The organism is Anabaena sp. 54 (genome assembly GCF_017355725.1).
Classification (GTDB): Bacteria; Cyanobacteriota; Cyanobacteriia; order Cyanobacteriales; family Nostocaceae; genus Dolichospermum; species Dolichospermum heterosporum.
Genome location: NZ_JAAVWA010000032.1, coordinates 1 through 57,671, shown reverse-complemented (window position 1 = coordinate 57,671; position 57,671 = coordinate 1). Strand labels below are relative to the sequence as shown.

43 protein-coding genes and 1 pseudogene are annotated in these 57,671 nt (G+C 37.0%); 15 read left to right on the top strand and 29 right to left on the bottom strand.

Annotated elements, in window-relative coordinates:
* Positions 1-162 precede the first annotated feature (162 nt).
* Together HEQ36_RS21610 and HEQ36_RS21605 are read right to left on the bottom strand one after the other, a co-directional pair.
* Positions 163-618, bottom strand: coding sequence for an AAA family ATPase (locus tag HEQ36_RS21610; RefSeq protein ID WP_168465300.1), 456 nt, complete (start codon positions 616-618; stop codon positions 163-165).
* 114 nt (positions 619-732) lie between these two features.
* Positions 733-2,022 (bottom strand): glucose-1-phosphate adenylyltransferase, encoded by a 1,290-nt coding sequence (locus HEQ36_RS21605; RefSeq protein WP_039201600.1) that lies wholly within the window; start codon positions 2,020-2,022, stop codon positions 733-735.
* Between the two features lie 239 nt (positions 2,023-2,261).
* Here HEQ36_RS21605 and HEQ36_RS21600 point away from each other — a divergent pair, with 239 nt between their 5' ends.
* Positions 2,262-3,584: a DNA methyltransferase gene (locus HEQ36_RS21600; RefSeq protein WP_168636737.1), complete on the top strand. Its 1,323-nt coding sequence runs from the start codon at positions 2,262-2,264 to the stop codon at positions 3,582-3,584.
* Here HEQ36_RS21600 and HEQ36_RS21595 read toward each other — a convergent pair.
* The 13 genes from HEQ36_RS21595 to crtH form a co-directional block, all read right to left on the bottom strand.
* Positions 3,574-4,272, bottom strand: coding sequence for a type I restriction endonuclease (locus HEQ36_RS21595; RefSeq protein WP_096669724.1), 699 nt, complete (start codon positions 4,270-4,272; stop codon positions 3,574-3,576). The genes HEQ36_RS21600 and HEQ36_RS21595 overlap by 11 nt on opposite strands.
* A complete protein-coding gene (locus tag HEQ36_RS21590) occupies positions 4,269-4,505 on the bottom strand; it encodes a helix-turn-helix domain-containing protein (protein WP_041457682.1) in 237 nt (78 codons plus the stop codon). Before HEQ36_RS21590 ends, HEQ36_RS21595 begins: the two co-directional genes overlap by 4 nt.
* 136 nt (positions 4,506-4,641) lie before the next feature.
* Positions 4,642-5,916 (bottom strand): diguanylate cyclase, encoded by a 1,275-nt coding sequence (locus tag HEQ36_RS21585; RefSeq protein ID WP_168636738.1) that lies wholly within the window; start codon positions 5,914-5,916, stop codon positions 4,642-4,644.
* Between the two features lie 244 nt (positions 5,917-6,160).
* Positions 6,161-11,491, bottom strand: coding sequence for a chemotaxis protein CheB (locus HEQ36_RS21580; protein WP_168636739.1), 5,331 nt, complete (start codon positions 11,489-11,491; stop codon positions 6,161-6,163).
* A 283-nt stretch (positions 11,492-11,774) separates the two neighbouring features.
* The gene (locus HEQ36_RS21575; RefSeq protein ID WP_168636740.1) at positions 11,775-14,510 is read right to left on the bottom strand and encodes a DUF499 domain-containing protein; all 2,736 of its coding nucleotides are present in this window, start codon (positions 14,508-14,510) and stop codon (positions 11,775-11,777) included.
* Positions 14,511-14,556: 46 nt separating this feature from the next.
* The gene (locus HEQ36_RS21570; RefSeq protein ID WP_257720872.1) at positions 14,557-14,868 is read right to left on the bottom strand and encodes a type II toxin-antitoxin system VapC family toxin; all 312 of its coding nucleotides are present in this window, start codon (positions 14,866-14,868) and stop codon (positions 14,557-14,559) included.
* 177 nt (positions 14,869-15,045) lie between these two features.
* Positions 15,046-15,264: a hypothetical protein gene (locus HEQ36_RS21565; RefSeq protein ID WP_053539518.1), complete on the bottom strand. Its 219-nt coding sequence runs from the start codon at positions 15,262-15,264 to the stop codon at positions 15,046-15,048.
* 595 nt (positions 15,265-15,859) lie between these two features.
* Complete coding sequence (locus tag HEQ36_RS21560) at positions 15,860-18,244, bottom strand: DUF1156 domain-containing protein (protein ID WP_233455554.1); 2,385 nt, start codon at positions 18,242-18,244, stop codon at positions 15,860-15,862.
* A 212-nt stretch (positions 18,245-18,456) separates the two neighbouring features.
* Entirely contained in the window at positions 18,457-18,582 is a 126-nt protein-coding gene (locus HEQ36_RS21555; protein WP_205748600.1) for a DUF1156 domain-containing protein, read from the bottom strand.
* 102 nt (positions 18,583-18,684) lie between these two features.
* Positions 18,685-19,644, bottom strand: coding sequence for a hypothetical protein (locus tag HEQ36_RS21550; protein ID WP_168636741.1), 960 nt, complete (start codon positions 19,642-19,644; stop codon positions 18,685-18,687).
* Positions 19,645-19,714: 70 nt separating this feature from the next.
* Positions 19,715-23,074, bottom strand: coding sequence for a helicase-related protein (locus HEQ36_RS21545; protein WP_168636742.1), 3,360 nt, complete (start codon positions 23,072-23,074; stop codon positions 19,715-19,717).
* A 22-nt stretch (positions 23,075-23,096) separates the two neighbouring features.
* Positions 23,097-23,312, bottom strand: coding sequence for a helix-turn-helix transcriptional regulator (locus HEQ36_RS21540; RefSeq protein WP_290708415.1), 216 nt, complete (start codon positions 23,310-23,312; stop codon positions 23,097-23,099).
* 1,075 nt (positions 23,313-24,387) lie between these two features.
* Positions 24,388-25,893 carry a carotenoid isomerase gene (gene crtH, locus HEQ36_RS21535; RefSeq protein ID WP_168636743.1) on the bottom strand — a complete coding sequence of 502 codons (1,506 nt, stop codon included), beginning with the start codon at positions 25,891-25,893 and terminating at the stop codon, positions 24,388-24,390.
* A 409-nt stretch (positions 25,894-26,302) separates the two neighbouring features.
* Here crtH and upp point away from each other — a divergent pair, with 409 nt between their 5' ends.
* From upp to HEQ36_RS21520, 3 genes are all read left to right on the top strand, one after another.
* Positions 26,303-26,953, top strand: a complete 651-nt coding sequence (gene upp / locus HEQ36_RS21530; protein WP_053539523.1) for a uracil phosphoribosyltransferase — start codon at positions 26,303-26,305, stop codon at positions 26,951-26,953.
* 76 nt (positions 26,954-27,029) lie between these two features.
* The gene (locus HEQ36_RS21525; RefSeq protein WP_039205019.1) at positions 27,030-27,365 is read left to right on the top strand and encodes a hypothetical protein; all 336 of its coding nucleotides are present in this window, start codon (positions 27,030-27,032) and stop codon (positions 27,363-27,365) included.
* Between the two features lie 102 nt (positions 27,366-27,467).
* Entirely contained in the window at positions 27,468-27,746 is a 279-nt protein-coding gene (locus HEQ36_RS21520; RefSeq protein WP_027401027.1) for a YggT family protein, read from the top strand.
* Positions 27,747-27,801: 55 nt separating this feature from the next.
* On the opposite strand, the gene HEQ36_RS21515 is transcribed toward HEQ36_RS21520, so the two are convergent.
* The 3 genes from HEQ36_RS21515 to HEQ36_RS21505 all read right to left on the bottom strand — a co-directional run bounded on the left by HEQ36_RS21515 (position 27,802) and on the right by HEQ36_RS21505 (position 28,785).
* A complete protein-coding gene (locus tag HEQ36_RS21515; RefSeq protein WP_168466818.1) occupies positions 27,802-28,233 on the bottom strand; it encodes a hypothetical protein in 432 nt (143 codons plus the stop codon).
* 101 nt (positions 28,234-28,334) lie between these two features.
* A complete protein-coding gene (locus tag HEQ36_RS21510; protein WP_256366886.1) occupies positions 28,335-28,466 on the bottom strand; it encodes a hypothetical protein in 132 nt (43 codons plus the stop codon).
* Between the two features lie 145 nt (positions 28,467-28,611).
* Positions 28,612-28,785 (bottom strand): hypothetical protein, encoded by a 174-nt coding sequence (locus HEQ36_RS21505; RefSeq protein ID WP_168636744.1) that lies wholly within the window; start codon positions 28,783-28,785, stop codon positions 28,612-28,614.
* 106 nt (positions 28,786-28,891) lie between these two features.
* On the opposite strand from HEQ36_RS21505, the gene HEQ36_RS21500 reads away from it, so the two are divergent.
* Positions 28,892-29,149: a hypothetical protein gene (locus HEQ36_RS21500; RefSeq protein ID WP_168636745.1), complete on the top strand. Its 258-nt coding sequence runs from the start codon at positions 28,892-28,894 to the stop codon at positions 29,147-29,149.
* 97 nt (positions 29,150-29,246) lie between these two features.
* Here HEQ36_RS21500 and HEQ36_RS21495 read toward each other — a convergent pair whose 3' ends face one another.
* Positions 29,247-30,266, bottom strand: coding sequence for a transposase (locus HEQ36_RS21495; protein WP_053537527.1), 1,020 nt, complete (start codon positions 30,264-30,266; stop codon positions 29,247-29,249).
* 45 nt (positions 30,267-30,311) lie between these two features.
* On the opposite strand from HEQ36_RS21495, the gene HEQ36_RS21490 reads away from it, so the two are divergent.
* Positions 30,312-30,692: a hypothetical protein gene (locus HEQ36_RS21490; protein ID WP_168636746.1), complete on the top strand. Its 381-nt coding sequence runs from the start codon at positions 30,312-30,314 to the stop codon at positions 30,690-30,692.
* Between the two features lie 146 nt (positions 30,693-30,838).
* Here HEQ36_RS21490 and HEQ36_RS21485 read toward each other — a convergent pair whose 3' ends face one another.
* The 5 genes from HEQ36_RS21485 to ligA all read right to left on the bottom strand — a co-directional run bounded on the left by HEQ36_RS21485 (position 30,839) and on the right by ligA (position 38,378).
* On the bottom strand, positions 30,839-31,456 hold the full coding sequence (locus HEQ36_RS21485) for a Uma2 family endonuclease (protein ID WP_168636747.1): 618 nt from the start codon (positions 31,454-31,456) through the stop codon (positions 30,839-30,841).
* A 283-nt stretch (positions 31,457-31,739) separates the two neighbouring features.
* Positions 31,740-32,981 carry a bifunctional ornithine acetyltransferase/N-acetylglutamate synthase gene (gene argJ / locus HEQ36_RS21480; protein WP_168634948.1) on the bottom strand — a complete coding sequence of 414 codons (1,242 nt, stop codon included), beginning with the start codon at positions 32,979-32,981 and terminating at the stop codon, positions 31,740-31,742.
* A gap of 477 nt (positions 32,982-33,458) precedes the next feature.
* On the bottom strand, positions 33,459-34,940 hold the full coding sequence (gene gatB, locus HEQ36_RS21475; RefSeq protein WP_168634949.1) for an Asp-tRNA(Asn)/Glu-tRNA(Gln) amidotransferase subunit GatB: 1,482 nt from the start codon (positions 34,938-34,940) through the stop codon (positions 33,459-33,461).
* A 398-nt stretch (positions 34,941-35,338) separates the two neighbouring features.
* The gene (locus HEQ36_RS21470; protein ID WP_168634950.1) at positions 35,339-35,887 is read right to left on the bottom strand and encodes a fasciclin domain-containing protein; all 549 of its coding nucleotides are present in this window, start codon (positions 35,885-35,887) and stop codon (positions 35,339-35,341) included.
* Positions 35,888-36,332: 445 nt separating this feature from the next.
* Entirely contained in the window at positions 36,333-38,378 is a 2,046-nt protein-coding gene (ligA, locus tag HEQ36_RS21465) for an NAD-dependent DNA ligase LigA (RefSeq protein WP_053539532.1), read from the bottom strand.
* Between the two features lie 138 nt (positions 38,379-38,516).
* Between ligA and HEQ36_RS21460 the strand changes: the two genes are divergently transcribed.
* The gene (locus tag HEQ36_RS21460; protein ID WP_168634951.1) at positions 38,517-39,494 is read left to right on the top strand and encodes a glycerophosphodiester phosphodiesterase; all 978 of its coding nucleotides are present in this window, start codon (positions 38,517-38,519) and stop codon (positions 39,492-39,494) included.
* Positions 39,495-40,242: 748 nt separating this feature from the next.
* Here the strand turns inward: HEQ36_RS21460 and HEQ36_RS21455 are convergent.
* Positions 40,243-42,642 (bottom strand): tetratricopeptide repeat protein, encoded by a 2,400-nt coding sequence (locus HEQ36_RS21455; RefSeq protein WP_233455370.1) that lies wholly within the window; start codon positions 42,640-42,642, stop codon positions 40,243-40,245.
* Positions 42,643-42,825: 183 nt separating this feature from the next.
* A complete protein-coding gene (locus HEQ36_RS21450; protein WP_168634953.1) occupies positions 42,826-43,500 on the bottom strand; it encodes an alpha-ketoglutarate-dependent dioxygenase AlkB in 675 nt (224 codons plus the stop codon).
* A gap of 292 nt (positions 43,501-43,792) precedes the next feature.
* On the opposite strand from HEQ36_RS21450, the pseudogene HEQ36_RS21445 reads away from it, so the two are divergent.
* From HEQ36_RS21445 to HEQ36_RS21435, 3 genes and pseudogenes are all read left to right on the top strand, one after another.
* Positions 43,793-44,632, top strand: a pseudogene (locus HEQ36_RS21445) (FAD-dependent oxidoreductase); the annotation flags it as partial.
* 109 nt (positions 44,633-44,741) lie between these two features.
* Complete coding sequence (gene clpS, locus HEQ36_RS21440) at positions 44,742-45,065, top strand: ATP-dependent Clp protease adapter ClpS (protein ID WP_027401013.1); 324 nt, start codon at positions 44,742-44,744, stop codon at positions 45,063-45,065.
* 2 nt (positions 45,066-45,067) lie between these two features.
* The gene (locus HEQ36_RS21435; protein WP_027401012.1) at positions 45,068-45,364 is read left to right on the top strand and encodes a DUF2103 domain-containing protein; all 297 of its coding nucleotides are present in this window, start codon (positions 45,068-45,070) and stop codon (positions 45,362-45,364) included.
* A gap of 116 nt (positions 45,365-45,480) precedes the next feature.
* Here HEQ36_RS21435 and HEQ36_RS21430 read toward each other — a convergent pair whose 3' ends face one another.
* Together HEQ36_RS21430 and HEQ36_RS21425 are read right to left on the bottom strand one after the other, a co-directional pair.
* The gene (locus HEQ36_RS21430; RefSeq protein ID WP_053538855.1) at positions 45,481-47,202 is read right to left on the bottom strand and encodes an IS1634 family transposase; all 1,722 of its coding nucleotides are present in this window, start codon (positions 47,200-47,202) and stop codon (positions 45,481-45,483) included.
* Between the two features lie 74 nt (positions 47,203-47,276).
* Positions 47,277-47,615, bottom strand: coding sequence for a hypothetical protein (locus HEQ36_RS21425; protein ID WP_168636748.1), 339 nt, complete (start codon positions 47,613-47,615; stop codon positions 47,277-47,279).
* A 481-nt stretch (positions 47,616-48,096) separates the two neighbouring features.
* Here HEQ36_RS21425 and HEQ36_RS21420 point away from each other — a divergent pair, with 481 nt between their 5' ends.
* Together HEQ36_RS21420 and HEQ36_RS21415 are read left to right on the top strand one after the other, a co-directional pair.
* Positions 48,097-48,477 carry a hypothetical protein gene (locus HEQ36_RS21420; RefSeq protein ID WP_027401010.1) on the top strand — a complete coding sequence of 127 codons (381 nt, stop codon included), beginning with the start codon at positions 48,097-48,099 and terminating at the stop codon, positions 48,475-48,477.
* Positions 48,458-48,661: a hypothetical protein gene (locus tag HEQ36_RS21415; protein WP_168636522.1), complete on the top strand. Its 204-nt coding sequence runs from the start codon at positions 48,458-48,460 to the stop codon at positions 48,659-48,661. Before HEQ36_RS21420 ends, HEQ36_RS21415 begins: the two co-directional genes overlap by 20 nt.
* Positions 48,662-48,674: 13 nt before the next feature.
* Here the strand turns inward: HEQ36_RS21415 and HEQ36_RS21410 are convergent, their stop codons facing one another.
* Positions 48,675-50,867 carry a recombinase family protein gene (locus HEQ36_RS21410; protein ID WP_168636749.1) on the bottom strand — a complete coding sequence of 731 codons (2,193 nt, stop codon included), beginning with the start codon at positions 50,865-50,867 and terminating at the stop codon, positions 48,675-48,677.
* A gap of 49 nt (positions 50,868-50,916) precedes the next feature.
* Between HEQ36_RS21410 and HEQ36_RS21405 the strand changes: the two genes are divergently transcribed.
* The 3 genes from HEQ36_RS21405 (at position 50,917) to HEQ36_RS21395 (ending at position 57,614) form a co-directional block, all read left to right on the top strand.
* A complete protein-coding gene (locus tag HEQ36_RS21405; RefSeq protein WP_168636807.1) occupies positions 50,917-52,239 on the top strand; it encodes a proton extrusion protein PcxA in 1,323 nt (440 codons plus the stop codon).
* 961 nt (positions 52,240-53,200) lie between these two features.
* The gene (locus HEQ36_RS21400; RefSeq protein ID WP_168636751.1) at positions 53,201-56,629 is read left to right on the top strand and encodes an Ig-like domain-containing protein; all 3,429 of its coding nucleotides are present in this window, start codon (positions 53,201-53,203) and stop codon (positions 56,627-56,629) included.
* Positions 56,583-57,614: a hypothetical protein gene (locus HEQ36_RS21395; protein WP_168636752.1), complete on the top strand. Its 1,032-nt coding sequence runs from the start codon at positions 56,583-56,585 to the stop codon at positions 57,612-57,614. The genes HEQ36_RS21400 and HEQ36_RS21395 overlap by 47 nt, the downstream gene beginning before the upstream one ends.
* The last annotated feature ends 57 nt before the right edge of the window (positions 57,615-57,671 follow it).

Sequence of the window (57,671 nt, the reverse complement as noted above, 5' to 3'; positions counted from 1 at the left end):
TCATACCTCGATTCAGCAACGCCGTTTACGTTATGTTTTTCTAACTTTTATTTGGTCTAATCTCAGATAAAAAGACCCTGACATTAGACTAACAAATCATTCCTATGATCAAGTGTGGTTCTTGCTGAATGGGCGATCGCAATTCCCGTACTTCTGCTATGATTAAAAGAATATAAGCTCATCTATTCCTTCTTCTACACTAGGGGGAGCATCCTGGAGTTGACGGTGCATTCGGAGAATGATATCTTGGGGAACTTGGCGAATCCGTCTTTGATTTCGGGCCAAACATAGCCAAACTGGAGTTTTTACCCAAACCCCCATGATATAACTAAAGCCACAATCACGGGCGAGAGTAATTACTTCCCGACGATTTTTCCTTTGGGCGTTGGTAGCATCAAAAATCACTTCTTGATCTGCGGTTATGGCTTGCTGTAATTGCTGTTCCAGTTCGCGCCAAATTAGCAGCCAGGGTCCTTGAATTGCTTCTGAGCCAAAAAGCTGCCCTCGGATAGCATCTGTGGAAATTAGCTGCATCTGAGGGCATTCTGTCAATAATTGTTTTGCTAAGGTTGATTTACCGCTACCAGGAAGACCAATTAGCAAAATTAATTTAGTCATAGGGAATAGGGAATAGGGAACAGGGAACAGGGAACAGGGGACAGGGGACAAGAAAGATAAATCATCCAATTACCAATTACCAATTACCAATTACCAATTACCAATCACTACTAACTAAATGATTGTACCATCAGGAATTAAAGCACCCTTGAGAACAACGACAATGCCGCTACGGATATAGAATCCTTGCTTTTCTCTTTCTGCTTCTTGGATGTTGTCTTTGTTGATAATTTTCACATTGTGACCAATGCGGGCATTTTTATCAATAATGGCACGGCGAATAATGGTGTCTGTACCAATACCGACGGGAACATCATCTTGTTCTAAACTGCATTGTCTTTCTACAGATGGTTGGTAATAGTCAGCACCCATGATCAGGGTTTCTTCGATTACCGATCCTGATTCTATCCGCGATCGCACTCCCAAAACTGAATGTTGAATCCGACAATCTTTCAAAATACAACCGTCGCCAATCATGGATTCTGTGATTTGGCAATTCAACAGTTTAGAGGGGGGTAAGTAACGAGCGCGAGTATAAATCGGTGCTGCTTCATCGTAGAAGCTAAAGGGGGGTAGGGGTTGCTTAGTCAGGGCTAAATTAGCCTCATAAAAAGATTCAATTGTCCCAATATCTTCCCAATAGTCGTCAAATAAGAAGGCTTGAACGTTGTGATCCTTCGCTGCATCAGGAATAATTTCCTTACCGAAATCAGTCCGTTCTAAAGATTCTTTTAGCAACTTAATCAAAACATCTTTTTTAAAGACATAAATCCCCATTGAGGCGATATATGGCTGTAATGCAGCTTGTTCCTTTGTCAACCCCAAAATGGTGGTATCAACACGCATTTGTGCTAAAGCTTCACCTTTGGGTTTTTCGCTAAAGTCAATTACCCTACCTGAATCATTAATTTTCATCAAGCCAAAGTCTGAGGCGCGACGATCATCCATAGGAATTACAGAAAGTGTAATATCAGCATTGGTATCTCTGTGACGCTGGATAAATTGTCGGTAATCCATGCGGTAAAGATGATCACCGGAAAGAATCAGAAATTCTTCTACATCCCACTCTTGTAACATCCAGATGTACTGACGCACAGCATCAGCCGTACCTTGGAACCAGTTGGGGTTTTCTGGGGTTTGTTGTGCTGCTAACACTTCCACAAACCCATCGCTAAACCCACTGAAGTTGTAAGCACGGGCGATGTGACGATTCAGAGAGGCTGAGTTAAATTGAGTGAGGACGTAGATTTTGAATATTTCCGAATTGATGCAGTTGCTAACAGGTATATCTATTAGACGATATTTCCCTGCTACTGGTACTGCTGGTTTGGCGCGGAGTTTAGTTAACGGATAAAGCCGGGTACCCGCACCCCCACCCAGAATAATTGCTAAAACTTTTTTCACAAAATTTCTCCCAACTGCCTTTCACTCTCATCTACAGTTTAGGACTGTATGTAACAACTAATAAAGGGGGATCAAAGAATCTTAGGGATGAATTTTTGAGATGGTAGTAAATTAGCCAAAATAGAACTTATGTACTATAGTAGTGGGTGGCAGGAGAGTCTAAATTTATAGTTGAAGCAGTATTGCCAATATGAACATTTTGTGCTACTTTTAAGTAGCAATTTACCATTAAAGTTATCATGTTTCAACAACTATCACTATTTGAAGATAGAAATACTCATATTGCTAACTGTTTTTATAGAAGCATTGAGGAGTCTGGTTTTAACTATCAAGAAATTGATATAGGTGATATCACATTTAAAGCAGGACAAACAGAGTCAGTACATAGATGGTATCGGTTGACCCCTAGCTATTCGCCAAATTTAGTTCGCTTTTTTATTGATATATTTAAAATTAGTAAAGATGATTTTGTCGTTGATCCATTTAGTGGTAGAGGCACAACAGTTATTGAATGTCAGAAGCATGGAATTAAGGCTATGGGAATTGAGATTAATCCTCTACTTCAGCAAGTGGGAAATAAGTCGTTACTATGGAATATTGATAATACGCATTTAATTAATATTTATCTTGAAGAAATATTTGATACGATTAAAAAATATCAGACATTTTCACTAGAAGATGTTATTGAGATATTCAATACCAGAGTTCCAATTATTCATAATGTCTTTCGTTGGTGGAAAATTCATGTGTTAAAGAATTTGATTATTTGCCGTGAGATAATGAATCAGGAAAAATATAATCCTATTTCTGAATATATCTGGTTGTCTTTGAATAAAGCGTGTTTAGATTGTGCAAATATTCATAGAAATCATCCAACTATTACATTTGATGATAATCATCAGAGGGAGATAGATGTTTATTTGGAAATTAGTACAAATCTCCAGAACATAAAGGAAGATTTGATCAAGCTCAATCAAAAGCAAATATTATTTTCAAATTTTAACTCCATTATAGTCGGTAATTCCACAAACAACTTACAAAATAAGATTATTAATCGTTCTATAGATTTTGTAATTACTTCACCTCCCTATCCAAACCGTTATAGTTATGTTCATCAAACCAGACCTCAATTGCATTTCTTAGAACTATTAGAAGATATTAGTGAAGCTACGGAAATAGATTTACAAGCAATAGGTGGAACATGGGGTAGAGCGACTTCAATTTTACAAAAGGATTTAATTATAGTTCCTGATGAGATTAAGCCATATCTTTCTTACTATGATGAGCTTAAAAATCAAAATATCTTGATGTGTAATTATGCCACCAAATACTTTATTGATTTGTGGAAACATATAAAATGTTTAAAACAGAGCGTATCCAGAAATTTCCAGGGTGTTTATGTTGTGGGTAATTCTAGGCTCTCAAATGTAGAGATATTTACAGAGGTGATTTTGGGGCAGCTTTTTCAACACGAGGGTTTTGAAGTTGAGAAAATAATTTCCTTTAGAAAAAGAGGTGGTAAAAAACGTTTGTATGAAACAGCAGTATGTATTAAAAATTAGAGAAAATATTATCTATCTCTTTTTTCAAAGATTCTGAATTTCTCTGAAGAAAATTATAAAGATCGAAACCAGTAATAGTATGAACTAAATTAAAACTGTTTATTCCTTCATAGAGTTCCCAACTCTTTGATAATCTAAGTACAGGGCTTTTTAAAGATGTATTGCAGAAAATTAACATTACAGGGAGAATTTGATATGATTTCAAAGCTAAGGACGTATCATAATCAGCCTGAATTCTTTTAGAGTCACCAATTTGATAGCATGAACGGACTTCAAATCCTATTCCTTCATGTTGAATCCAATTTTGAGGAATATTTTGGTTAAACTTATTTTTTCTTATTAATCCATCAATGGATCGATCTTGCTCACGCTCACCAATTTTAATATTGACACTAAAGTGTAATTCATTCTCATTTAAGCCAAAACTCTCTTTTAATAAATAGGCAAATAAATTCTCATACATATCACCAAGTTTGCGATGTAAAGAAGTTACAAGATTTCCTCCTACTCTGGCAATAATGTATCTTTCGTCATCTAAACCTACAGAACCAAAGGCAGGATCATTAGCTATGAATTGCTGAAATTCTTCTCTGTTATTGACACCATCATAGCTCTTGTAAGGGTTAAATTCTGAAACTTTTCTAATATTTCCTATAGCTATATTCAGTAACTCATCTTCATTTATCATTTTGTGTTTTCTCCATTTTCTATTGGATTATCAAACAAATCTTTAGCTGTAACTTGAAGAGCATCAGCTAAACGAAAAATATTCATTAAACTAATATTTCGTTCACCTCGCTCTACAGCACCAATATATGTACGATGTAAGTCAGATTTTTCAGCCAATTCATCTTGGGAAAGTTTTAAACTTTTTCTGAAATAGCGAACTCTGATCCCAAAAGCGTCCATTCTAGCATCCATATTTAAAAAATGTGTGCTTCAATAGAGTAAACATTTTACCTCATCAAAACCAAATTATTATATAATTTTATCTGACCTTGACTCTGGTTATAAAAAATTATGGCTTTCAATTTAGACCTGATTTAGCTCATTTCCTTTACCCAGAAATAGCGATGGCGCGATCGCATCCAGACTCTTTAGCTTGACAAAGAGCATCATCGGCACGTTTTAGTATCACTGTGTCGGTTTTATCATCAGATTGATAGGCAGTTACGCCAATACTGATAGTAATTTTCATGGGTTGAAAGGTAGTATCTATCTCTAAGTTACGAATTTGTTCACATAGATGTTCAGCTATTTCCATCGCTTTTTGTAACGTTGTCGCTGGTAAAATGATCATAAATTCCTCACCTCCCCAACGCCCTACTGTATCTTCATTGCGTAACCACTTAACTAACAGTTGAGATATTTCTTTTAATACTTGATCACCAATGGGATATCCATAGGAATCATTAACAAATTTCAAGTGATCAATATCAATTACTAAAAGTGAAAAAGGTTCTTTGTAAGATTGAGTTCGTTGAAATTCTTTTTTCAAAATTGCTAAAATGTTGCGTCTATTGGCAATTCCAGTTAAGGGATCAGTATTTGCTATTTTTTTCAATTTCTGACTTAATATTTTCTGTTTGTTTAAAGCAATTCTTAATTTATTCTCAATTTGATTGCGTTCACTTACATCTCTCATAGAAACAATTGAGACTTTTTGATCTAACCATTCAGTTTTACCAACGGTAATTTCTGCCCGTCCGAGAATTCCCCGAGAACGAATAATATCAAGTTCTGCAACTTTTCCTACTACAATTGGTAGTCCCAATTCACGATTAATTAAATCGGATAATGATCTATCAAACATTTGCGCCGCAGCCGGATTAGCAAATTTTACAACTCCTGCTTCATCAACAATTAAAATTCCATCTTTGATATGAGTAACGATGGTATTGAGTTTATTTTCACTTTGTTGTAACTGTCTAGTTTGGCGTTTTAGTTGAATATGTGTCCGCACACGGGCTAATAATTCTGTAGATCGAAAAGGCTTGGTTACATAGTCAGCCGCGCCCTTTTCAAAGGCTTCTAATAAATGTTCTTCTTCGTGACTAGCAGTCAGAAATAAAATTGGTATATGATGATAATCTGGATTTTTCTTAATTTGTTCGCAAACTTCCAAGCCACTCATTTCTGGCATCAATAAATCTAATAAAATTAAATCTGGTTGAATTGCTTGAAGACGTTGGAGGGCTTCTTTTCCACTTAAAGCATAGGTAATGGAATAACCTTGTGTTTCTAGGGTTCTTCCTAAAACTTGAATATTTTGAATCAGGTCATCAACAATTAATATTGTACAATCTTGGGGATTAAAAGCAATTTTTTCCATTATTTATATAACAGGGAATAGGGAACAGGGAACAGGGAACAGGGAACAGAAAATCCAAAAGAGGTTTTGGGAAATTTTCGGTTTGAAAAAGTGAATTAGGTGCAAGGAATTAGCATGGAAACCATTAAAAACCTATCACTTTTCAGATTCGAGGCTATTCTTATCTCCTGATAATTCTTCCTTCTGACTCCTGACTCCTGACTCCTGACTCCTGCTGTATATTTGTAGAATTTATAATAATGTTCTATGGTAGCAATTTTTGTAACTTTTTGCTAATTTGTGGGAAATTAGCAGCGGTGTCAGCCAAATGAGCCAAATCAAAGGTATCAATTTGGGTTTTTAGCGTATTAGCGTATTCTATCAAATCAGGACATTTATACTGTTCTCCCCAATTTTGCAATCGCAGCGCAAAAGCTCGTAATTGGTCAATTAGGAGGGTTTGGTGTAAGGTTTTCCAGACAGATGCTTCTTCCTGTTGTAATAATTTTATCAGTTCTGGTAACTTTTCTAAGGACTGGGGCGACATTGGGGAAATGATGGTTTGTGTCTGGGAAGTAGATTTTAACTCTACTGATAACTGGGAGGGAAATAAACGTTGCAACTCACTAAAAAGATCCTGACGACTAACTGGTTTGCGGAGAAATCCTTGAGCTAAGGGTTGTAATTCTTCAAAGTCCTGTTCTTGAATGGAAGCTGTGACGATGATTACACAAATATCCGCTGTTGAGGGATTTTGCTTCAGGGCTTGTAGAACGGTGATTCCATCCATTTGTGGCATGACCAAATCTAGTAATATCAGGTCAGGATGATGTTTAATGGCTAATTTAAGAGCGATCGCCCCATTGTCTGCCATGATAATTTGGTGAGCAGTAGCATTAAAATAGGCGAAGAGCAAATCTCGGTTAGATTGTACGTCATCAACAATGAGAATTTTCAGAGCCGGAAATTGACTTAAATCATGATTTTGTGGGGTTAATGATGGTGAAATTGCTGTGGTTTGAGTGACTGTAATTTCGGGAAATATTAAGGTGAAGGTGCTACCCTGTTCTAACTCACTTGTTACCTCAACTGTACCACCCATCATTTGCGTTAGACGGCGGCTAATAGTTAATCCTAGCCCGGTTCCGCCGTACTTGCGATTACTTTGTCCTTGACTTTGACGAAAAGCATCAAAAATCAAAATTTGATCACGGGGAGAAATCCCAATTCCTGTGTCAGCAACAGAAATTTCTAAATGGGCGTTATTCTGAATATTAGGGTTAATGCGGCTATGGACACGGATGGTAATACCACCTTTTTCGGTAAATTTAATCGCATTACCGACGACATTCACGAAAATCTGCCGCAACCGGACTTCATCAATATATATTTCGACGGGAATGGATTCATCAACGTGGAGATTTAAAAATAATCCTTTTTCCTGCGCTCTTTGTAAGAACATTTGTTGAATGTCTTTGAGAAGTGAGGGAAGATTCACAGATTCATAGTTGAGTTTGAGTTTCCCAGCTTCAACTTTGGACAAATCTAGGATATCATTAATTAAGGTAAGCAAAGTCCGACCATTGGTTTGAATGGCTTGGAGATAACTTTGGGCTAAGTCGTCACTGACAAGGGTTTGTAATAGTTCGGAGAATCCTAAAATAGCATTCATGGGCGTGCGAATTTCATGGCTCATGTTGGCGAGAAATTCACTTTTGGTGCGACTGGCGGCTTGAGCTTTTTCGGTGGCTGCTTCTAGGGCTAAGTTTTGTTGAGCAAGTTCTATTTGTCGCTGTTCAGCCTGTTGTAGAAGTTTAGCATGAGCGATCGCAATTCCCACTTGAGCAGCTACGGCTTCTAACAGGGCAATGTCTTCAGTAATCCAATGACGTTGGTAATTACACTGATGTAAACAAATCAGCCCGTTGGCTTTTCCTTGATAGGATGTGCGAATTGCCAATATTGATTTTAGACCAATTTTTTGAGAAGTTTCTATGCTGGATGATACCAGTGGATCAGTAAATACATTATCTATAATAATCGCTGTATCTTGCTGAAGGATTTGATGAATTTGGGGATTACCGGCAATAGGTCCTAGGACTCCTTGAAGGGAAGCAATATCACCGCTCAAGTATTCTGCTACTATTGGTAGATGTTCCGTTGGTTCAAGTTCGTAAGTATGCAGGAAACAACGATCTACTCCAAAGGCTTCACCAATGCGGTTTGCGGAGGTTTCAAAGATTTTTTGGGGTTCGAGACTTTGGCGAATTTCGTCGGTGATTTGTTTTAATAGTCGTTCTCGCTGCACCTGTTGTTCGAGAATCTTTTCAGCAGCTTTGCGATCGCTAATATCAACTAAATAGCCTACACACTCTAACGGCTCATTTTCTTGATCCCTAATTAACCGCAACTGAGCAAAAAACCACCGATAGTCACCATCAGCGCAGCGTAACCGATATTCTAAGGAATAGGTATTATCAAATTCTAACCTATTTAATCCTGCTAACACCCGATTTCTATCTTCGGGATGGATATAATCATACCAAAATCCAGTTTCATCTAAAAATACTTCAGGAGAATAGCCAAGAATCAACTGCACGTTATCACTAATAAAGGTAGCTCGATAATCTCTAGTAGGTTGACAACTAAATAAAATAGTTTGGCTAGAGTTCATTAAAGCTCGTAATCTTTCTTCACTTTGGAGCAAAGCCATTTGTGCTTGTTTGAGTTCGGTAACTTCCACAACTACCGCACTGACAGCCTTACCCCCATCAAGTTGATTAACAGGATAATAACTAGCAATCCAATGTCTTTGGATATTTGGTTGTGAAGGTGTAAACCCAGAAATCTCTATATTGCGAATTGGTTTTCCTGTTGTTAATACCTGATCTAAAATCGGTTCAACCCGATTGGCTAAATCTGGTAATACTTCTCGGAGTTTTTTACCAATATGTGCATTGGCTGGTAAACCATTAATTTCCGCCATTGCTTCGTTAACTCGCACAAAGCGGAATTCTTCGTCATGAAGTACCAACCCCACAGGATTTGTATTATAAAGTTTTTCTAATTCCTCCGTGCGACGTTGTAGAGCTTCCTGGACTTGCTTAATTTCATTAATATTTACAAAAGTAATGACCACACCATCGGCTTGTCCATCATCTCTGAGATATGGATATAACCGCATCAACAAATGATTTTCTGTATTATTAATTCTTACTTCTTGTTCAATGGGGCGTTCTGTTTCCACTACCCGCTGTAATAGTTCCAGCAGATTGGGACAATTCATATTATGGGTAATATGCTGAACCGGACGTTCGACATCAGTTTCTAACAGGTTAATAGCAGTTGTAGCTGCGGGAGTAAATTTACGAATTCGCAATTCTCTATCTAGGAAAATTACGCCAATTTCACTACTTCGCAGCAAATTATCCACGTCGTTGGATAATTCTAATAATTGACGAATTTTCGTTTGATATTCTGTATTAACTGTATATAGTTCTTCGTTAACGGAATGTAGTTCTTCATTGGTACTTTGCAACTCTTCATTAGAAGCCAAGAGTTCTTCATTAGTGGCTTGTTGTTCTTCGTTAGTAGTTTCTAATTCTTCAATTGTGGCTTGGAGATTTTCTCTGGTTTGCTGTAATTCGTATTCTAAATCAAGAATGCGTTGGGTTGCTTCCGCGTCTTGCTGAAAAGCTTCAGGACGGTTGGGTAAAGAAGGACGTTCTTCATTTTCAATAATCAACATGAAGAAGTCTGTCATGCGGGTATCTCCCGTATGATAGGTAACTTCTAAATTGACACTACGAATATTATTGCCCTGATTTAAGTGAATATTACCGTAAAGAACAGTTTTTCGTTCGCGTTTGGCACGATGTAGGGCAGTATTAATAGGTAATTTTAGGGTAGTTGGGACTAAATCAGCGATCGCTCTGGTCATTTGTCCTTCTGGGACTTGCATAATCTGTACCATATCAGTAACGACGTGAAATAGTTCCAAATCATCATTAACTAACAAACAGGTACATTGTCGGCGGCGGACAAAAGCACTAAAAGCCGCACCCAAAGCTGGATCAAATTGCACTGTCCCCCGTCTAGTTTGACTAGGACGAGCGACAACGGGAGTTATATATTCTAAATTTTGATTCAGAATCGGTAAACGCACATTTCGCCGCTTTTGATAAATTTTAAACTTCTCATACAGGGGACTAAATTCTTCAATTAATTCCCCTGGTGTTTCCGCTGCACCCAACAACAAAATACCCTTGTGCATTAAGGAAAAATGCAGCATTCTCATTACGTGCTGTTGCAAAACTGGCTGCATATATATCAGGACATTACGGCAGCTAATCAGGTGCATTCGCGTGAATCCGGCATTTTTCGCCAAGTTGTGGGGAGCAAAAATAATCATTTCCCGCAACGCCCGCGACACATGAAAATTCCGGTTACGGAAGGTAAAATATTTTTCTAAGCGTTTACGAGAAACATCAATACTAATACTTTCAGGATAAATCCCTTCGGCGGCTTTACTTAAAGCGGCTGCATCTATATCTGTGGCGAAAATTTTCACACTCAGTTGTTTACCTAAACGGTTGATGACTTCATCCATCAAAATCGCCATAGAATAGGCTTCTTCCCCGGTAGCGCAAGCTGTCACCCATACCCGCAACTGTTGACCATTTTCTAAGGGGCTAATTAATTCGGGTAAGACTTCTTTATCTAAGTATTCCCAGGCTTCTGAATCCCGGAAAAATCTTGTCACCCCAATCATTAAATCATCGCGTAGCAGCGCCCGTTCCTCGCTGGAGGTAGTTAGATATTGTACATATTCATCTAAGAGATTATGCCCACTTAGGGAACAACGGCGGTAAATGCGGCGGCTGAGGGTGCTGGGTTTATAATAGGAAAAATCGAGCTTTTCGTATTGATTAAGAATTTGAATAATGGCGCGGAGTTTCTCTGATTCTAGTTCTGGAAGTAATGATTCCCCTGGACTTGCTCCTTGGCGCTGCATTTGGATGATTTCATAAATCGTCCTTGCCATTTCTGCCGGTGGTAACACTTGATCTACAATACCTGTAGCGATCGCACTTTGGGGCATCCCATCAAATTCTGCTGTTCCTGGTGACTGGACAAAGGTTAACCCACCGGACTCGCTAATGCTTTGTATCCCCCTTGTGCCATCACTTCCCGTTCCTGAGAGAATCACAGCCATTGCTTGCTCACCATGATCTCTTGACAGAGAATCGAGAAAAATATCAATGGGGAAATTCGGTTGTTGTCGCGGCGGTTCGCTTTGCTGAATTAACTCTAATATCCCATCATTAACAACTAAATTATTCTGAGGCGTAATTAAATATACTGTATTCGGTTCAATCTGCATTCCGCTTTGTACCCGCTTCACTGTCATGCGAGTGCGCCGTTCTAGCAGTTCTTTCATTAAACTTTTAAAGTCTGGAGACAAGTGTTGGACTACAACGAAGGCAGCACCACTGTCTGCGGGCATATTATCAAAAAACTCTTCTAATGCTCGTAGTCCTCCCGCAGAAGCTCCAATGCCAACTACAAAGCAATGGGTCTTAGTCTCTTCAGACACTACTTATAAACTCCTAATTTTATTTGTTAACTATTGTATAGCACCAAAAGATAAATTACTCAATTTTGTGGGATGGGCATCCTGCCTGTCCTTGACCATAACATCTGCTCAAAGTCTCGAATACCGTCCATGATTCGGTAATATTTGGGATTACTTTGAAATAACCAATATGCCATTATTTTTTTCCTTGAGAAGTTGGTCGGGTGACGGGGGCGATCGCCTATTCAAGTTGGCTAAACTGTGGTAGCGAATTATATTCGCCAAATTTTTTAACCTTAATCTATTATTTTTCATCCTCTTCCCAATTCAAAATTTTTGAATCTAATTGTTTCAGGGTTTCTTTCACTGTATTGTCTAATGTATGACGGTCATACCCCTGGCTTGATTCTGCTTCGATTTCAATGGTAATTTTGATGTTGGATGCTCCTGCTTGAAGTGGTGTAATTACACCACGAACTAGATTAGATAGTTTACTCCAAGGTAAATCTGCTTTAAATTTGACTTTTTTAACTTTAGTTTGAGTTTTTGCTTCACTGGAAGGATTGACATTATAAGTTCCAGATGGAGTTTCAACTTTGCCAGGATTTACTAGAGGATTTTCAACCGTTGAATTACCTGATGAAGTTTGACTTATATTTTCTGGTGTTTTATTACTATGAGAATCTGAATTATTATTTGAATTATTATCAGATTGAGTTTGTAACTGTGTTTTTTCTGCTTGAGCAGGTTCAGGACGTACTAAAATAGCTGCTAATGTCACTTCATGAAGATTATCTTCATAATAAAGTTTTTCATTAAATCTAACACCAAATTTACCTTCTTTAACTCCTATTTTCACTGCTTCTAAAATGACTAATTCATTTTCTAATAACGGTTTCTGTCCAGGAGTTCTGAGAAAGTTATTATAAATATCTTGTAAACTTTTCTCAGTTTCATTAGCACTTAATCCCTTTAAAAGTACATTTGGTGCAATCTTAGAAATAATATGGCGTTGATTTTTGATGTGATTTTCTATCCGTTCTAGCCAAGAATTACCTTCTACTTTTGTAGCTGTACTAAAATCATTATAATCTATAGTATTTTGACCACACCATGCTAGATGACGATAAGCTACAATCAAACCGTTTACTGTGTCTTTTTTCGCTTGGCTCAGTTTGTCCTGTAAATCAGTTTTAGATGATAATGAAAGAGTCTTTTTCAGGTCTTGATCTTCTGTGATAGCACTTAAAGCCAAATAGCGTTTTAGGTGCTTTTCTAGTGTTACATAATTAGCAGCATCTACAATTACTAAAAATACTGTGTTTTTATAAATGCGAAAAGATGTATTGCTAAATAATTCTTGGGTAAATTTCTCAGTCTCTTCATCTCCCTTTTTATAATTAGGATGTAAAATCACTAATTTAAACTTAGTATGAGCAGGAATATCCTGAGACTCTTTCCAAATATGGGTTTCAAAAAATTTACTTTTAGGCTGTTCTTTGATTAATTCCCGTAATTTATCTGTAATTTGTTCATCATCAATTAATTGCTCCCTATCAACAATAACTCGGTTTAGATTGGGTTCATTTTTAAAACTATAAAGAGGTTTTTCTTCATGAAAATACCAAAGATTATCGGCTAATTTTGCTATAGCATCTCCAATGATCGTAGAAGGAATACTACTATTAAGTAAGGCTATTCTTAACCAAGATAAACTAACTCCTCTTCTATCTGAACCACTAAAAGAATAGAAAAATACTCCTGTTGCTAATTTGGACGCAATATTATATTTTTCATATTCACTTCCCATATCTCTATCAATCTGTTGAGATTTACCCATGATATCGGAAGTAATAATACTATCAAATTCATTGCCAATATGTTTAATTAATTCTCGTTTTAATGCTGGATTTGATAGGTTTATTTGTGATGATTGAATTAAAGGATCTGCACCTTGTTTATAAAGGTCTTTAATTACTTCTGCTAATAGCCTTAATACTCCTCTAGTGCGCTGAAATGTAGGAAATGAACCCCATCTTTCATACAGAGTATCTATCAATTCGGGATGAAAAGGATAGGCTTGTTCTATTTTATCTCGATAGCTAATTTCTTTGACTTCTGAGGGTACATCATTACCTAGTTGTTGATAAAGACGAAAATAGGTTTCTGCTGTTTGTTTATGCTGGTCAATATCTCCTATACTATCAAATAAACGTTTTCTGACAACTTCATAAATTTCTACACCATCTACAGGTACATAAATAGTTTCTACTCTACCAGCTATTTTTTCTAATTGAGATAATGCTCTAGTTGCGGCTTCATCAAATTGTTCTAAATCACTTTTTGGTAAAGTAAGAATTAACACTGAATTATTAGAAGCGGCGATGACTTCGGTAATTTCTTGTAAAAATACTAAAGTTTGTCCTTGGGCAATTTTTTCCTGTTTTTCTAGTTGGTTAGCTTTGGTAATATATGCTAATAATTCATCTATTAAAATCAAAACTGAGCCACTTTGTTTGATGATTTCTCTTAATATTTCTTTCCCTGGAGCAATACGTTTTTGGTCATGGTCTTTAATTAAATGATAACAACCCAGTTGTTCTGCTATTTTCCCCCAAGGAGTTTTACCATTAATTACATCAGCTTCTGTTCCTACAAATACCGCTACTTTGGTACTAGGAATTGATAAGTTATTAGCTAAAGATTGAATTTGGGATAAATGATTAATTTCACTAAATGATTTAACCAGATGATAAATTGCTAATAAAGAATGGGTTTTACCACCTCCAAAAGGGGTTTGTAGTTGAATAACTTTATCTCCCGTACTATTAGCTATACAGGTTAAAACGTTACAAATTAATCTTTGTAAACCGCTAGTTAAATAGGTTTTTTCAAAGAATAAACGAGCGTCTAAATATTCTTGGGGTGCTGTACCTTTAACCACTTCTGCAATATCCACAGCAAAGGATGATTCGTTAAATGTACCGTCACAAATTTCTTTTCTTGGGGTGGCAATATTCCACCATGCTGGTAATGTCATTGTTTTTTCTCCTGTTATTTGATTTGGTAATAATATAATCAATTAGTTAAGGATAAGGGAGTAAATTAATTCCAGAAATAAAGCGATAATCACTTTGGTTCTTTGTTAGTAAAGGAAAATTATTAATAATAGATGTAGCAGCAATAAAGGCATCTGGCATTAATAATCCATGACTTAAACGGTAGGTTTTGATTAATTCTACCGTAAAAATTGATATATTATCATTGATTTGGCTAATGTCATAACGGGATAAAAATTTGTTGATATGCTGTAATTCTAGTTTGTTTCTACAGCCTACTATTAATTCCATTTCAGTAATAACGCTAATACTAAGGAACGCAAATTTAATAACCTGCAATTCTGACTTAACCTGAAATGGTGCGTTACGCTGTCGCTAACACACCCTACTTTTGCACTTTATTTAATTCATATTCCTAATCTGATTCGTTTTTTCTTCTAAATCAAGACGATTAATAGCTATGTCAATATTACGACTAACATCTATTAATATATCTGTATCTACTAAAATCATAATTTATCTCCACTCTTTTTGTCTAATATTTTTCACCCATTCAGTGCTATTTTCCATATCTGTTCTATCAGACCATATTCCAATAAAAGGCTCTTCTTTTAATGGAGTTAATTCTGGTTTTTTTGGAAGTATAGAAAGGATTTTTGTTTGCAAAATTTGTTTTTCTTCCAAGGTTAAAGTATTGATGATGTGAACTAGGGAATCAACTAATTGTAAGTTCATAAACAACTCCTTGTGATTTTGTTTGAATTTTGGCTAACATTTATTAACTAGTATTAACTAGCAAGAGAAATTACAGTTTCAGATGCTGTAGGTTGGGTTGAGGAACGAAACCCAACATTTGTAAGTTATTACTTGTTAGCTTTTGTTGGGTTTCACTTCGTTCTACTCAACCTACGGACTAGCAAGAGAAATTACAGGTTCAGATGCTGTAGGTTGGGTTGAGGAACGAAACCCAACATTTGTAAGTTATTACTTGTTAGCTTTTGTTGGGTTTCACTTCGTTCTACTCAACCTACGGACTAGCAAGAGAAATTACAGGTTCAGATGCTGTAGGTTGGGTTGAGGAACGAAACCCAACATTTGTAAGTTATTACTTGTTAGCTTTTGTTGGGTTTCACTTCGTTCTACTCAACCTACGGACTAGCAAGAGAAATTACAGGTTCAGATGCTGTAGGTTGGGTTGAGGAACGAAACCCAACATTTGTAAGTTATTACTTGTTAGCTTTTGTTGGGTTTCACTTCGTTCTACCCAACCTACGGACTTCAGATCCTCTCCCTATAGAAAAGAGGTGTAATAATTTTCCAACAACCCTGATTAAAACAACCCTAATTGTTTACCTTCATTTCCTCCCTTTTGATAACTTTCCCGTCCATAAAGTAAACCTTGTAACATCTGCTTTTCCTTATCACCATCTGGTAATACTTCAGAAATAGATTGTGCTACTTGCCAAAAGGCATTATTGTTTAATTGTCCTGTGTTGGTTAAAAGTTCTGTAATTTTCTCTCTATTATTCTTCTCCCATAATAATAACATTTGATGCAGGATATCAATCATGTTTTCTAGTTTTTCTTGGTCAATAAATTTTTTATCTCTGTCCTTGGGACTGAGGACAGTAATAAATTCTTTATCTTTCTTAATAAATCCCTTATTCCAATATTCCGTAATTTCTATACCACAAGCAGAGGCTAATTTTCGTCCTTCGTCAAATATGACTTTACTATTACCAAATGTCCAGCGCCATAGTAAATAAAAGCGGGTTTGGGGGTCAATTCCTCCCAGTTCTTGCGGGTTTTTGAGAATTTTAGTTAATGCGTATTCACTAACGGTTTTACGGATAAATTCTAATAGGGTTGCTGCTTCTATGGTGTCTCCTGCATAAGTTTCTACGGTTTGGTATTTTCCAAATACTTCTAATGCAGGACCAATAGCAGAAATAAAGAAGTCACTACCGCTGATTCCTTGACTCCAAAAATGGTCTAATCTTTCTTTGATCTTTTCCTGTACTTGGGTTTCTATTTCTTCAAAATAGGCTGTTTCTTCACTGGTGCGTTTACGACATACCATATATATTGATGATGCTAATACGGCTGATTCTTGTCCTCTTAATCTAGCTTTCATTTCGCTATGAATGGGAATACTTGCAGTTAGATATAAATTAGCTTTTGAAAGTGCATTAATAATAGTTTCCCAAGCATCTGTAGATTTATGGGCAAAAACAATAACAGCTATTCCTGATGGTTTTAAGGTGCGGGAAATTTCTTGAAACGCTTGGCCTATTTTATCTTCAAAAAATTGTTTATCTTTATTCCCATATCTGACACTATCCCAGCCCTTCATTTCTGTAATTTCTTCTGATTTAGGAGTGAGAGGAGTAGCAAATAATTCGGGGTAGTATTCACCTATTGTTCTTGATAACCAAACATAGAAAAAATCTGATAAATCAGCATAAGTAACGCTGTTATAATAAGGTGGATCTGTGATAATTGCATCAAAGTAATTATCAGGATAAAATAAATTTGTTGCTGATGATTGGGTTGTTGTAGCAAAACTAAGTGAGGATATTGAATTGCTGTTAATAACTCTAATTACCCATTCTAAGGCTGAATTAAAATCTCCTGTTGAATGACTTAATGGATTTAATTCTAAATAGTCCCATACCATACCTAATGCTTGACGGGTAAAAGTATGATTAATTTTTTCGCCTGTATTATGCCAACTACACAAAGTTGAATTGTAATCAATTTGCCTATCTATAATTAAAGCCAAATAAGTAGCGATCGCTTTAGCATAATCTTCATCATACCCTTCTTTTAAGATTAATTGATGAGCTTGTTTTACAGCATCAGCAAACGTAATTAAAGCTAACTTTTGACGGGAATTAAATAAAGATCCCCAGGTATTCATTCCATATAAAGGAACATTAAAAACACCACTCATTAAAGGTAATTCTTCATCAGGAATAGGATCAATACCCCACTTATCCCATAAATCATTCTGCTTAGATTCTAAATAAGATTGAGCATCATTAAATATTTCCATATCTTCAGCAGTTGCTAACCGATAGGTTTTACCAGATTGTTTAGGATTGTGTAAAACCACCGCAACCATTCTTTGACTAGCAATACCATCTATAAATTGTTTTCTAGTATCTTTATCAGTTAAACTACTACCACAACAGGGACAAATTACCTTAGCTCTTGCTACTGTACCCGTTGTAGGATCAAAATCAATATTATCATTTGCGACAATTTCAAAATCAATTTGATTATTTCCTGATTCATTAATTATAGGAATGATTTTTAAAGCAACTTTCTTATTATCTTTTTTAGCCAACCACAAATTAGAAGTTAAGGGAATTTCTACCCCACAATCAGGATTTTGACAAGTAACCGTTCTCATCCAATAATAACCTACAGGAATACGCCCATCGGCTTCATGAGGGTAAAATTTACCGATTTCTTCCTTAGCAGTTTCTAATACCCAATTACCCCATTTTTTCACATCTTCCAATAGAGGATTATATTCCTGTTCAAGTGTGGGATTTTGAACTTCTTTGTTTTTAGCATCTGCAAGTTCAATAATTCTAGTTTTTAATTGTCCATATTTTTGGGGAAATTCTAAAGTTGCCTTTTCAATTAAAACTGCTACAGGGTTTAAATCATTAGCATAGGTTTCACAACCCAATCTCAACGCTTCCAAAGGAATAGAACCACCACCAGAAAAGGGGTCTAAAACCTTGGGAGGAATGCCATTATTAGCTTCTAAAATATCAGCCCTAGCTTGATTTAATAATTCTTGATTATTAGCATTTTCCCATTTAGAAAGTTCTGCTATAAATTGATTTTTCTGTTTAATTTCTGATTCTGTAAAAGCGGGAACTAAAGCAGCATAAATAGTAGCACGGGAAGCAGCTAAAGGTTTTCTTGACCACCAAATATGTAAGGTAAAATATGTCCATGTCTAATGTTTTTTTCTTTAGCGGAATATTCGCTAACTTCTTGGATGGGAAATGATTGTTCTATAGCTGCTTGGTTCATAGTTTTAGTGGTTGTGAGGTTTTCAGATCCCCGACTTCTTAGAGAAGTCGGGGATCTTTTGGAGGGGTATCTTTAGCAGAGAAGTCAGGGATCTGAATTTGGTTAATTTTGCGGTAAATAGGAATCAATTAACTGCTGAAATTCCTCCAGAGAATTAACATGAATACTGGGTAAAAGTAAATTTTCCAGGATAGACATATCATCAATTTGCTTGATAGTATAGATCATCTTTTCTGGAAGATTAGCAAATCTGTTAGAGAGGATTTTGATAATGTTTTCTTGACAAGTTTTTCTAGCACCAATTTCCTTACCTTTTGCTTGGGCGTTTTCTTCAATAGTGCTGAGGAATGGCATATTTAACTCCTTTTCGTAATCATCTAATTTGGTTTCAAATGCTGTTTGTAATGGTGGTGGTAAAGTCATCATTTTATCAATGATCTTAACTAGATTAATAATATCAAACTTAGTTAAGCCCTTTTGATATAATGCTCTAACTAAACTCCATTTCCATTGTTCTCTTTCAGTTAAATTACTAGTGGTAGCTTTGGTTTTCAGATGTGCCATTACTATTGTAGCAAAGAGATTATCACTTGTGGTCAGATATTCCCATTCATAGTCTAATAGTTTGACTATACTAAATTCAATTTTGACTCGACTATTACCTAAACCGTATTCATAACTATTTGGTCGCCATTTTTTGTTTTCATCTCCTAATATTGCTAAACTAATTACTGGTTGATTAAATAAATCAAAAGAACGATAATTGTAGATAAACATTCTTTTTGGAAACTCTTTATCATATTGACTTTGTACTTCTATATGAATTAAAATCCAAATTATTTCACCATTTAATAACCACACTTGAAACAATTTATCCGCATACCGTTTTTCTGTTTGACTTGATGCGGTAATTTGTTCTAATTCCTTATCTAAGGATATTGGTTGTTTACTCCAGTCAATTTCTTGGTGAATTTCTGGATAGAAGAATAGTAAGAATAATTCCAGATATTCTCCTATTGCTTCTTTCCATGTATCATCATAATTTGCGGTAATGTCGCTCATAATTAATATTATATCCCTGGTTATTTTATTAATTTTATCAGATCCCGGACTTCTCTAAGAAGTCCGGGATCTAACTCTGATTGCTTTCACAATTAGCATGATAACGCCAATCATTAACGACATACCGAATTACACTTACCTCCTCAGCAGGGTTTAAATGAAGTGCTGGATTTTGAATTGTGTATAATGTAGGATTAGTTGCTGCATTTTCCACAATATAAAGCCAATATTCATCTCCTAAACGATTAGCCATTACCCATTCATTAGGAGTTAAAGAAATTGCTCCAGTAGCAGACCTAGCTTTAACTTCGATATAACGATAATTACCTGAATCATCACAGGAACGAATGTCATAACCTACATATTCTAAAGAAACATCTTGAGGATTTCTTTGCTGTTGTTTTTCGTATTCAATAGTAGTTTCCATCCCAATTAATTCAATTTCTTTATTACTATGTTGGTCAGAACCACCAAATTTAGGAACAATAGGTATGACTTGAATAACGCTTAAAATCTCAGGTTCTGAAAGATAAAGATTAGTTTGGACTCTAATATCTTCTTCTAACTTGAGTTTTTTCTGTTCTAAATCATCTCGGTTACGCTGTTCATTACCAATAATGACATCAGGAATATTATCACCTTGGATTTTTCTAATCTCATAGTCAGTTAATTTGGCTTCTGACTCTAAAATTAAAGAATCAATGGATTTTAAACCGTATTTTCGCTTAATTTGAGCATCTGATAAACGTTTCTGTAATAATTCTTGTTGATAGGGGTCTAAATAGTTATCTAAAATATAAGCTATAGCATTTTCCAGTTTAGATTTCAGATTGCTAACTTTTAATGCTTCTACTAATTCTTCTATAATTTCTGTAGATTCGTCATTGGGCTTTAAATCCCATAGCACTGAAGGATTAACAATTTGAAAATTATCTAACTTGTCTTGATACAAACACACTAATCTACGTCCGGCTATTTCTCCACTACCATCTTGAATTTCACCAGACATAAACCATAATAAACCGTCCCATTTACCATCAGGGTCTAAAAAAACTGAGCCTTTATCTATTTCTTTTTGATATTGTTTAAATAAATGTTCTAAAATTGCTTCCATTAAAGGATGACCACTGGTAACTAATTCTGCTTGTGCTTTGGAAGTAGTTTTTTTCTCAAAACCAAAGTTTAAATATTCTCGTTGTACTTCTCCATATTTGAGTTTAAACTCATGGGGTTGATTTCTTAACTCAAAAGGCACATTAGTAATACGCCAAAAGCCATTTTGACGTTTTTCGACTTTGATTTTTAAATGTTTAGCTGCTCTTAAAAAGAACCTTTCAATATATTCCGGGACAAGACGATTTTCCTTAGCTGTACGCTGTTCTTGATTAATTCGAGATAAATCAATATGACGAGTAGCCAAAGCCTCTAAACTAGCCTGTTTAACTTTATTAATTGCTTCCATATCTGGAACTTTATCCATGTCTGCTAAGATATCATCTATGGTTCTTTTATTAGCGATCGCATCGAGAATTAAATCCTTTAAACTAGCACCTTGTAAAACATCACCAATGACATCAAAAACTCTATCTCCTAGAGCTTCTTTCATTGCTTCTAACTTATCAAATAGCTTTTGTAAAACCTGACCTTCCCTAGTATCCAAAGCCACTAAATTGTAAATATGAACTTCATGTTCTTGTCCATAGCGATGAATTCTACCCATTCTTTGTTCTAAGCGATTAGGATTCCAAGGAATATCATAATTCACCATTAACCAACAAAATTGTAGATTAATACCTTCACCTGCGGCTTCCGTAGCTACCATAATTTGAGTTTTATTTTTAAACTCATATTCAGCTTTAATCCGAGCATCCATATTTAAGCCACCATGAATTAAAGTCACACTATACTCCCACTTTTTCAGCTTTTCTGCTAAATATTCCATTGTATCTTTTGACTCAGTGAAAATTAGTAACTTTTCCTTACTTTCTCGAATTTTTCTTTCTTCTAAAACTTCCCGTAAGCGATTGAGTTTTGTTTCAATCTCTTGCTTTTCTACTGCTTTAGCTAACTTAACTAAAAACTCTAAATTAGTAATTTCTAACTTTAATTCATCTAAAGATTCTGCTGAAGATAATTTAGCAAGTAATTCTTCTTCTTTACTGTAGCGTTCCTCATCTTCCAAGTCTTCTAGATAATCTTCATTATAAATACCATCCTGAATTAATTTGCCTTTTTTATATAAATCTTCTAATCGTTGTTTGCGACGTTCTAAAGATTTTAAAACGGCTCTGACGCTAGAAGCCAAACGTCTTTGCAGAACAGTTAAAGCAAAAGCCACATTACGTTTTTCTTTTTGGAGAGCTTTGTTAAAGTTCTCTTCTACATAATCGGTAACAGCATTATAAAGTTTTTTCTCTTCTTCATTCAGATAATACTTAATCGTTTCCACTAAACGGGGTGGGAATAAAGGTTGTCCATCAAAGTTTTTTAAATCTTCTTTTAAACGACGTAAAAATAAAGGATTATCTGCATCTTCAATAGAAGTTGCTAACATTTCTGTATTAGCAAAAAAGTTAGGTTGTAGTAAATCCAGAAATAATTTGAAGTTTTCAGGATCTCCTCGATGGGGAGTAGCAGTTAGTAAAATTAAATATTTAGAATTACTAGATAGAGTTTCTCCTACAGTATAACGAGCAGTTTTACTAACTTTCTCTCCATATTTATAAGCAGACATTTTATGAGCTTCATCAACAATAACTAAATCCCATCTAGCATCATTAAAAGCTAACTGCACATCATTTTGTTTAATAAAATCAAGGGAGGTAATGATTTGAGGAAATTCTGTCCAAACATTTTGACTCCAACTAGCATTAACTACTCCCCTGTCTACCATCAAAAACTTCTCAGAAAAACGCTCCTTCATCTCTCGTAACCATTGGCCTTTGAGATGTCCAGGAACAACGATTAATACTCTATTTACTAAACCTCGATATTTTAATTCTTTAATTAATAATCCTCCCATGATGGTTTTACCAGCACCGGGGTCATCTGCTAATAAGAAACGAATATTAGGACTTTTGAGAATGTAATGATAAATAGCTTCAATTTGATGGGGTAATGGGTCAACTTGGGATGCACTGATACCATAAAGAGGGTCAAATTGAAAAGCATTGCGAATGCGTGTTCCTTCTAAGTATAAAAATACTGATTCAGGATTTCCTGTAAATTGAAATTGTAGGTCTTTTTGTTCTTGGAGATCAATTAATTCTTGAATAGGAATAACAGGATCATAATATTTATTAGTATTAATACCAACAGCTTCTATTTTTACTCTGGAAGTTCCTATCATTTTAGATGATAAAACTTTTACGGGTTCAGGAAATTTGTCTCCGCAAATAATGATTCCTGGCTGTAACTGTTCTATCTTCATTGTTTATATCCCGATAATTCATTCAGATCATCAATAGCAGGGGAAATTGTTCCCCCACTTCCCCAAACTTCTGTCCAATCTTGTCTATATCCATAGCTGAGGGCTTAGATCGCTCATTTTCCCAACGCTTAACAGTACCATAAGTCACATCTAGATAAGCTCCAAACTGTGCTTCAGTAAGTCCAGTCAACAGGCGAAACTTCCGAATTAGCCCCCCAATTTCGGTTTTTTTGACCACGAATGGTCTTTTTAAGATTGCCTGATTTCAGAGGAAGAAGCAACAGGGAACAGGAAAAACTCATGTTTAAAAACATGAGATTGAAATAATGACACTGTTTTTTTCGTGCTACGCATCTTTTAAAAACATCTTTTTTTTGACTGAAGCTCTAAACTGGTGCAAATGAGTGTTTCTTATCTGTTCCCAGTTAAGAGTTCCCTGTTCCCTTTTTTTGTAACAAGTATTATATCTTCTGACATAATAAGCACATTTAAAAATAAAAGCAATAGCAAAAACCGCTAATTTTCCGAGAATTCGCTAGTTTTTTAGTTTTCTTTAATGTTTGAATTGGATAAAATCCAAATATGCACCAAGTAAATCCATCGTCATCTACCAAAAGTTAGATATTAAATAAATGCCTACAGCAATTTCTACCCAGCGATAGGGGATGGTTTTGGAGGGAACTAGTAGTTCGTCAAATTTATTTTGACGGGTAATGATCGAAAAAACTTCTGTTCTTCCCTCCCCTACCCCCCTTACCTCCCCTACCCCCCTTACCTCCCCTACCCCCCCTACCCCCCCTACCCCCCTTACCTCCCCTACCCCCCCTACCCCCCCTACCTTTGTGCTTTCTGTTGGACAGGAAGCCGACACTGTACCGTCAGGTCAGTGTGGGTAGTTCACTATACCTATGGTTAATATCGTTAAAGCCCAATTTCGGTCATGTTGAGACGGTGAATCATGGGTTTTTTAATACAGGTGATGCTTATAGTGAATGATAACCCTTCAGAGTTGTAATTGCTGTATCAAATATTTCACCCATCCCTAACCCTCCCCTTATAAAGGGGAGGGAACTGGATTTTTCTTGTTTCCCCCCTTTGCAAGGGGAAAGGGGGGGTAACAATGTGATGAAAATTACGGGATACCACTTTGAAAACATCGTCTCATAAAACCTCGCGGTAAGTGGGAAACTCAGCGGCTTTAGCCCTGAGAGTGTCAATGAAGAAGAGGGTTTTCTCTAAAAATCCTCTCGACCATTGACTTAAAAACAAAAAGATCCCCGACTTCTTTAAGAAGTCGGGGATCTTATTCCCAGCTATTTTCTCAGTTGTAAATCTACTCCAATCCTATGAGCGCAAGCAAACCCAGAAAAAGCTACTGCATTCAAACCCTGTCCGGGGAATGTACTATCTCCTACACAATACAAATTAGGAATCACAGTGCGATTGAAAGGCATTCCCAATAACCCCCACAACTTACGTTTAGGTATTGGTCCATAAGTGCCATCTATCCGTTGTAAAAAGCGTCTGTGAGTACGTGGAGTCCCGATTTCCAAATAATCTAACCCAGCATCTAAGCCAGGAAAAATTGCGGCTAATCTGTCAATAATTTGCCCTGCTGCTATTTCTTTTTCAGCCGTATACTCGCTTTCGGAAAGTCCCTGCCAATTACTAATCCAGTCAGGTGTAAAGGCATGAATAATATGATATCCTGGTGGTGCTAAATCCGGGTCAAGGAGGGTAGGAATAGAAACAAAAATTGTTCCTGTTGCTGTGGTCATTTCTTGCCAATCTGTTAATAAAATATGATGGCATTCTGTTCCTACAGGTAAAACTGATGCTTTTACCCCTATATGCAAGCTTAAAAAACTGGGTGATTTTATATATCGTTGTTGCCAATTTTTTTCTTTAACTGGCATTTTTTCGGCTGGTAGTAGTTTTGTAAATGTGTCCCAGCGGGTGGCATTAGATACTATTTTTTTACCATAATAAATTTGACCATTTGCTAATTGCACACCTACAGCTTTTCCCTGTTTGGTAATAATTTTTGTCACTCGCGCTTGGTATTGAATTTCACCCCCCAATTGTGCTAAACCTGTTACCAATTTTTCGGCAATTTTCCCAACTCCACCCCGAGGATAATTAACTCCTCCATAATGTCTATCAGAAAAAACCATACCAGCATTAATCATTGGTGTCATGTCCGCTGGAACTACTGACCAGCAATAACACTCGATATCAATAAATTTTAATAACTGAGGATCTTGAATATACTTTCGTGCCACTTCTCCTACATTTAAGGGTAAATACTTGGCTAAACCTAGACAAGCTAAAGGATTTTTGAGAAATACCCGCAGGAGATATTTAGGTTCTTCTAATGATAACAATTCAATATTATTCAGGCAATTAAAAACTTTTTGACATTCATCATAAAATCGCCTGATTCCCTTGGCTTCCTGGGGAAAATAAGCAATTAGATTTTGGAGAAATGTTTCATAATCTCGATCAATTTTTAAATCTAAACCATTGGGTAAATGATAGTGAATCTGGACAGAATCGGGAATGGTTTCTAGATTAACATTGACTGCATCTAAGGCACGGGTGAGTAAGTTGGTTGTTCCTTTATTTCCCATGCCAAAAATCATTGATGCACCGACATCAAATGTATATCCTTGGCTTTGAAAATAGCCAGCGCTACCGCCGGGAATGAGATAACTTTCAAAAACTATAACTTTTGCACCTTTGGCTGCTAATTGGGTGGCTGTCACTAAACCACCAATACCAGAACCAATGATAATGACATCAAATAATGCGGAATCCATAATCTGTAATTTAATCCAAAAAAGAGGGAAAAGTCTGCTGCTGCTGACTAATCCCGCCTGCCGATCCTTTAAAGAGAGGAGAACACTTGAGAATAATATAACTCTGATTGAGAATCTTTGTCAACTATTAATGAGAAGATTTATCAATAAATATATTTAGGGCTTGCACATAATTCACTTTTTTAACCCGGAAACTCTTAATATATCTAGGTTTTCGGTTTATATGGCTAACTATCAGCAACCCCTATTTACTCCTGACTTCTTCCTGGGCGCAGACCCTGCGCCCCTACCTTCTCCTTTCTCCTTTCTCCTTTCTTCTTCCTGACTCCTGACTCCTGACTCCTGATTCGGTGAATTCTGCTATGATGTTCCAGTAAAAAGACAATTATCCAGCCGCCCTTTTCTAGCTATGACACAACAACTCCGTGTTTATGTTCCACCTCATCCTTTAATTCAGCACTGGTTGGGAGTTGCTCGTGATGTAGCTACGCCATCTGTATTATTTCGTTCTGCTATGACTGAGTTGGGTAGGTGGCTAACTTATGAGGCTGCTAGGGAGTGGTTACCGACTCAAGAAACAATGGTGCAAACGCCTCTGACGACCTGTGCAGCCACTTTTATTAATCCTCAGATACCTGTGGCTGTTGTGCCGATTTTGCGGGCTGGTTTAGGCTTGTTGGAGGGAGCGCAGGGTGTACTGCCTTTGGCATCAATTTACCATGTTGGCTTGGCGCGAAATGAAGAAACTCTAGAACCTACTTGTTATTTAAATAAATTACCCGAAAAATTCGCTCCCGAAACGCGGGTGTTAATTACTGAGCCGATGTTGGCTACTGGAGGCTCTATAATGGCAGTAATGGCGGAATTGACCCAAAGAGGTGTTGATCCGGCGTTAATTCGGATTATATCTGTAGTTGTTGCTCCCCCGGCGTTGAAAAAGTTGGCTGCTGTCTATCCTGGCTTAATCGTTTACACCGCTACTATTGATGAAACGCTTGATGATCAAGGGTATATTGTACCAGGATTGGGGGATGCGGGCGATCGCATTTTTGGAACTTAAGCTAGGATGCCGCTAAGGCTGGAAAATAGCTAAAGTATTGTCAAAGTTGCTTATTTTCGAGAAGACGGTAAAAAATATGAGTCAGCAAGATGGTTTTGCTAGTGGTTTGTTACTGGGGTCATTGATTGGGGGTGTAGTTGGTGGTGTTTTAGGGGCGGTGATTACTTCGCGCTTAGATGCTAAGTTTGCAAATGAAGAGAATGAAGGGTTAACCGTTGGGGAAAATGATGGACAGACAGGGACTAAAAAGCGGCAAATGAGGGCTTCTGCTCATGAAAGTTTGGAAATAGAAGCAACCAGGCGATCGCTTGAAGATAAAATTGCCCAACTTAATGCCACAATTGATGATGTGCGGAAGCAATTAGGTAATGTCAACAGCAACTCATCCCAGGAAGTTAATGAGCATTCTTAAGGTTTCCCTTAGTTATATTGATTGGCTACACAATGCGACGTGAGCTAAATTAAAATCAATCATGAATCTATGTTTGACATTTAATAGGAAAGTTACCCATCCATGAATTTACTAATTACAACTCTAGCTACCTTTGTCTCTCTTTACAGCTATTTGCTGATTATTCGAGTCTTGTTAACTTGGTTTCCCACTATTGAATGGTCTAATCAACCATTTGCAGCTTTAAGCCAAATTAGTGATCCCTACCTCAATCTATTTCGTTCCATAATTCCCCCCTTGGGTGGCATGGATTTCTCCCCTATCCTGGCATTTTTGGCATTGAACATAGTTGGTGGTATTTTAGATAGTTTAGCTCGCGCCACCTTGGTACAAGGGTTTTAAGCCCCAAATTACGATTTTCAATGTAAGGACGTTCCCAGGAACGTCTCTACAACTTTTATCTTCTCACTCGTCCACTAAATCCAGCAGCTTTAAATTGTTTAAGTTGCAATGGTACGGGCTGATTACTAGGGACAGTGATTCTAAATTCAAAGTCACTAACTCCGGGAGGAACTTCGGCAATTAAACCCAGACGGGTGCGATTTTGTAAGGTTGAATCACCGTTAGCATCATATATGCGCCCAAAAATATCCGCATCATAAACAGTTTTGCGGGTGCTATTTTCTGCTTTACCTGTAACGATGAAGCAACTGGCAGAATTTGAACCGCTACTACCTACTATTCCACTGGACAGTTCTGATGGACATTCGTGATAGGAAATATCAGATAATTTAATCTGTGTTAATGCTAAGGCGGTGGGTGTCCATATCCAGGAAAGTAACCCCATTAGTCCTGCTATAAAAATTAACTGCATTGAGCGTAACCGCATAAAATACACCTTTGATTGGAAATTTACAAAAGTCGGCGTTGCTGTTGAAGAGTACAATTTTACCTCACGCAGAGGCGCAGAGTCTCTCCAGAGTAGAAATTTCAAATTATTGATTTTTGGTGTTTATCTAGTATTCTTAAACCTGCTTCTGGGTTTCCTGTGATAGCCATTGCTTTAAATCGGGTATAAGCATCAAATTTTGCTAAAGCTATATTAAAAATAATTGTTTGCATTGTTTTGCGTAAACGTTCATGAGGTTAAATAGGTGCATCTAATATACTCAAAACGGCTTGATTGTTTGATTCTAAACGTAGGGGTAAAGCATGAGCTAAACCCCTACACATCTGGGTTCTTTGTCATTTGGCAAAAGTTTAAATCTCACCCGTGTTTAGTATAATGATTTTGATGATACTTGAGAATTTTTTGAGATGGCAAACATCTTCTAGAAGCGATCGCTCTAAGTAGGTGAACACAATAAAACCAAACTGTGTAAAGAAATGTAAAATCGCCCAAACCCTCTTCACTCTTGCCTCTTGCCTCTTGCCTTGCCATAACGACAATTTTCAACGCTCACCTACTTAGTAAAATGACAAAGTAAAGTTAGAATAGAGGAAATTATGGCTAAAGATTTTTACGGGGTATAGAATTTAAAATATATATGAGCAGCAAAACATTTAGATTAGAACTCAAAGAAGGTTTACTAATTATTCCTCCAGAAGTTAGGGAATATTTACGTCATTGTCCACAACAAACTGAAATTGCGTTAATGATTCAGTCTGCATTAAATATGAGTTTTCAGGATAGTGATTTTCCCCAAACAAGTCCAGAAGATTTTAAGATGAAGTGGTATAGTTGGTTTGAAGAAGTTAATAATTTGGAAATTATATCTTCTGATTCTGAAGTAATAATCCTCTGAAAGTTAAAATTGTTGTTAATACTATCATTGCAGAAATGTTGAATAGCGTAATAAAACTTTACATATTGAAATAAACTTAGCCTATAAGTGCTATTTTTCATCTTATCCAAATAAGTTTTCTAAACCAATGAACATAACTTATTTCCTGACACATATAGGACTGAAGATAACGGAGCTTATCTAATAAAGTTTTGCCAAATTCTTGCGGTATTTCTATTAGTTGCAATATCAAATAAGCGATTAAACAGCACATTATCTGAATTCTAATTCCATTCTCATTCTTTGTCATAAGTCTGTCTAACTTGAGGTGCATTTTTAAGAATTTCCATAACAATTCAATTTGCCATCTTTGTATGTAAATTTCCATAATCTCTTGATTACTAACTTGCTCTTCTCCTTCATTTAATAAGTTTGTTGCTAAACGAAATTCACTCTTAGTTTCTATATCACAAAATGCTACTACTCTAATTTCCACTTCTCTTTCATCTTTGCCAACTTTACAATTACCATTTTCTAGCATTTCTAAAGTGACATTATTTTTAATTCTTAAGACAAAAGCTTTATTTTTTTGTTGTTTTAATTCAGATATTCTTTCGGAGGATGCAAATCCTCTATCCATTATCCCTACTCCTTTTGACGGAATTGCTTCTACTGTTTCTTGTCCATATTTATGGTCATGTCCTTGCCCAAAATGAATCACCATTCCACCAACTTCTGATGTCAAACTATCTAACCCACAAAATAGTTTTACTTGATGATATCCTTGACTCCATAATAATTTACTTGTTAATGTAATAATTGTTGAATCTATAGGAAATAATGCTTGGGTTTCTTCCTTTCCTTTTTTCTTTCTCAGTTGATTGTTTAATTCAGTTATTATCTCCAAAAATACTTGAGTATCTCTCTTTTTACTTGCCTTGGAAAAATTTGATATTTTTAAATCTATCCCTTGATTATTTAGTCTTTGAAATAAATCTCTCATACTCACTATACTTTTATCCATGACATACTGTAACCACACTGATACAAATGAAAATGTGTCCAGAACTGGATAATCTTTTTTGGGCAATGGTTTCAATATTGTTTTGACCACTTCTGGGAAATTCTTTAAGCGCATAATTTGATAATTCTTTATCTAGATTTTTTTAGATTGTATCAAATTATGGTACTTTTTTTTAATCTTTTCCTAACATTCAACACTTCTGCTATCATTGAATTATTTAATGGTAATTTTGAAAAATTCCTAGAACAAAATACATTATTAGTCAGTAATTATATTAACAGCTTACTGGAACAGCAGTTAAACCCCCTCTCGGTTCTAGAATGGCAAATTATGTACTGTCTGTCCACTGACCAGCAATTAACAACTATTACTGATTTAGCACCAAATCAAAACATATTACCGACTGTTTCTAAATCCCAACTTTTACAAGCAATAGAAAGGCTATATTCACGCTGTTTAATAGAGAAAGAAGCGGGTAAGTACACTTTGCAACCTGTTCTCAGGGAGTATGTCATGGAACAATTTATTCATAAATTATAATTTGGGCGTTGCTGATAGCCTGCGTGGCGAAGCCATATCGAGGTATGAAATTTCCAAATTGAACCTTTAAAAATCTTACCTTTGCGTCTTTGCGCCTTTGCGTGAGACTAAAATTCATACCCTTAATCAGCAACGCCATAATTTGATTATATCGAAGCTTGAAAAATCTGATTTGCGGTGAGATCTAATTCAGGAAAAGTTTGGAAAATAATCCGTTCATGATCTCTAAACTTACTAATTTGATATTCTTCATCAACCAAATTACAAACAGAGATTGTCGGTTGTTTAGGATTACCAATAAAATTTCTTCCACCTAAAGCTGCATAATCAACAATCCAATATTCAGGGATTCCCATTTCTTCATAATCAGCATATTTCAAATAGTAATCATCACGCCAATTAGTTGAGACAACTTCAATTACTAAAGATATAGATGCACCATTACTGATGATAGATTGTTTTTTCCATAATTTTTCGTTTACCAGATTTTCACGATTTAGCACTAACACATCTGGAAAATAACCAGAATCTTTACCTTCTGGTCTAACTATAACTTGGTTGGGAATACCGTAGGGTAATCCAAGCCGTTTGATTTCAAAGGGAATTTCTACGCCTAGAAATCCTTTTACTTCTTCGTGTTCTCCTACTGGTTGTGCCATTTCAATGATATTCCCATTATGTAGTTCGTAACGTACCCCAGAATTTTCAGGAAGCCCAGCGACAAATTCCTCAAAGGTAGTAACTTTAGATAAGGTTTGAATCATGGCTGTTGAGTATTGCTGACAATAAAAATATTATAACGGCATCGTCATCTTAGAGGATGTTTGAAAAGTATCAGAATTAATTGAGATCCCCCCAACCCCCCTTACAAAGGGGGGCTAAATTCCTCAAAGTCCCCCTTGGAAAGGGGGATTTAGGGGGATCTGTGGGTGTCAGATCCCACACGAAAAAGTTTTCAAACAACCTCTTACAGTTATCACAATCAAGGGCAGGGTTTCCCCGCCCCTAAAGGTTTTGCATACCGCTATATCAGCAACGCCGATTTTTTTAGGTCGTATACTCAGCGTTAATTTTCACATAATCATAACTCAAGTCACAACCCCAAGCCTGTCCTGTGCCATGACCATTACCAACACTGACGGAAATTAACACTGTGTCTGATTGCAGATATTCACCATGAGCGGCTGCTTTTAAATATGCACTAGCCGCTGCTTTATCAAAAGGTAAAGGTTGACCATTTTCAAATAGTAAAATATCCCCTAATTTAATAGAGAGGTTTTCCTGTTCAAACCGGACTCCAGCCCGACCAGCAGCCGCCGCAATCCGTCCCCAATTGGGATCATGACCGAAAATGGCGGCTTTGACTAAAGATGAACCTGCAATGGTTTTGGCGATTTGACGGGCTGCTAATTCATCATGAGCGCCTGTGACTTGGACTTCTATTAAACAAGTTGCTCCTTCGCCATCACGAGCGATCGCTTTCGCCAAATGCTGACACACATAAGTTAACATAGCTTCTAGTTTCTGTGCCTCTGCCCCCATTTCGGTAATTGCTGGGGTGCGAGATTGACCATTTGCTAAAGCAATTAAACAATCATTTGTACTTGTGTCACCGTCAACTGTGATAGAATTGAAGCTTCTATCCGCTGCTCTGGTTAACATTTTTTGCCAAAGCGTAGAAGATACCGCCGCATCACAGGTAACAAAGGCTAACATTGTCGCCATGTTGGGGTGAATCATCCCTGAACCCTTCGCAATCCCACCAATTCGCACTGGACGGTCATGGATAATGGTTTCTAAGGCTATGGATTTTGTCACTAAATCTGTGGTGACAATTGCTCCTGCGGCTGCGTCTGAACCTGTTTCTGATAGTTCTGCAACTACTTTGGGGATACCACCCCGCAAAATATCCATTTTAATCCGTTGACCAATTACGCCGGTGGAAGCTAATAAAATGGATTCTGGGTTAATACCTAATTCTTGACCTAATAAATCTGCACTTTCTTGAGCATCTTTAATCCCTTGTTCACCTGTTGCGGCGTTAGCTTGTCCCGCATTACAAAGGATGGCTCTAGCGCTATGTTTCCCTTGTAATACTTGACGACAGTAATCTACACAGGCTGCTTTAACTTGGCTAGTGGTGAATACACCAGCAGCGATCGCTTCCACATCTGATACAATTAAGGCTAAATCCGGTAATCCCGAAGCTTTTAGTCCCGCTGTAATTCCCGCTGCTTTATACCCCCGCGCTGCTGTTACACCACCAGTAATGATTTGCCAATCTGCCATAATTTTACTCACAATTATCTATATCGCGTTTGCTGCTCAATTACTTTCCGCCTCTGGTTTGATATCAGCGTCCAGTATTTATGTCTATAAGTGAGTTTATCTGTTGATGACAATCTTTTTCTAATCACGAAAATTAAACCTAAAACAAATAAAAGAGAGCCACTTGGATAGCTCTCTAAAATCATCAGGGTGCATCTACTTAGCACGTTATATGATTCTAGCACCAAGGGGTCAAACCCCCTATTTTTTATTTTCTGTTAATGCGTAATTCTGTTTTTTTTCCTTTACGCTCTTTGGGCAATTTGTGGTTGAAGTATTTTAACGAACCACAGAGGCACAGAGAACACGGAGGGAAGAAGGAAGAGAAGATTTTTTTCAGTTATATAAAGAAAGAGAGCCAATAAAAACTAGCTCTCCCAATAATCAAGTTGCGTCTTATTATCACATTATACGATTGTCGGGGTGAGGGGTGTTACCCTACATTGGTGCATTGAGTTTCTCTTCTACCAATTGATTGGTGAGTTTGGGGTCTGCGCGTTTATCGGTTTTTTTCAGGACTTGTCCCACGAAAAAGCCTTTGAGGTTGGTGTTACCTTTGCGGTATTTTTCGACTTGTTGAGCATTAGCGGCGATGATTTCATCAATGATCGGTTCAAGAATGGTACGATCTGAAATCAGTTCTTGACCTGCAAAGGCTTCTTCTGGGGAAACACCATTGAGTAAATCTGTGAGTTTTTCCTTAGCTTGAGCGTTGCTGATTTTCCCATTTTCAATGCGGGTAATCACATCAGCTAGGTTAACAGCAGTCAGTTTAATTTCGGAAATGGTGAGTTTTTGTTTGTTTAAGTACCCAGCGATATCTTGAGTAATCCAGTTAGCCGCAGATTTGGGATTTGCACCTTTAGATATTGCACTTTCAAAATAGTCCGCAACTGGTTTATCCTCAGTTAGGACTCGCGCATCATAAGCCGAAAGTCCCAACTCATTTTCATAATAATGGCGTTTGCTTGCAGGTAGTTGGGGTAATTCACTTAACCAGGAGTCTAATTCTGTTTGGGTGACTTCAATGGGTGCTAAATCAGGTTCAGGAAAATAACGATAATCACTAGAACCTTCTTTCACTCGCATACTACTGGTACGTTGCGAACCTTCTTCCCAAAGCCGAGTTTCTTGAATAATCTTTTCTCCTGATTCAATGGCGGCGATTTGGCGTTCAATTTCATAATCAATCGCTTTTTGAATCGCACTGAAGGAGTTCATATTCTTAATTTCCACCTTAGTCCCAAATTTCTCTCGTCCCACCGGACGCACAGAAATATTCACATCACAACGCAGAGATCCTTCTTGCATATTCCCATCACTGACACCAAGATAGCGGACAATCCGCCGTAGTTCTTGGGCATATTCCGCCGCTTCTTGTCCTGTCCGTAAATCTGGTTCAGAAACAATTTCTACCAAGGGAATCCCCGCGCGGTTATAATCTACGAGAGAATAGGTAGAACCGGAAAGTCTTTCACTCCCAGCGTGGACGAGTTTCCCTGCATCCTCTTCCATGTGTAAACGGGTAATACCAATGCGTTTGCGACTGGGGTTTCCTGCATCATCTACCAATTCAATTTCTATCCAACCATGTTCGGCTATGGGTAAATCATATTGAGAAATTTGGTAATTTTTGGGTAAATCAGGATAAAAATATTGTTTGCGGTCAAATTTACTATACCGAGCGATTTGACAATTTAACGCCAAACCCGTTTTCACGGCGTATTCGAGAACTTTGGCGTTAAGTACGGGTAAAACCCCTGGTAAACCCATACATACAGGATCAATGTTAGTATTGGGGTCAGCACCAAAGGCTGTGGAACTGTTGGAGAAAATCTTGGTATTGGTACTGAGTTGACAATGGGTTTCTAAGCCAATAATCGCTTCATATTCAGTTTTTACGGGTGTGGCTGTGGTCATATCCAAATTTTACAGTTTTTCTGATTTGGTACTATTTTAACGGTTTTGTGTTGATATTAAGGGTATCAAATTCCCAAATTGAACCTTTAAAACTCAAACCTCAGTGCGCCTTTGCGTGAGACTAAAATTCATACCCTTAATCAGCAACGCCCAAATAATTAGCGATCGCATTGATTGATCACCTATATGTGCTATGATTCGATGCGATCGCTATAATATCAGGCAATAAAAGAAACAATTTATCAGGGTAATTATCCAAGCAGCATTTCGCCTGATCTGAAAAATTCGGCGTTGTTGAATCGAGGTATGAAATTTCCAAATTGAACCTTTAAAAATCTTACCTTTGCGCCTTTGCGTGAGACTAAAATTCATACCCTTAATCAGCAACGCCAAAAATTCTACAACTTCACATTAGGAGGAAGTAGCACTTTATTAATCACATGAATTACGCCATTACTAGCTTTAACGTCTGCTTTAGTAACTTTAGCGTTACCTACATACACTACGCCTTTTTTAGCTTTTATAGTTACTGGTTGACCTTCAACTGTTTTGACATCACCAGGTTTGATATCTTTAGCGTAAACTGCACCCGAAACTACATGATAGGTCAGAATTTTGACTAAAGTTCCTTTGTTTTCTGGCTTCAAAAGTTTTTCTAAAGTTCCTTTTGGTAAGGCAGCAAAGGCTGCGTCTGTGGGTGCAAATACGGTAAATGGACCTTGACCAGATAGGGTTTCTACTAAACCTGCTGCTTTAATAGCTGTTACCAGGGTTTTAAAAGAACTGTTACCACTGGCAACATCAATAATTGTGCCTACAGTGGTTTTACTCATATCAGCTTTCTTGCTTATGGGCGCAGGTTGGCTTTCTGCAAAAGCAGGAACACTGACGAAAAGGGTGGTTGCAGCTACAGCGATAGCAAGTGTTTTACTAAAAACGGAATTCATAAGAATACTTAGTAAGTGGGAAACTCAGTGGCTTTAGCCCTGAGAGGGAAACGGCACAGGCGGTTTTAACCGCTGTGGATATTAAAATTGAAACCAGATTTTTGATTGGAATCTGGAAACCAACTCCCATTTCTGGGGTAATGTCAGCTTCGACCAGTTATAAGAGCTTGTTATGCTTGCAACACTGTTCCAGTGACCTTAGAACTGTTTAATCACAAGCGACAGAGCAGGGAACTAGCTACGCATTCGGTGGGTGTCGTGACTCAAATAACGGCTACCATGAGGGTAAACTCAGGGTGGTCTGGTCAGTACGGCTTGCTTGATTACTCTTGCAAGCCCAGTCCTTTTAGGGTTGGGTTACTGACGATTTCTCGCTCCCACAAGTTTTAGTTAAAATTAACCACCAAAATTGTAACAGAATTTAACAATTTATGTTCATTTGTAACTATTCTGCCAGCATTGTTAATAACTGTGCCTCTGTCAATTGGCTAATTCCTAAATTCTGGGCTTTTTCTAGTTTAGAACCGGCATCTGCACCCACAACTAAAAAGTCTGTTTTTTTGCTAACCGAATCAGTGATTTTACCACCTGCTTTTTGAATTAAGGCTTTGGCTTCATCCCGTTTTAAGGTTGGTAATGTGCCGGTGACGACAAAGGTTTTCCCAGCAAAATTTTGATTAATTTTCTCTACTGCTTTGGTTTCTATGCTGTTGGCTAATTGTAAGCCAATGGTCTGGATACGGGAAATTAAGGTTTGATTGGCTGGGGTGCGAAACCATTGATAGACTGATTGGGCGATTTCTGCACCGATACCATAAACGCCTGCAATATCTGATTGTCTGGCGGCTGTTAACTCGGCGACGGTGGTAAACTTCTCGGTGAGTAATTGGGCGTTGACGCTGCCAACGTGACGGATGCCTAAACCATATAATACTCTAGACCAGGGTTGGGTTTTTGATTGTGCGATCGCCTTCACCAATTTTTCTGCCGATTTTTGTCCCATGCGTTCTAACGCAGATAATTTATCTGTTGTCAATTCATATAAATCAGCAATGGAATGTATTAAACCCTTGTCTACGAGTTGATACACCAACTTTTCTCCCACACCTTTAATATCTAAAGCGTCACGACTGACCCAATGTTCAACCTCACCTTTAAGAATCGCCGCACAGGAAGCATTTACACATCTAGTAACAGCTTCGCCCGTTTCTCTCACCACCTGTTGACCACAGACGGGACAATGGGAAGGCATAATGAAAGGTTGAGTATCAGCGGGACGTAGTTCTTTGATGACCCGGACGACTTCGGGAATGATTTCTCCGGCTTTGCGAACAATCACGGTGTCGCCAATACGGATATCTAATTGCTCAATGCGATCGCTATTATGTAAGGTAGCACGGGAAACAGTTGTTCCCGCTAATTGTACTGGCAACATTTCCGCTAAAGGAGTTAATGCCCCAGTTCTGCCCACATTGACAGTTATTTTTACTACACGGGTTGGGGCTTCTTCCGCCGGATATTTTAAGGCTATAGCCCAGCGGGGAAACTTCTGTGTAAACCCCAATTGTTCTTGGAGTCTAAACGTATTTAATTTAACGACAACACCATCTGTCATGTAGGGAGAATTCAGCCGTTCTGTATCCCAATATTGGTAATATTCAGCAACTTCAGCGATAGAATGGCAGAGTTTATGATTGGTATCCACTCGAAAACCCATTTTTTGCAACAATTCCAAAGCCTCCCATTGAGTATTGGCAATACTAGAATCATCCAAGCCTGTAATATGCAGAGTATAAGCAAAGAAATCTAACTGTCGCTGTGCTACAATCCGTGAATCTAATTGTCTGAGCGTACCCGCCACAGCATTACGCGGATTAGCAAATAACTGTTCTCCAGCCTTTTGTCTCTTCTCATTAATTTCCTTAAATACCTGTAAAGGTAAGAATGCTTCTCCTCGGACTTCCACCTTAGCAATATTTTCTAACCCGTCAAAATTCAAACGGAGGGGAATTGAGCGAATAGTCCTGACATTTTGGGTAATATCCTCACCCATTACCCCATCTCCTCGCGTTGTCCCCCTGACTAAGAAGCCATTTTCGTAAGTCAAAGCCAAAGCTGCACCATCAATTTTTAACTCAGATACATATTCTACTTCTCCGGTATTATACTGAGTAGGTGAGTATCGCCGCCACCGTTGATCCCAACTTTGCAATTCTTCAATATTGAAAGCATTTTCCAGGCTATATAGGGGAATATTGTGACGAACTGAAGTAAAATGGGTGGCAGGGCGATCGCCAACACGCTGAGTTGGACTATCAGGAGTAATTAATTCGGGATTTTGCGTTTCTAATTCTTGCAACTCTCGATACAGCCGATCATAAACCGTATCTTCCATAACTGGCGCATCTAAAACATAATAGGCATAACTAGCTTGTTGCAATAAGCGGCGTAACTCTTCTATACGTTTTACTTCCGGCTGATTTGACATCATCAGTTTCATAACAAAAAAATAATAACGGTGGGAATTTAATTATAGGAATCCGGTTTGATTCTGTGAATTTACTTGTGTGGTCAGGGAACAGCGAACAGCGAACAGCGAACAGTCAACATTCAACAGTCAACAGTCATCATGACTCAAACTTTCACAAACAAACCCCCCATTATTATCGCTCATCGCGGTGCAAGTGGCTACCGTCTTGAACATACTTTAGCTAGTTATGAATTAGCAATTGATTTAGGTGCTGATTATATTGAACCCGATTTAGTTATTACTAAAGATGGTGTTTTAATTGCCCGTCATGAAAATGAAATCTCTGAAACTACAGATATTGCTAATCATTCCGAATTTGCTCATTTAAAAACTACGAAAATTATTGATAATGAAATTAAAACAGGTTGGTTTACAGAAGACTTGACCATAGCAGAAATCAAAACCTTAACAGCTAAAGAACGTATTCCCCAATTACGCCCTCAAAATCTAGTTTATGAAGGAATATTTCCTATTCCCACTTTTACAGAAATCATTGATTTAGCCCAGCATAAAAGTCAAGCAATTGGCCGTAATATCGGCATTTATCCTGAAACGAAACATCCCAGTTATTTTCAATCAATTGGTTTACCATTAGAAGACACTTTATTATTAAGCTTACAAACAGTTAATTTACCCATATTTATTCAATCCTTTGAAGTTAGTAACCTCAAAGAATTGTCTCGAAAAACAGATTTACCATTAGTCCAACTCATTAATGATACTGGTCAACCTTACGATTTTGCGATTAATCATAATCCCCGAAATTATGCAGATTTATTAAATCAAAAAGGGTTAAAAGAAATTGCCAAATATGCCCAAGCAATAGGTGTAAATAAAAACTTATTAATTCCCAGAGATAATCATGGTCAATTACTATCACCAACACCTTTAATTATAGATGCTCATGCAGCTAATTTACAAGTTCACGCTTGGACTTTTAGAAATGAGGATTTTTTCTTACCCTTAGACTGTCAAGGAAATCCTGAACAGGAATATCAATCATTTTTTAAATTGGGTGTAGATGGTGTATTTAGTGATTATCCAGATAAAGCCTTAAAAGTCAAACTCTATGAATAATCTAATAATATAAGTAGGTTGGCGTTGAAAATTGTCGTTATGGCAAGGCAAAAGGCAAGAGGCAAGAGTGAAGAGGGTTTGGGCGATTTTACGTTTCTTTACACAGTTTGGTTTTATTGTGTTCACCTACTTACTCTTAGTTTTATCCTAGATGCTATTTATCAGATATATTATTCATAATGGCTGTATGATTAGCTTAAATTATAGAAAATCAATAATACTTTTGATATTTATAACTTTTAGCAATTTGCCTTTATATTTCCTTAATAATTAATTGAGAATCTTTTCTATTTATCAACGAGGTTGCTATACTTTCAGCGATTTGCTATAATTTCAGAGAATTTCATAATTGGGTTACTATTGTCAATTTTAGATTTTTCAGAAGATGTTAGTCTCAAACCCTTGATTGACAGTAGGTTCAGAAATCATTTTTCCAGGCTAATACAAAACTTTACAAAATTAATAGCTATTCCTTCAACAATTGTAGCCATGAATTTGCTCAGAAATAATCTAATTTGAGCGATCGCAAAAATTTCCTATTGACAAATTGACGAAAAAGTGATATTCAACAGCTATTCCTTCAACAATTGTAGCCATGAATTTGCTCAGAAATGATCTAATTTGAGCGATCGCAAAAATTTCCTATTGACAAATTGACGAAAAAGTGATATTCAACCTGGCAATGTTATTAATGATAAGAAAATAGGCTAAAAACCCTTGAGGGCAAGTTTTGGAGGGTTTCCTCACATCAACTCTTAATTAATGTTTGGAAACCTGGATCATTTTTAATCTCATCAAAGTCAATATCATTTACAGCATCTTCTCGATAACTGGGATTAAATTCAATAGCTTTTTGCAGATTTTCTAAAGCTAATTCAATTTTTCTTTGTAGTGCATAACAGGCAGCTTTGTTGTAATAAGCACTAGAATAATCAGGTTTGATTTCTAGTGCTTTATCAAAACTGATAATTGCTTGATCATCTTCTCCCAACATTACCAATGTGTAACCCCGTTTATCCCAAATTTTGGGAGAGTTGGGTTGAAATTCTAAAGCTTTATCAAAAGAAGCAACTGCATCTTCACAACGTTCTAATTCTAGCAAAGATAAACCACGATTTACCCAAGCAACCCCATCATCAGGTTTGATTTTAGTAGCTTTATCAAAACAGTTAAATGCCTCTTGATGTTTTCCTAAATTTCCACAAGCCACACCAATATCACACCAAGCTTGATGATATTCAGGATTAATTTTGATAGCTTGATTATAGGAGGCTATAGCATCTTTGTAGCGTTTTAATCTATTGAGAATTATCCCCCGTTTTAACCAATTTTCTGGATTTTCTGGTTGAATTTTAATGAGTTGTTCATAAATAGCTAAAGCATCTTCATGGCGTTTTTCTAAAAATAGCACTTCTGCTTGTTTGATATAATCATCAATAGAAATTTCTGGTTGTAATGATTCTGATTTTTGTTCTATTGCTGGTAATATTGTAGGTGTAATTTCTGCTAATTCTTTGAGAATTATCTCTTTACGTTGTTGAGCATCAATTTCTAAGTTTTGCAGATTTTCTAGAACAGTAACTTGCTGTTTTTGCACATCATTTTGTAAATCTGAAAACTGAGATGTAAATTCTCCTCCAGATTTTTCCAGATTCTCAATTATTTGCTGTTGTCGTTGAATAGCCGTATTTTGTAATTCTCTTAGTTGGTGAGAAAATTCAATTTCTAAGTTTTGCAGATTTTCTAGAACAGTAACTTGCTGTTTTTGTACATCATTTTGTAAATCTGAAAACTGAGATGTAAATTCTCCTCCAGATTTTTCTAGATTCTCAATTAGTTGCTGTTGTCTTTGAATAGCTGTATTTTGTAATTCTCTTAGTTGGTGAGAAAATTCAATTTCTAAGTTTTGCAGATTTTCCAGAACAGTAATTTGCTGTTTTTGCACATCATTTTGTAAATCTGAAAACTGAGATGTAAATTCTCCTCCAGATTTTTCTAGATTCTCAATTAGTTGCTGTTGTCTTTGAATAGCTGTATTTTGTAATTCTCTTAGTTGGTGAGAAAATTCGCTTTGTAATACAGCTAAATCTTCAAGCAATTGATATTTTTGAACTTGGATATCAGTTTTTAATTCAGTAATGTCTGATTTAAATATATTATTAAGGGTTTCGATATTACCTAGAACTATATCTTTTTGAGTTTTAACATCTAATTCAAATTGAGATAATTCATTATTAAATTCTGATTGTAGTTTTGCTAAGTTCTCAACAATATGAAATTTCTCTTGTTGAGTTTCTGACTCTAACCCTTGAAATTGAGATATTAAACCAGCGCGAGATTTTTCAATATCACTAATAGCAATATCTTTTTGATTTTCCACTTCTGATTTGAGTTGGGTAAATTGAGAAAATAACTCAAATTCTAACTTTTTGATATTGTCAATTGTAATTTTTTGCTGTTGAGCAGATAAAGTTAATTGTTCTAGTTGAGTATTTAATCTAAACTCTAAATTACTGATATTCTCTTGAGCAGATTTAACTTCAATTTCCAAAGCTGTTAAAAACTCTTGTTTTGACTTGGGTAAATCAGATAAAAGAATAGATAAATTTTCTTCTTCACCTTGAATTTTTTGTTTAAGAGCATTAACTTCCTGTGCTAATTCTTGAGTAGTGTTTTTAGATTTTTGAATCAGTTGTTTTGCTTCTGCTTGAACTGTAGTTAATTGAGTTTGCAAATTTTCAATTCCTTGAATCTGCTGCATTGCTCTTTCTCCAATTTCCCGAATTACGGCTCGACGAAAAAACCATAATATGGCAATTAAAGCCACAGGAAATAAACTTAAAATAGTCAACCAGATATTGAGTAAGGTATTCGTGCGAGTAAAAGCTCGTTCAAAATCAGATTGGACTTGTTTTTGAGTGCGGGTTTCTTGTCGCAGTCGTGCTAATTCTTCCCGTTCCTGATTTGATAGTACCTGAGCCGTAGCAGATGGTACAAGATACCCACTGATAAAAGCCGTTGATAGCAGCAAGGGTGACAAGAAAATGGCGCTTTTTAAAGCTAGATTTGAGTATAAGGGGTTTTTGTTCTTCATCACTATTTTCCCTATCCGGTGGTTAGTATTGACAGCGGTGTGCTTATATGCCATCTATGATAGATGATTGTTGTAGGGTGACTGGATTTCTATGGGGTTTTTTGATATTAACAGATTTGGGTGGAGGATGGAATTATGGATAAATACCATTTAGCCATCAACCATTTTAATTTCATTGTAAAGATAGTGCATTAGCTAGAGTATAACGCACTCTAAAACTATTGATAAACTACATCATTAGACAGGAACAATTACTCTGAAAGTCAAGTTTATTCTAGGTTCAACTTTCTTCGATATCTTAGGAATTTGATGCTGCCAAAAATGCTGCGTTTCACCAGCCATTAACAAAAAACTACCATGTGTTAACTCAACTTCTGCTTTCAAATCTTTGTTGTTCTTATGCCTAAACATAAACCTTCTCGTACCACCAAAATTAACAGAAGCAATCACAGGATTTTTACCTAGCTCTTTTTCCGCATCTGTATGCCAAGACATTCCATCATTTCCATCACGATAAAGATTGAGCAAAACGCTATTGAATTGAGATTCTACAATTCTCTCAATTTGCTCTTTTATTAGTAGCAAAGTTGGTGTCCAAGGTTCAGGATCGAAATGAATACCTGAAAATTTATATGAATTACCTTTATTTCCATACCAAGCTGTCTTTCTTGGTACATCTACTACCTTACCATAGATATTCATTCTATCTTGTCGCCATTTAATATCACTATGCAGAACTTGAAAAAAGTCATCGCTCTCTTGCTTTGTGAAGAAATTAGGGTAAAAAGTAACTTCCCCATCTGGTAAAGATAGTATTTGTTTCCTTGTGTTATTAGTCGCTGTATGACCAATAGCATCAAACCCAGAAAATAAGTCTCCTTGAACAAAATTTGTAGTTTGTTTACTGCTCATACAAGTTTATTTTTCAAAGTTATGGTAGAGTTTGGAATATTCATGAAATGTTACTAAAGGCACTTATACGACTTATTCAACTGATCATGAACAAGTCTAAGTGTTGGAAAAATGAGTGCTAATAAATATGCTGCCGATAAGTAGGTGGGCGTTAAAAATTGTCGTTGGGGCAAGGGAACAGGGAACTCTTAACTGGGAACAGAGTTTTGAGTGATTTTACTTTTCTTCACATACCTTTAAATTTTTCTGTTCACCTACTTAGGTGTAATTAAAAGATTAGACATCTCCAGAAAAGGCTGAAGAAAAAGCATTTTCTTATTTTTATTGGTTGTATGGGGGAACTACAGATTCTCAGTTGGGTAATGGTGTGAAAAAACCGCAAACAAATATCCGTTTCTTAACAGGTTTAGATTCGCCTATGGGGACGGTTCATGGTTTATCTAAATACCCTTATATGCGGGAAGGAAGACGGATTATTGGTCGTCCAAGTTGGGGACAACCGGAAGGTTTTGGTATTTGGGAAGTTGATATTTCTCGGCGTAATTATAATGATGAATATTATCGGAAAACTTTGCCAGCAAATATGTATGGCAATCTAAAAGCAACTGTGGCTGGTTTGGAGGCGACATCTGTAATTAGTGGGGAAATTCCTCCAGAAAAAGTTATTCGCCGGAGTCGTTCGACAATTTACCCTGATGCTGTGGGTATTGGTCATTATGCCATAGATTTTCATCCTTGTATGGCAAAAAGTCCGGTGGAAGCACCTGGTAATCAGGAACGTGCTGGAGAAAGGCGGGGTGCAGGACTTGCTTATCCTTTTCAAATTGCCTTACGGGCAATGATTCCCCAAAAAATTGATAATTTATTGGTAGGGGGAAAAAGTATTGCTACTAGTCATATTGCGGCGGCGGCTTATCGGGTTCATTCTTTTGAATGGTCTTCTGGTGCGGCTGCGGGAACTGTGGCGAGTTTTGCACTAAAAGAAGGAATCGCACCATATCAATTGGTTGATGATTTACCTCAACAAGAACCACAATTACAAATTTTAAGAAAGTTGTTGGAGGCGAATGGGAATCCTACGGCTTTTCCTGATACTTCTATTTTTAATGAAAGTTGGGATGATTGGCGGTAGTAAATTGGGCGCAGGCCCTGCGCCCCTACTTTCTCACTCAGCCAGCAATGGATTAAACTGGTTATTTGTAATGTCAGTTTTTACAATGTCGTTTTTGGCTGATTTTTCTATGGTGACAAGAATTGCAGATGTGTACAGTATGGCTTCAGCACCAACTGTGACACCTGACCGGGTTAATCAAGTGACTCGGAAAACCTATCCTAATTATAAGGTGATTGTGTTGAATGATGATTTCAATACTTTCCAGCACGTGGCTGAGTGTTTGATGAAGTATATTCCGGGGATGTCGGGCGATCGCGCTTGGGATCTCACTAATCAGGTACACTATGAAGGACAAGCGATTGTCTGGACCGGTCCCCAAGAACCAGCAGAATTATACCACCAACAACTTCGTCGGGCTGGGTTGACAATGGCTCCCCTGGAAGCAGCCTAATTATGTCAAAACCTACTGATGGTAGACTTGTTTGGAATCACTCTACCCATATTCCTGGTCTAATTCCCATTTTAGAACGTTTGTGTCAACAGCATGGGATTGGAACTGTGACACCCGCGGTGATTGGTAGAGCTAAGGGTCATGCACCAAAAATGCAGTTGCGGGTGTCTGTACCTATTCGTGGTGGCTATAAAATCATTGCTCGTCAAGGTAAGACGGTGCAGGAGGTGTTTATCCTCACAACTTTACTACAGGATGAACTCGAAGGTGCGATCGCTATTGCTATGAGAATTGCCTAAATTATGAATTTACAAATAGCAAGGTTGGAGCTAAGTTCAGTTCTAACCTTGACTTTTGATTATTCTTCAATTTTATGACTCCCGGTTCGCCCATTTTTGCGAGAGTTAGAAGAATTCTACTCAGGAGTAAAAGATTGACCACTAAGCTGAGTATAAATAGTAGGGGGAAACCCAAGTAAAACAAGAATACGCTGCTGTAAAGGGGAAAGAGTAGTTAAATGAGTGTAGACTTCATTGTTAACCTCAATTAATATCAATGTGATTTCTTTAAATGCAACAAGAAGCATTTCAGCAGTAGGACGTGCCGTTTTACGCTGAGGATTACCAGCATAAAGTCCAGCCAATTTTTCTTGATTTTTGTCAAGATGGCGACGAACCTGAAACTCTAAAAGAGTCAAAACTCGCAAACCAATTGAAAGTAGTCGGATCAAACCAGTAATATGGTCTTCACGTTGTAAATAAATTGGAGTTAAAGAAAGAGGAAAGCCTTTAAGTCGAGCAAATCCTCGTTCTGTCAAATACTCATCTCTATAAGCACGAACTGCTTGTTTCAAACTCAGGTTAGCTTCAGTTTCATTAGTGACATAAACTCGCCAGCCTAACAGTTGAACTTGTTGTTTTACCGCGTCTTCATTAATTTTAAAATCTAAATTAAAGGAAACTTCTTCTATTATTTGAGATTGACGTTCGCCATATTGTCTTTTAACTTTTTCAACTCGCTGAGTTTGAATATCAATTTCAAATAATCCCCCAGTCCGATAACGCTTGAGAATCTCAGCTACAGATAACTCCCACTCTGGAAATGATGTCAGCTTTTTCTTGCCGCGTTTGGGGATTTTTAGTTGTTCAAGAGCATGAACGGTTTTCTGTATGCGTTCACGTAGATATTTTTCCTCTGTCTGGGCAATGGCATAAGAACGGACTACTAATTGTCGCTCTTCCCAAGATATTTCTTGCTCGTTAATCTTTTCTTTTTGGAGCAATTTTAGTTCAAATCCTTCAGCAATCTCTCTCGTTTTTCCATCTGCATAATCATAATTGATAGTTGTCAATTCTTGTTTTTCATCCCAAACTGGTTGCAGATATTCTCTTAATTTTTCTGTCGGTGTTTGCTTGGCATTTAAAGGACATAGATAAAAATCTCCCCCTGATACAATATGGATTCTTGTCCCCATTGATGCCATTTTACAGTCCCCAATATACAGTAATCCTGGCTGTTTTAGCGTCGAACGGACTCTCTCAATTGCGGGGATATATAAAGGGTCATCTGCTTTTTCTCCCGATAATATTTCTGTTGCTATTGGCATTCCTAATGGGTCTAATGTTGATAGCATGATTTTGACTTGTGCCAAATCTGGACGATGGTCTTTGCTATGACCCCATTGAAATAGCCCTTCAGTATTCACCCCGCAATAACTTGAAGCTGTTGTACTATCCAGTCTTACCCGTTCTGGTTTGATATCATACACTTGCAACAAATTACTTCCCAGTTCTTCCTCAAACGCATACCAGTTCTCGTCACAGTTAAGGTAACGCAATACTGCTTCTAATCGGTCATCGGTTAGGTCAAGTTCGTTTAAGCTTTCACCAATCAATTTTTTCAATGTTTCTAACCGTTTACCAGCCCAGGCTTGAACTTGATTTAAACGGTGGTCTGCTTGCGATAAGATATGTGTTAACCAGATCACTGCTACATTCCCCAAGCTTTGTCCTCGCCAATTTCCATGGGTGGGGAAGTTTTTATCTATTAGCTTTTGTACACCCATCCGTTCTATCTGTGTGAGTAGTACGGGTATGTCATCTACTCGTTCGTTTGTAATTATGGATTCAGTTGCCATAACGTCGAACATATACTTACTTAGCTTATTTTGTATAACCTGTCTCTGATTATACTTTTATCTGCACATTTTTCCTAACTCCCTAAAAAATGGGCGAACCGGGAGTTATGAACTGCAAACTTATGTAACGGTAAACTCAAAATACAAGAAAATGTTAAGAAATATGACAAAGCTGTAGTAATTCTTAAAGTCATCATTACAGCGTCCCAGTCAAATAAAAATACTTTTTCTATCCCAAAAGCAACGCAATAAACTAACCAGTACGCAAAGCTCATTCTTAAGAGACTTTGTTCTGTTTCTTGAAAATCATCTATGGCTTGATTATCATCCTTTAATAACCATAGACCGACAATACAAGCGATTGAGGAAATAGCCACCACAAATTCATGGCAACATAAATTCACTGTAGGCATTGATTTTTGTCTCCATTTCCAATGTTTTTATATTCCTATGGAAATTTAGTTTAAAGGAATATGCTGGAGAGTTGTACAAAATAGTTACAAACTGCAATCCCTCAACAAGTTTCTTCACAAATCCCAATACCTGAAAAGTCATGATTGCTGTATCAAATGTTTTACCCCTCCCTAACCCTCCCCTTATAAAGGGGAGGGAACTAAGTAGGTTGGCGTTGAAAATTATCGTTATAGCAAGGCAAGAGTAAAGAAGTTTTCAGCGATTTTACGTTTCTTTACACAGTTTGATTTTATTGTGTTCACTTACTTACGTTGTTATTGCGGCATTTTCTGACAAAAATCTCATCATATTGATGTCAGTCATCTAACTTAGGGTTAATTTAAAATATCTAACTTAGGATTAATTAAATTACTTTGACTAAAGCATAAGCTGGTTATAGCAGGTTAATTCCAACTATGTTATTTTGGAGATATTAAGATAATGTTGCAAGAAAATTTTACGACTTCTCAGAAGGGAATAGATGCTTCTTTAATTGGTTTTGATGAAAGTTGTTTATCGGAATTAAGTTCGGAACAAGCCTCTAATATTGTTGGAGGATTTACACTTAAAAATAATACAGAAGCACCAAGGATTTTCTATAATTTTGGGGAGAAGTCACCCCTCAAACAACAAACTTTACAACCAGGAGAGAGCGGTACTTATCCCGGAGAGTTTATTTTGTATAATTCTTCGGCATCAAAACCCGGAATTAGTCCAGCAGTATTCAAAGCAGACCCTTCCGGTTCATTTAGTCTAAATCAATCAGGAACTAAGATAATTCCTACTGATCTTAGTTCTTCTAATGGAAGTACAGATTGTTAAAAAAGCCTGTAAAGGAATTTTGAATAAACAGCCTCTAGAACTTAATCTGGAGGTTTTATTTATAAGTAGTTTGGTCATTGGTCATTGGTCATTGGTTATTGGTCATTGGTCATTGGTCATTGGTGAAAACGATTCTTCTTTCTTCTTTCTTCTTTCTTCCTTCCTCCTGACTCCTGACTCCTGACTCCTGACTCCTGCTAAACTACTTCACAAGAATGAACTAAAGGTAATAATGGACCTATTTGTTCTTGTCCATTTATAGCTAAATCACTATGACATAAATACAATTTATCAGACACCCGCGCCAGTAAATCGGTGACAATTTTTTGTAATCTTTGTGCTTCGGCTAGTTGTTCATCTGCGGCTGTCCAAGGTTGTCCTAACCTATCTCGTAAAAATAAAGTAGCACCAAATAAAGTAGCTGCACCACCTTTTGCCCACAGTGGTGAACCAATATCTAACCAAAAATGCCAACGGTGATGTTTACGACTTGCACGATACTGAAAGATGGTTGCTAAAGTTACGGCTTTTCTACTGCTACCGATAGGACGGATAGGATAGGGATTTGCAGTAATTGTTCCTCGTCGCAGCAGTTGAATAAATATGGCTATCGCCACGCTATCGCTATCACTAATGGTAATACTAAGGGTTTCTGGTGTATGCAGTGAAAGTAATAGAGTATCATTTTGTTTTAAGCGGGCATCTACTTCCCAATAATGTTGAGCGGTTTCTATTAATTCTCTTAATGCTGCTAATTCTTGATATGAAGGGGTTTTATCCTTACACACAAACTCTTGAATGGCTTTGTAGAGGAGAAAAATGGGGGTGAGGAGAAGTCCCTGGTGATATTCCTCTCTCTGTTTGCCAATCCATTGTAATATATCTTCATACGCCTGAGTGGCAATATAGCCAATTCTATCCCAGCGTTCAAAGGTTTTCACTGGTAATAAATTGGGTGTGTCGGGGTGGGGAACGAAACAAGCATCAGCGATTAACCCAGCCCGCACCGGATCTATTTGAGAATGATGGAATTCTTTTTCCTGCCCATTTTGGGTTTGATATTGACTCAAAACCACCAACATTTCCGCCACTGCATCCCTATCTACTAACCGCCCCAAACCGGGGTAAACTAGAGCCATGAGGGTAAGTAATGCTCTCACCACTGAAGAACTGATTAAGGGGCGTTGTTCGTTGAGAGATTCTACCTCGATATTTTGTTTAGTTAATATTTCTACTAGAGTATAACGAGCGATCGCATCTAAACCCGGCGCAATAATTACTACTTCATCCGCCGCTACTTCCCCTGACTGCACCCCATCAATAATGATCTCGGCTGTTTGGCGTAATAATTGGGCGCGGGAATTAGTTTGAATAGGCTTGACACAACTGGGTAAACTCAACATCGTCATTGGCTGTGTTACCAATTCTACCATTTGCTCAGTCAAAGAATATCCCAAACTATTTACAGGTGGTGAAGTTAAAGTTTCTACTTGACAACGCCCAGATAATTGGTATAAATACTCAGGATCTGCACCTAAACCCCAGCGGACAGCCCCATGAGGATTATAGCTAAAAGCCCCCACAGCACCAGCATCTAACAAAAATGCAAATAAGTTAGCAGCGATCGCCGGATAATCATCCACATCATCTGCTATGATCCCTTGATAACGGTGTTTTAAATGCTGTTGATAGCTACCATCAGGTAATAATTTTTGGTGATACAATTCGGTAATTAGTGCATAAGTCAATAAACCTGTTTCTAAACACCAATTTCGCCAATTTAGTAGTAAAAAACCCAAAAAATCCGGCTCTAAATTGATAGAATTATCCTCTAAACCACTTTGTAATATCTGGGGAATATCTTCACAGGATACACCGCTATAAGCTGCCAATTGCCATAAATCTAGAATCCTTCTGACCAAACGATTCTCATTCATCCCTACACGCCGCAAAACTTCTGAATTTAACTGAGAACTCCAGAGTTTCGTCGCCAACTCTTGTTCCGTTTCGGGACGTAATCTAACCGGAAATTGTGCTTTGATTGACCATGAATCAATTAGCAACGGCCAAAACAAAATTACCTCATCTTGGAAAAAACCTAAAGCCGTTTTGACACGAATAGGATATTTTCCCAGTGTTAAAGTAGTAACTCTATCAGCTAATTCCCTGCGATTATCATCATTAGCAGCTAACAATAAAATACCTGGTTCTTTTTGGTGTAAATTTAAATTTTGATCTATAGATTGGGTTTGAGAATTGTTAAGATTTTTATTATAAAATGAACCAGAAACTTGATTATTAACTTGCAACCAAGCATCAAAATAGCTGACCAAGCGAGTAGTTTTACCACTACGACTAGTACCAAAAATCCAAAGAGAATCAGAAATCATGGTTTTTGCGTTAACTTAAGTTTAAGAATTTAGTAGATAATCCCAAATAATCGTCTCGATGAAAAGTACCGTGTCTAGCCAAAAAATATACCCTTTTTTATTGTCTGCTTACAGATGGTATCTACTGACACCAGAACGTTCTTTAAGTACAGCTTATCAAGCAGCTATAAAAATTAAGGAAATTGAAGATCAACACTTTAATGGTAACAAAATAGACTTCGAGTTTACCATACACAGTGCCAGTGTCATGGATTATTTTCAAGGAGATTTGCAAAAGTTATTAAAAACTGTGCAAATGCGGCTGACAGAATTTAAAGCTAGTCGGTGGTTTGCGAATGAATCTAAACAAAAAGCTGCCCTAAAATTGGGTATAGAATATTCTAGCCCCGCATTAATTTTAGAGAAACTAGAATTCATTGATCAAGTTACCTCCAAATATACTAATAATGATATAGATACAAATTATAACAACTCCAACTCTTCACCTGTTGTACCAGCCACAGATTTAGTTAATTCCCAACAATTTATTCCTAAAACATCAAATCAAGCCAACAAAAATACACCGAAAGGAAAAACTAATACAACAGGTATTTTACCACGGTCAATTTTAAGCACAATCACTCGCCTACAGGTAGAATTAGATCCAGAATCTGAACAAAATGTAGTTCAAAATTTTCGGAAAGCTCAACAAAGAAGTATTATCTCAATTCGGTTTATACTTTTACTAATTATCGTTCCTCTTCTAACTCATCAATTATCCAAGGCTTTAATTGTTAGTCCATTGGTAGAACATTTTCGCCATGATAAAACAGTAGAAGTTTTCCTAAATGGAGAAATGGAAGAAGAAGGATTATTAGCATTACAAAGATTTGAAGAAAGAACCAAATTTGAAGCCTTAATTAGTAATGCACCTCCTCTTACTGCCGAAGAATTAGAACTCAAAATAAAGAAGAAAGCAGAGGAAGTCAAAGAGGAATTTCGTAAAGAAAGTGATAATGCTATTAAAAATGTATTTGCTGATATTTTCGCAGTAATTACCTTCACCATCTTATTACTTGTTAGTAAGCGTTCTATCGCAGTCCTCAAAGAATTTTTTGATAACGTAGTTTATGGTTTAAGTGATAGTGCTAAAGCATTTATTATCATTTTATTTACCGATGTTTTTGTCGGTTTCCACTCTCCTCACGGTTGGGAAGTTCTCTTAGAAGGAATATCACGACATTGGGGATTACCAGCCAATCGTGATTTTATTTTCTTATTTATTGCCACATTTCCCGTAATTTTAGATACGATCTTCAAATATTGGATTTTCCGTTACTTAAATCGGATTTCACCTTCTGCCGTTGCTACCTACCATAACATGAATGAATAGCCAGCATTTTGCCAACATTACTATTAGCTTACCAATATTTATGGCTAGTTCCGTAATTTCCAACTCTTACTCTCTGTGCCTCTGCGCCTCTGCGTGCAGTAAAATCATTCTTTTAATCAGCATTAAGATGAAGCTGCGTAGAATAATATTTTCAGGGTAAGTAGGTGAACACAATAAAACCAAACTGTGTAAAGAAAAGTAAAATCGCCCAAACCCTCTTCACTCTTGCCTCTTGCCTTTTGCCTTGCCATAACGACAATTTTCAACGCCAACCTACTTAATTGACCGCAGATAAACAGATTGTTGATATCTGACGCACCTTACCAATGTGCCAGTTGCGTAAATTGTCAAATTAGTTAATTTTTTAATACAAAAATACATAAGTCTTTACAAAAAACATCTTGTTTATACCATACTGTTCAGGGTATATTCCAATAGAGCCGTTGCGGTTTAGTAGCAGATTTACACACTCTGGGCAAATATACAACCAAAAGTTGAGCATCTATGGATATATCTAATGTTCGTGACGACTCCAATTCACCACTTGTCACTTCTAGTATATTGAGTAACGACTTTTTACCCGTAAACCCGTTAGATAAAAATTCCCATTCATTCATTCATTCATTCAGAATTTGATTCCCTTGCTACTATTACACCAACACAATATCTGAATCAAGAAATTCTCCCAATTACACAAATAGCACTACAAAAATTTTCCAATTCCTCTGAGTTCTCAAATAATATAGAATTAGCTTTTGGCTATGGTTGCAATGTTGAATTCGCACATCAAATAGTTGACAATTTAGCCAGTGGTCAAGAAATTCCCAATATCCAAATTATCCCTCAATCTCAGTTAAAAGCTGATGGAGCATTTGGCAATAATACTATTTATATCTCTCAAGATTTAGTTAACTCACAACAGTCTAATTTTAGTCAAGTTGTCAATGTCCTGTTAGAAGAAATGGGACACTATATAGATTCGCAAATAAATATTCAAGATGCTCCCGGAGATGAAGGCGCAATTTTTGCTAAACTCGTTCAAAATCAACCTTTAGCACCAGGAGAACTAATAACATTAAAAGCGGAAGATGATCATGGTATCTTAAATATTAACGGGCAAAATATCGCCATAGAACACGCGGATACTCATGGAGTATTTCTAGTTGATAATACAGGAAGAATCTCAATTGACTTCTTAGCTGACTCCGGTAGTTACCATAACGAAATGGCTATTTTCAGCCTTGAGAATATGGATAGTTTAACACCTGGTTCAGCAGATTATATCAAAGAAGCGGCTCGTCGGGCTTTAAGTAATTCAACATTAGGATATACAGTAATTATTGATATTAACGAAGGTGCGAAATTTGTTGGAGAAATAGGAGAAAGTAATAAAAATGATGGAAATTATTCTGGTTTAAAAACCTTCAGTTTTACCCCTGGAGGTAAAATTGCATTTATGTTAGTTCCCCAAGGAACTGTTCAACAAGTATTTGATAATCCCAACGCAGGTAATAGTCAACGTCCCTTATTTTCTATTGCGGCTGCTAATCCCAATAATGCCACACAAATAGGACAATTAGTGCCAGGTACTTTTGGTTGGGAAGATATTAGAAATGACCAAAGTACAGATGCAGATTACAACGATATTATCTTTAAAATTCAAGGTGCGATTGGATCACTAACAGATATAGGAGGATTATTTGCTAGTGGTAAAGATTGGCGGAATGTTCCCTTAGCTCAAGAAATTATTACCTTTGCTTCCCAATCTAATAATACAACCTTAATAGCCAAATTATCTCAAGATACAGGAGTTAGTAATTTAGATATTATTACTAATAATCCAGAAATTTCCGGTTCTGTCAACAATGCTGATAATATTAGCAAATTACAAGCTAAATTCAGTGATGGTAGTAATTTCGTTGATATTTTATCTGAGTTAAAAGCAAATGGCAGCTTTGTTTTAAATAAAGAGAAATTAGCTCAAATTAAAGGTGGACAAATCGCAGACGGAGACTATCAATTAAATTTACGTGCTGAAGATAAATTTGGTAATATTTCTGAATTTTTAGTTAAATTCACCTTGGATACAACTAAACCAGGAATACCCACAGAAGTAGGTTTGAAAAATGATGGTGATAGAGTTACAAATCAAAATACACCAACTATTACAGGTAACGGAGAAAATGGTGTATTCATAGAACTATTTGATGGACAAAATAAATTAGGACAGACAACAGTTGTTAATGGTTTTTGGGAAATTACCACATCTCAAATTACCGATGGATTGAAAAAATTAACTATCACAGCCACCGATATTAGTGGTAATCCGAGTGATGCTAGTAATACAGAATTTACCATTGATTCTGCTTTACCACAAATTAATATTACCAATCCTCAAACTAATGCAATATTGAATCCAGGTGCAAGATTGCAAGGTACTGTAAATGGTACAGGTTCAACAATAGATAAATTAAGTTATCGTTTTGGTAATGGTAGTGAAATTAATGTACCAGTAAATAATCAAGGTGCATTTGATGTTGAATTGAATTTAACCGATTTATCTGGACAACAAAACCTGATTATTAAAGCGGTTGACTTAGCCGGAAATAGTAAAGAAACTACTCAAAATGTAGTCGTCAATCAATCAACACCAGACACAACAGCACCATCAATTACTGCTAGTCTTAATAATGATACAGGCATCAACACCGATGGTATCACTTTCGATTCTACCATCACAGGAACAGTCACAGATATCAGTGAAATAACCACATTCCAAGCTAAGTTAAATTCTGGCAACTTTGTAGATGTTTTAGCTAAGTTGCAAAATGGTAATTTTACTTTAGATACAGCCACACTAACTCAAATTAATGGTGGACAATTACCAGATGGTGTTTATCAACTTAATTTGAAAGCAGAAGATAAGTTTGGTAATATTTCTAGCGAAGTTAAATTAGACTTTACCCTGGATACCACAGCACCACAAACACCGGGCTTCATGTTAGATTCTCTGGTTGATTCTGCACCTATTGGAGATTCTCAGACAACCTATGATAAAGTCAAACTAATAGGACAAACAGAAGCAAACGCCACCGTAACATTACAACAAACAGGGATATCAATTACTGCTGATGCTGCGGGTAAATTTACATTTACTGATGTACCTCTCATATTAGGTGATAATTCCTTGACTGTGAATGCTAAAGATGCAGCCGGAAATACCAGCACCTTTACCACTATTATTAAACGAGTTGATCAAGATAATAGCGATGTGGTTTTAGATTGGAACGCCACATTGTTAAATGCTATTTACACAGATAAAACAGCACCACCTGTTGCTTCTCGCAACATGGCGATCGCCCAAACCGCCGTCTTTGATGCTATAAACAGTATTACTGGAACTTACAAAAACTATCATTTCACAGGTACAGCCCCGACAATTGTATCAGCAGAAGCCGCCGCCGCCTCAGCCGCTTATACCGTTCTCGTCAATCTTTACCCCAAGCAAAAAGCCTTCTTTGATACTGCTTTAACAACTTCTCTGGCTAAAATTACTGATGGTGAAGCAGAAAATACAGGAGTAACTTTTGGTCAAACTGTTGCCAATGATATCCTCACCTTACGGAGTACAGATGGGGCAAATACAACTGTAAATTATACACCTGGAACTAATCCTGGTGATTGGCAACCAACACCTCCAGCTAATGCTTCAGCCTTGTTACCACAATGGGGACAGGTGACACCATTCGGATTAACGAGTGGTTCTCAGTTCCGTCCTGCTGGTGAACCCGCTTTAACGAGTGATCAATATACTACAGACTTCAATCAGGTCAAAGATTTAGGCAGTATTAATAGTACCACCCGCACTGCTGACCAAACCCAAATTGCCCAATTCTGGGCTGATGGTGCAGGTACATTTACACCTCCTGGACACTGGAATCAAATTGCTCAAAATGCCGCTGCAACTAAGGGTAATTCCTTAGTAGATAATGCCCGTTTGTTTGCTTTATTAGATATTTCCTTGGCTGATGCGGGAATTGCTGCTTGGGATGCAAAATATACTGAAAATTCTTGGCGACCCATTACGGCAATTCAAAAAGCTGATACAGATGGTAATCCTAACACCACTGCTGACCCCAATTGGAAACCGCTAATTACCACACCACCATTCCCCAGCTATATTTCTGGACATAGTACCTTTAGTGGGGCTGCGGCAAAGGTATTAACAACAATTTTGGGTGATAATGTCAGTTTTAGTGTCAATTCTCTGGGAACACCAGGGGTTGATCGTACTTTCACTAATTTTAATGCTGCCGCAAATGAAGCGGGAATTAGTCGGATTTATGGCGGGATTCATTTCAATTCAGACAATGTGGATGGATACTGGTAAATTGGTGGGTAATTATGTCTTGCAAAACTTGTTAGCGCCGATTACTGAACCAGTGCAAAAGTTGAGTGTGATGCCTGGAGAGCAGTTAAAACTGGAATCACAAGATATTTTTGGTAAAAATGCCAATTTTGCCCTTGAAAGTAAGCAAAGCTTACCGACAGGGATGCTAGATAGCGATGGAACGCTAATCTTTAAGCCCACACCTGACCAAATAGGAACTTATGATTTTACATTGGTTGCTAGAGATGGTCAGCAAGTTACCACCAAGAAGTTTAATTTAGCTGTAGTCGCTGACACATTGACAACTACAAGAATTTCTGGAGTAATTCAAAATACTGATCAGAAAGCGTTATCTGGTGTGGTGGTGAAAATTGGTGATGTATCTGCTACTACGTCCGCTGATGGATCATTTACTTTGACCTTAGCTGGTGTGCCGTCTGCTGATGCAGCTTTGATCATTCAACCCAGTCAACAAGTTGATAATATTGTTTATCCATCCATTGCGGAAAAATTGCCTTTACTGTTGGGTCATGACGTTTATGCAAATGTCAAAAACGTTATTGACCGTCCCATCTTTTTACCACCCATTGATATTAGCAACGCTCAAACTATTAACCCTGCAATTACTCAAACTGTTACCAGTGCGGCGATTCTTGGTTCATCGGTTAAAGTTGCTGCTAACACCTTATTCGATCAAGAAAATAAACCTTATACTGGCAAATTAAGTATTACTACAGTTCCCACAGAACTTACTCCTGCGGCTTTACCTGATAACTTGCGTCCTGATTTGGTGGTGACAATTCAGCCAGGGGAAATGAATTTTAGGACTCCTGCACCTCTGAGTTTACCGAATATAGCTGGATATGCGGCGGGTACACAAATGGATTTATGGTCAATTAATCCGCAAACAGGATTTTTTGATAAGGTGGGAGTAGGACAAGTCAGTGCTGATGGCAAGGTAATTAATCAGCAATTCTCATTTTGAAAAAAATAAGATAAAATTCTCTTAATTTAAGTGTAAACCCTGTATTAAATTATTCTT

Excerpts from the sequence above, each read along its gene's own strand:
- HEQ36_RS21610 (WP_168465300.1), bottom strand. The coding sequence starts at position 618 with ATGACTAAATTAATTTTGCTAATTGGTCTTCCTGGTAGCGGTAAATCA.
- HEQ36_RS21600 (WP_168636737.1), top strand. The coding sequence starts at position 2,262 with ATGTTTCAACAACTATCACTATTTGAAGATAGAAATACTCATATTGCT.
- HEQ36_RS21595 (WP_096669724.1), bottom strand. The coding sequence starts at position 4,272 with ATGATAAATGAAGATGAGTTACTGAATATAGCTATAGGAAATATTAGA.
- HEQ36_RS21590 (WP_041457682.1), bottom strand. The coding sequence starts at position 4,505 with ATGGATGCTAGAATGGACGCTTTTGGGATCAGAGTTCGCTATTTCAGA.
- HEQ36_RS21585 (WP_168636738.1), bottom strand. The coding sequence starts at position 5,916 with ATGGAAAAAATTGCTTTTAATCCCCAAGATTGTACAATATTAATTGTT.
- HEQ36_RS21575 (WP_168636740.1), bottom strand. The coding sequence starts at position 14,510 with ATGACATTACCAGCATGGTGGAATATTGCCACCCCAAGAAAAGAAATT.
- HEQ36_RS21565 (WP_053539518.1), bottom strand. The coding sequence starts at position 15,264 with ATGAACTTACAATTAGTTGATTCCCTAGTTCACATCATCAATACTTTA.
- HEQ36_RS21555 (WP_205748600.1), bottom strand. The coding sequence starts at position 18,582 with ATGAACCAAGCAGCTATAGAACAATCATTTCCCATCCAAGAAGTTAGC.
- HEQ36_RS21550 (WP_168636741.1), bottom strand. The coding sequence starts at position 19,644 with ATGAGCGACATTACCGCAAATTATGATGATACATGGAAAGAAGCAATA.
- HEQ36_RS21545 (WP_168636742.1), bottom strand. The coding sequence starts at position 23,074 with ATGAAGATAGAACAGTTACAGCCAGGAATCATTATTTGCGGAGACAAA.
- crtH (WP_168636743.1), bottom strand. The coding sequence starts at position 25,893 with ATGGATTCCGCATTATTTGATGTCATTATCATTGGTTCTGGTATTGGT.
- upp (WP_053539523.1), top strand. The coding sequence starts at position 26,303 with ATGACACAACAACTCCGTGTTTATGTTCCACCTCATCCTTTAATTCAG.
- HEQ36_RS21525 (WP_039205019.1), top strand. The coding sequence starts at position 27,030 with ATGAGTCAGCAAGATGGTTTTGCTAGTGGTTTGTTACTGGGGTCATTG.
- HEQ36_RS21520 (WP_027401027.1), top strand. The coding sequence starts at position 27,468 with ATGAATTTACTAATTACAACTCTAGCTACCTTTGTCTCTCTTTACAGC.
- HEQ36_RS21515 (WP_168466818.1), bottom strand. The coding sequence starts at position 28,233 with ATGCGGTTACGCTCAATGCAGTTAATTTTTATAGCAGGACTAATGGGG.
- HEQ36_RS21510 (WP_256366886.1), bottom strand. The coding sequence starts at position 28,466 with ATGCAAACAATTATTTTTAATATAGCTTTAGCAAAATTTGATGCTTAT.
- HEQ36_RS21505 (WP_168636744.1), bottom strand. The coding sequence starts at position 28,785 with ATGGCAAGGCAAGAGGCAAGAGGCAAGAGTGAAGAGGGTTTGGGCGAT.
- HEQ36_RS21500 (WP_168636745.1), top strand. The coding sequence starts at position 28,892 with ATGAGCAGCAAAACATTTAGATTAGAACTCAAAGAAGGTTTACTAATT.
- HEQ36_RS21495 (WP_053537527.1), bottom strand. The coding sequence starts at position 30,266 with ATGCGCTTAAAGAATTTCCCAGAAGTGGTCAAAACAATATTGAAACCA.
- HEQ36_RS21490 (WP_168636746.1), top strand. The coding sequence starts at position 30,312 with ATGGTACTTTTTTTTAATCTTTTCCTAACATTCAACACTTCTGCTATC.
- HEQ36_RS21485 (WP_168636747.1), bottom strand. The coding sequence starts at position 31,456 with ATGATTCAAACCTTATCTAAAGTTACTACCTTTGAGGAATTTGTCGCT.
- argJ (WP_168634948.1), bottom strand. The coding sequence starts at position 32,981 with ATGGCAGATTGGCAAATCATTACTGGTGGTGTAACAGCAGCGCGGGGG.
- gatB (WP_168634949.1), bottom strand. The coding sequence starts at position 34,940 with ATGACCACAGCCACACCCGTAAAAACTGAATATGAAGCGATTATTGGC.
- HEQ36_RS21470 (WP_168634950.1), bottom strand. The coding sequence starts at position 35,887 with ATGAATTCCGTTTTTAGTAAAACACTTGCTATCGCTGTAGCTGCAACC.
- ligA (WP_053539532.1), bottom strand. The coding sequence starts at position 38,378 with ATGATGTCAAATCAGCCGGAAGTAAAACGTATAGAAGAGTTACGCCGC.
- HEQ36_RS21460 (WP_168634951.1), top strand. The coding sequence starts at position 38,517 with ATGACTCAAACTTTCACAAACAAACCCCCCATTATTATCGCTCATCGC.
- HEQ36_RS21455 (WP_233455370.1), bottom strand. The coding sequence starts at position 42,642 with ATGGCATATAAGCACACCGCTGTCAATACTAACCACCGGATAGGGAAA.
- HEQ36_RS21450 (WP_168634953.1), bottom strand. The coding sequence starts at position 43,500 with ATGAGCAGTAAACAAACTACAAATTTTGTTCAAGGAGACTTATTTTCT.
- clpS (WP_027401013.1), top strand. The coding sequence starts at position 44,742 with ATGGTGACAAGAATTGCAGATGTGTACAGTATGGCTTCAGCACCAACT.
- HEQ36_RS21435 (WP_027401012.1), top strand. The coding sequence starts at position 45,068 with ATGTCAAAACCTACTGATGGTAGACTTGTTTGGAATCACTCTACCCAT.
- HEQ36_RS21430 (WP_053538855.1), bottom strand. The coding sequence starts at position 47,202 with ATGGCAACTGAATCCATAATTACAAACGAACGAGTAGATGACATACCC.
- HEQ36_RS21425 (WP_168636748.1), bottom strand. The coding sequence starts at position 47,615 with ATGCCTACAGTGAATTTATGTTGCCATGAATTTGTGGTGGCTATTTCC.
- HEQ36_RS21420 (WP_027401010.1), top strand. The coding sequence starts at position 48,097 with ATGTTGCAAGAAAATTTTACGACTTCTCAGAAGGGAATAGATGCTTCT.
- HEQ36_RS21415 (WP_168636522.1), top strand. The coding sequence starts at position 48,458 with ATGGAAGTACAGATTGTTAAAAAAGCCTGTAAAGGAATTTTGAATAAA.
- HEQ36_RS21410 (WP_168636749.1), bottom strand. The coding sequence starts at position 50,867 with ATGATTTCTGATTCTCTTTGGATTTTTGGTACTAGTCGTAGTGGTAAA.
- HEQ36_RS21400 (WP_168636751.1), top strand. The coding sequence starts at position 53,201 with ATGGGACACTATATAGATTCGCAAATAAATATTCAAGATGCTCCCGGA.
- HEQ36_RS21395 (WP_168636752.1), top strand. The coding sequence starts at position 56,583 with ATGGCGGGATTCATTTCAATTCAGACAATGTGGATGGATACTGGTAAA.